General features: G+C 39.6%; 49 protein-coding genes (1 of these 49 cut by a window edge). 24 read left to right on the forward strand and 25 right to left on the reverse strand.

Going from position 1 to position 57,671, the window contains the following annotated elements; all coding sequences use genetic code 11:
• From R9C00_11820 to R9C00_11830, 3 genes are all read left to right on the forward strand, one after another.
• Nucleotides 1-121, forward strand: partial view of a hypothetical protein gene (locus R9C00_11820; protein ID WPO38140.1) — the 3' portion only. Its footprint begins 47 nt before the window's first position; 121 of the gene's 168 nt are visible here — the last part of the coding sequence; its start codon lies beyond the left edge, outside the window; it ends in the stop codon at nt 119-121.
• Nucleotides 122-351: 230 nt separating this feature from the next.
• Nucleotides 352-930: a hypothetical protein gene (locus tag R9C00_11825; protein ID WPO38141.1), complete on the forward strand. Its 579-nt coding sequence runs from the start codon at nt 352-354 to the stop codon at nt 928-930.
• Between the two features lie 101 nt (nt 931-1,031).
• Entirely contained in the window at nt 1,032-1,499 is a 468-nt protein-coding gene (locus tag R9C00_11830; GenBank protein WPO38142.1) for a hypothetical protein, read from the forward strand.
• 57 nt (nt 1,500-1,556) lie between these two features.
• Here the strand turns inward: R9C00_11830 and R9C00_11835 are convergent, their stop codons facing one another.
• The 3 genes from R9C00_11835 to R9C00_11845 are packed head-to-tail and all read right to left on the reverse strand — an operon-like array spanning nt 1,557 to nt 8,937.
• The gene (locus tag R9C00_11835; protein WPO38143.1) at nt 1,557-3,713 is read right to left on the reverse strand and encodes a BamA/TamA family outer membrane protein; all 2,157 of its coding nucleotides are present in this window, start codon (nt 3,711-3,713) and stop codon (nt 1,557-1,559) included.
• Nucleotides 3,713-3,883 (reverse strand): hypothetical protein, encoded by a 171-nt coding sequence (locus R9C00_11840; GenBank protein ID WPO38144.1) that lies wholly within the window; start codon nt 3,881-3,883, stop codon nt 3,713-3,715. Before R9C00_11840 ends, R9C00_11835 begins: the two co-directional genes overlap by 1 nt.
• A 5-nt stretch (nt 3,884-3,888) precedes the next feature.
• Nucleotides 3,889-8,937 carry a translocation/assembly module TamB domain-containing protein gene (locus R9C00_11845; GenBank protein ID WPO38145.1) on the reverse strand — a complete coding sequence of 1,683 codons (5,049 nt, stop codon included), beginning with the start codon at nt 8,935-8,937 and terminating at the stop codon, nt 3,889-3,891.
• Between the two features lie 634 nt (nt 8,938-9,571).
• Here R9C00_11845 and R9C00_11850 point away from each other — a divergent pair.
• The 9 genes from R9C00_11850 to R9C00_11890 all read left to right on the forward strand — a co-directional run bounded on the left by R9C00_11850 (nt 9,572) and on the right by R9C00_11890 (nt 22,686).
• A complete protein-coding gene (locus R9C00_11850; GenBank protein ID WPO38146.1) occupies nt 9,572-10,732 on the forward strand; it encodes a hybrid sensor histidine kinase/response regulator in 1,161 nt (386 codons plus the stop codon).
• A 135-nt stretch (nt 10,733-10,867) separates the two neighbouring features.
• Nucleotides 10,868-11,662 (forward strand): LiaF-related protein, encoded by a 795-nt coding sequence (locus R9C00_11855; protein WPO38147.1) that lies wholly within the window; start codon nt 10,868-10,870, stop codon nt 11,660-11,662.
• A 173-nt stretch (nt 11,663-11,835) separates the two neighbouring features.
• Entirely contained in the window at nt 11,836-13,464 is a 1,629-nt protein-coding gene (gene ade / locus R9C00_11860; GenBank protein ID WPO38148.1) for an adenine deaminase, read from the forward strand.
• A gap of 72 nt (nt 13,465-13,536) precedes the next feature.
• Nucleotides 13,537-14,448 carry a hypothetical protein gene (locus tag R9C00_11865; GenBank protein ID WPO38149.1) on the forward strand — a complete coding sequence of 304 codons (912 nt, stop codon included), beginning with the start codon at nt 13,537-13,539 and terminating at the stop codon, nt 14,446-14,448.
• Nucleotides 14,449-14,966: 518 nt separating this feature from the next.
• On the forward strand, nt 14,967-17,192 hold the full coding sequence (gene katG / locus R9C00_11870; protein ID WPO38150.1) for a catalase/peroxidase HPI: 2,226 nt from the start codon (nt 14,967-14,969) through the stop codon (nt 17,190-17,192).
• 266 nt (nt 17,193-17,458) lie between these two features.
• Nucleotides 17,459-18,985, forward strand: a complete 1,527-nt coding sequence (locus tag R9C00_11875; protein ID WPO38151.1) for a Dabb family protein — start codon at nt 17,459-17,461, stop codon at nt 18,983-18,985.
• A 292-nt stretch (nt 18,986-19,277) separates the two neighbouring features.
• On the forward strand, nt 19,278-19,997 hold the full coding sequence (locus tag R9C00_11880) for a 3-ketoacyl-ACP reductase (protein WPO38152.1): 720 nt from the start codon (nt 19,278-19,280) through the stop codon (nt 19,995-19,997).
• Between the two features lie 471 nt (nt 19,998-20,468).
• Complete coding sequence (locus R9C00_11885; GenBank protein ID WPO38153.1) at nt 20,469-21,425, forward strand: calcium/sodium antiporter; 957 nt, start codon at nt 20,469-20,471, stop codon at nt 21,423-21,425.
• Between the two features lie 256 nt (nt 21,426-21,681).
• Nucleotides 21,682-22,686, forward strand: coding sequence for a DHH family phosphoesterase (locus R9C00_11890; GenBank protein ID WPO38154.1), 1,005 nt, complete (start codon nt 21,682-21,684; stop codon nt 22,684-22,686).
• A gap of 476 nt (nt 22,687-23,162) precedes the next feature.
• On the opposite strand, the gene R9C00_11895 is transcribed toward R9C00_11890, so the two are convergent.
• The 6 genes from R9C00_11895 to R9C00_11920 all read right to left on the reverse strand — a co-directional run bounded on the left by R9C00_11895 (nt 23,163) and on the right by R9C00_11920 (nt 26,913).
• Nucleotides 23,163-23,402 (reverse strand): hypothetical protein, encoded by a 240-nt coding sequence (locus R9C00_11895; protein ID WPO38155.1) that lies wholly within the window; start codon nt 23,400-23,402, stop codon nt 23,163-23,165.
• A gap of 274 nt (nt 23,403-23,676) precedes the next feature.
• Nucleotides 23,677-23,874, reverse strand: coding sequence for a hypothetical protein (locus R9C00_11900; protein WPO38156.1), 198 nt, complete (start codon nt 23,872-23,874; stop codon nt 23,677-23,679).
• Between the two features lie 24 nt (nt 23,875-23,898).
• Nucleotides 23,899-24,126, reverse strand: coding sequence for a hypothetical protein (locus R9C00_11905; GenBank protein ID WPO38157.1), 228 nt, complete (start codon nt 24,124-24,126; stop codon nt 23,899-23,901).
• A gap of 267 nt (nt 24,127-24,393) precedes the next feature.
• A complete protein-coding gene (locus R9C00_11910; protein WPO38158.1) occupies nt 24,394-24,570 on the reverse strand; it encodes a DUF3606 domain-containing protein in 177 nt (58 codons plus the stop codon).
• 86 nt (nt 24,571-24,656) lie between these two features.
• Nucleotides 24,657-25,655 (reverse strand): WYL domain-containing protein, encoded by a 999-nt coding sequence (locus tag R9C00_11915; protein WPO38159.1) that lies wholly within the window; start codon nt 25,653-25,655, stop codon nt 24,657-24,659.
• A gap of 532 nt (nt 25,656-26,187) precedes the next feature.
• The gene (locus R9C00_11920; GenBank protein ID WPO38160.1) at nt 26,188-26,913 is read right to left on the reverse strand and encodes a hypothetical protein; all 726 of its coding nucleotides are present in this window, start codon (nt 26,911-26,913) and stop codon (nt 26,188-26,190) included.
• Nucleotides 26,914-28,326: 1,413 nt separating this feature from the next.
• Here R9C00_11920 and R9C00_11925 point away from each other — a divergent pair.
• The 6 genes from R9C00_11925 (at nt 28,327) to R9C00_11950 (ending at nt 38,041) form a co-directional block, all read left to right on the forward strand.
• Nucleotides 28,327-29,274 carry a hypothetical protein gene (locus tag R9C00_11925; protein ID WPO38161.1) on the forward strand — a complete coding sequence of 316 codons (948 nt, stop codon included), beginning with the start codon at nt 28,327-28,329 and terminating at the stop codon, nt 29,272-29,274.
• Nucleotides 29,275-29,458: 184 nt separating this feature from the next.
• Entirely contained in the window at nt 29,459-30,316 is an 858-nt protein-coding gene (locus tag R9C00_11930; protein ID WPO38162.1) for an alpha/beta hydrolase, read from the forward strand.
• Between the two features lie 404 nt (nt 30,317-30,720).
• Nucleotides 30,721-32,856: a 7TM diverse intracellular signaling domain-containing protein gene (locus tag R9C00_11935; protein WPO38163.1), complete on the forward strand. Its 2,136-nt coding sequence runs from the start codon at nt 30,721-30,723 to the stop codon at nt 32,854-32,856.
• A 99-nt stretch (nt 32,857-32,955) separates the two neighbouring features.
• Nucleotides 32,956-35,265 (forward strand): chondroitinase-B domain-containing protein, encoded by a 2,310-nt coding sequence (locus R9C00_11940; protein WPO38164.1) that lies wholly within the window; start codon nt 32,956-32,958, stop codon nt 35,263-35,265.
• A gap of 293 nt (nt 35,266-35,558) precedes the next feature.
• Nucleotides 35,559-36,752, forward strand: a complete 1,194-nt coding sequence (locus R9C00_11945) for a crosslink repair DNA glycosylase YcaQ family protein (GenBank protein WPO38165.1) — start codon at nt 35,559-35,561, stop codon at nt 36,750-36,752.
• 197 nt (nt 36,753-36,949) lie between these two features.
• Nucleotides 36,950-38,041: a glycoside hydrolase family 18 protein gene (locus tag R9C00_11950; protein WPO38166.1), complete on the forward strand. Its 1,092-nt coding sequence runs from the start codon at nt 36,950-36,952 to the stop codon at nt 38,039-38,041.
• Nucleotides 38,042-38,070: 29 nt separating this feature from the next.
• Here the strand turns inward: R9C00_11950 and R9C00_11955 are convergent, their stop codons facing one another.
• Nucleotides 38,071-39,420: an NAD(P)/FAD-dependent oxidoreductase gene (locus R9C00_11955; protein ID WPO38167.1), complete on the reverse strand. Its 1,350-nt coding sequence runs from the start codon at nt 39,418-39,420 to the stop codon at nt 38,071-38,073.
• Between the two features lie 149 nt (nt 39,421-39,569).
• On the opposite strand from R9C00_11955, the gene R9C00_11960 reads away from it, so the two are divergent.
• The 4 genes from R9C00_11960 to R9C00_11975 all read left to right on the forward strand — a co-directional run bounded on the left by R9C00_11960 (nt 39,570) and on the right by R9C00_11975 (nt 45,404).
• Nucleotides 39,570-39,929 carry a cupin domain-containing protein gene (locus tag R9C00_11960; GenBank protein WPO38168.1) on the forward strand — a complete coding sequence of 120 codons (360 nt, stop codon included), beginning with the start codon at nt 39,570-39,572 and terminating at the stop codon, nt 39,927-39,929.
• A 68-nt stretch (nt 39,930-39,997) separates the two neighbouring features.
• Entirely contained in the window at nt 39,998-40,654 is a 657-nt protein-coding gene (gene msrA / locus R9C00_11965) for a peptide-methionine (S)-S-oxide reductase MsrA (protein ID WPO38169.1), read from the forward strand.
• Nucleotides 40,655-41,083: 429 nt separating this feature from the next.
• Nucleotides 41,084-42,037: an NAD(P)-dependent alcohol dehydrogenase gene (locus R9C00_11970; GenBank protein WPO38170.1), complete on the forward strand. Its 954-nt coding sequence runs from the start codon at nt 41,084-41,086 to the stop codon at nt 42,035-42,037.
• Between the two features lie 184 nt (nt 42,038-42,221).
• On the forward strand, nt 42,222-45,404 hold the full coding sequence (locus tag R9C00_11975) for an AsmA-like C-terminal region-containing protein (protein WPO38171.1): 3,183 nt from the start codon (nt 42,222-42,224) through the stop codon (nt 45,402-45,404).
• An 85-nt stretch (nt 45,405-45,489) separates the two neighbouring features.
• On the opposite strand, the gene R9C00_11980 is transcribed toward R9C00_11975, so the two are convergent.
• Complete coding sequence (locus tag R9C00_11980; GenBank protein WPO38172.1) at nt 45,490-45,855, reverse strand: GNAT family N-acetyltransferase; 366 nt, start codon at nt 45,853-45,855, stop codon at nt 45,490-45,492.
• Entirely contained in the window at nt 45,856-46,302 is a 447-nt protein-coding gene (gene msrB / locus R9C00_11985) for a peptide-methionine (R)-S-oxide reductase MsrB (protein ID WPO38173.1), read from the reverse strand.
• A 138-nt stretch (nt 46,303-46,440) separates the two neighbouring features.
• On the opposite strand from msrB, the gene R9C00_11990 reads away from it, so the two are divergent.
• Nucleotides 46,441-47,136 (forward strand): SDR family oxidoreductase, encoded by a 696-nt coding sequence (locus R9C00_11990; GenBank protein ID WPO38174.1) that lies wholly within the window; start codon nt 46,441-46,443, stop codon nt 47,134-47,136.
• 220 nt (nt 47,137-47,356) lie between these two features.
• On the forward strand, nt 47,357-47,920 hold the full coding sequence (locus tag R9C00_11995; protein WPO38175.1) for a DUF4251 domain-containing protein: 564 nt from the start codon (nt 47,357-47,359) through the stop codon (nt 47,918-47,920).
• Nucleotides 47,921-47,982: 62 nt separating this feature from the next.
• Here R9C00_11995 and R9C00_12000 read toward each other — a convergent pair whose 3' ends face one another.
• The 13 genes from R9C00_12000 to R9C00_12060 form a co-directional block, all read right to left on the reverse strand.
• Nucleotides 47,983-48,684: a glycosyltransferase family 2 protein gene (locus R9C00_12000; GenBank protein ID WPO38176.1), complete on the reverse strand. Its 702-nt coding sequence runs from the start codon at nt 48,682-48,684 to the stop codon at nt 47,983-47,985.
• Nucleotides 48,685-48,887: 203 nt separating this feature from the next.
• A complete protein-coding gene (locus tag R9C00_12005; GenBank protein WPO38177.1) occupies nt 48,888-49,052 on the reverse strand; it encodes a Lacal_2735 family protein in 165 nt (54 codons plus the stop codon).
• 118 nt (nt 49,053-49,170) lie between these two features.
• A complete protein-coding gene (locus R9C00_12010) occupies nt 49,171-49,338 on the reverse strand; it encodes a Lacal_2735 family protein (protein ID WPO38178.1) in 168 nt (55 codons plus the stop codon).
• A 149-nt stretch (nt 49,339-49,487) separates the two neighbouring features.
• The gene (locus tag R9C00_12015) at nt 49,488-50,300 is read right to left on the reverse strand and encodes an ABC transporter permease (GenBank protein WPO38179.1); all 813 of its coding nucleotides are present in this window, start codon (nt 50,298-50,300) and stop codon (nt 49,488-49,490) included.
• 50 nt (nt 50,301-50,350) lie between these two features.
• The gene (locus tag R9C00_12020) at nt 50,351-51,259 is read right to left on the reverse strand and encodes an ABC transporter ATP-binding protein (protein WPO38180.1); all 909 of its coding nucleotides are present in this window, start codon (nt 51,257-51,259) and stop codon (nt 50,351-50,353) included.
• A 4-nt stretch (nt 51,260-51,263) separates the two neighbouring features.
• Nucleotides 51,264-51,815 carry a DUF4252 domain-containing protein gene (locus tag R9C00_12025; GenBank protein WPO38181.1) on the reverse strand — a complete coding sequence of 184 codons (552 nt, stop codon included), beginning with the start codon at nt 51,813-51,815 and terminating at the stop codon, nt 51,264-51,266.
• A 200-nt stretch (nt 51,816-52,015) separates the two neighbouring features.
• Entirely contained in the window at nt 52,016-52,537 is a 522-nt protein-coding gene (locus tag R9C00_12030; GenBank protein ID WPO38182.1) for a DUF4252 domain-containing protein, read from the reverse strand.
• On the reverse strand, nt 52,534-53,052 hold the full coding sequence (locus tag R9C00_12035) for a hypothetical protein (protein ID WPO38183.1): 519 nt from the start codon (nt 53,050-53,052) through the stop codon (nt 52,534-52,536). Before R9C00_12035 ends, R9C00_12030 begins: the two co-directional genes overlap by 4 nt.
• Nucleotides 53,030-53,554 (reverse strand): sigma-70 family RNA polymerase sigma factor, encoded by a 525-nt coding sequence (locus R9C00_12040; protein WPO38771.1) that lies wholly within the window; start codon nt 53,552-53,554, stop codon nt 53,030-53,032. Before R9C00_12040 ends, R9C00_12035 begins: the two co-directional genes overlap by 23 nt.
• A gap of 334 nt (nt 53,555-53,888) precedes the next feature.
• Nucleotides 53,889-54,368, reverse strand: coding sequence for a hypothetical protein (locus R9C00_12045; protein ID WPO38184.1), 480 nt, complete (start codon nt 54,366-54,368; stop codon nt 53,889-53,891).
• A gap of 877 nt (nt 54,369-55,245) precedes the next feature.
• Nucleotides 55,246-55,974 carry a DUF4386 domain-containing protein gene (locus R9C00_12050; GenBank protein WPO38185.1) on the reverse strand — a complete coding sequence of 243 codons (729 nt, stop codon included), beginning with the start codon at nt 55,972-55,974 and terminating at the stop codon, nt 55,246-55,248.
• Between the two features lie 17 nt (nt 55,975-55,991).
• Nucleotides 55,992-56,567, reverse strand: a complete 576-nt coding sequence (locus tag R9C00_12055; protein ID WPO38186.1) for a Crp/Fnr family transcriptional regulator — start codon at nt 56,565-56,567, stop codon at nt 55,992-55,994.
• A 117-nt stretch (nt 56,568-56,684) separates the two neighbouring features.
• Nucleotides 56,685-57,119 (reverse strand): nuclear transport factor 2 family protein, encoded by a 435-nt coding sequence (locus tag R9C00_12060; protein ID WPO38187.1) that lies wholly within the window; start codon nt 57,117-57,119, stop codon nt 56,685-56,687.
• Nucleotides 57,120-57,671: the final 552 nt, after the last annotated feature.

Below are 57,671 nucleotides of genomic sequence, written 5' to 3' on the forward strand. Positions count from 1 at the left end.
AATTAGAGAATTAATGAACAAACAAGACTACGAAGGCCTCGAGTCATTTGAGTCAGACGAGCTAGATGAGCTCCAGTACATCTTCTCCAACCAATTGGAAGACTACGACCTCGACTACTAGTAGCTAAGGCTACATATCAGTAGATCCACCAAGAGGGCAAAGCCGCTTTTTGAAGCTTAAGTTTTGCCATAGGGCTTTGTCGCCTCTACCCAAATTGATGCAAGAATGTATCAGATAGGAATACTCACCCCTTTATAAATCCTAATTACCTCCTTTTTTAACTTATTCCCTATTGCTTTTCTATTTTTGCCTCGGATTTTATATAAAACAAGATCTTTTAGGCAATATCAATGGATGAACTTACCAAAGAAGGATTTTCTCGATTAGAATATCTCATTATTTTCTTTTCAATTTTGTACGGTTATGTAACTATTAGTTTTATCAACCATTTGGCTGAATTGCTGAAAAAGCATACCCAGCTAAAGTTTCATTTCGTTCCTTTAGCTTGGATATTTTTGTTTTTCGGGCTTTTGTTTTCATCTTGGTATTCGAGGTGGGGAATGATAGATATTTCGCTCAAAGGTTTTCACCACTTTATAGTGCTCACCCTCCCCGTTTTGATAATGACTGTGATCAGTTCCCTTCTAAGTCCTCCCATTCCTAAGCAGGGAGAAACAATTGATATGTACGGGTTCTTTGCAAAGAATAGAGTGATGTTTTTTGTGAGTTTTTCTACTTATTCCTCTTTCGAACTTATTTCAGGTTGGATATATGATACTATTCAAGAAATAAGATTTTGTGTATTGTTGTTTTACACAGTTTTGTTTGTATTGGGCTTGTTATCAAAAAACAAAAAATACCAAACACTTATAGCAGCCATTTCGGCAATAGTTTTCATACTTGTTTTTTCAATTTTAGAAAAAATTTGAAATTATGTTATGCTAATATAGAAAGCCGCTCTTGAGTACTAGATTTAATTCTAGACTTCTTACTTTAGTGCTTTATTATTAACCCTAATTTTTTTTGAAAGATGAAAAAACTGATCCTGACACTAGTAATGGTTATCCCTTCTCTATTTGCGTATTCCCAAACAGATGAAGACTATTTGGCTTTGATGCAGCAGACGCTCAAAACAGAGAAAAAAATGATTATTTCTGAGATAATGGAGTTGAGCGATGCTGAAGGTGAAGCATTTTGGCCTATTTATAATGAATATGCTGAAAAACTTCAAGTGCTTAACACGCAAGGAATGGGAGTTGTTAAAGATTTTGCCAAGCACTTCAATAATATGACTGAAGAAGTGGCTAATGATTTGATAAAAAGACAACTTGCGAATGTGACCTCAGTGGATAAACTTAAAAAAAACTATGTAAAGAAAATGATGAAAGTTCTTTCACCACAGAAAGTTATTCGCTGGTACCAAGCTGAAAACAAAATTGACTTGTTGGTTGATTACGAATTAAGCTCAGAAATTCCTTTGTTGGAAGTGAATGACTGATTTTAGGACGGGACAGAAGAAGAAAAAAAGGCGCGGCATCTGTTGCACCTTTTGGGCTTAGAATGGATAGCCTATAGCTATATTTAGAATCAAGTTGTCCTTTCGCCAATCTTTGTCCAAAGGGTTTATTTCCTTGATCTCCCAACGATCATATTCAGCTCTGGCAGGGTTTCGCAGAGGAAAGGCGAGGTCGAATCTTAGCACAAATAACGAAGCATCTAACCTTAGCCCAAAGCCTGTGCCCAAAGCTATTTCCTTATAAAAGTCGGAGGTGAAATTTGCTCCATTCCGTTCGTCAGCGGCATTGTATAGCCAAATGTTTCCAGCATCTACAAACACAGCTCCTTTTATCATGCTATATATGTCAAAGCGGTATTCCACATTTGCTTCTAGTTTGATATCACCTGTTAGGTCAATTTTGTAGAGCAATGAATCGGGAACTACATAGCTGCCTGGGCCGAGGCTTCTGGCTCTAAATGCACGAATGCTATTGTTACCACCTGCATAATATTGCTTTACATAAGGGATGGTTGAAGAATTGCCTATAGGTGCTGCAACACCGGCAAATAGCCTAGTAACTAGCTTGTTCCGTTCGTTGATGCTGAAATAATACCTTGGATCTACGCTGAGTTTTACAAACTGCGAATAAGGTGTTCCAAATATGGAGAACGGGTTGTTGGGAGATGGTTCTGTATCACTTATAGCGGACTGAACCATGTACAGCAAGTTGCCCGATAAATCTATCCTTCCCTCAAAAAAGAAAGACGTCCCTGAATTTTTCTCTAGCTGGTTTGTGTAGTTGTACACGTAATTTGACCCAATAATAAACTGTTCCTCGTAGGTTCTTTTGAGCAATGGGTTTTCCTCCAACAATTCTCTAAACTTATCGGTGGTTTCTCCAAGCACAACCGAACTTATGGAGAGTGGGTTAAATTCATGCGTTGTTGTAATCGTTTCCCTCCATCTGTAGCCAAATGAAGTTGTGAAGGAAGTCATGCTAAAAAGGTTGGTTCTTATTAAGCGTTCCAAACTGGCTTTTATCTGGGTATTTGGTACATAGTTTTTGGAAAGACTAGTGATTTTGAAAGGAGTTATAAACCGTGGAATAGTAAGGGAAGCCGTGAAGTTTAAGCCTATCGAATTTACATTGTCTTCCACGTTTCCACCATATTGAGTTTCGAAAGATGAGCCGAAACCGAGGTTCAGCATTTCCCCACCACCCATCAGGTTCCGGCTTCGGTAATTGAGCTGGAGACCGGGACCTGCAAAACTATTCGACTTTGCCACTAGTCCTAGCTCTGCCGAAAGCGATTTGCTTTTTTGTGGGACTAGCATGATATAGGTGTCCATGTTATTGGAAGAGTCGGGCTGTGCAAACCGGACATTTACAAAGCTAAAAGTCTGTAGTCCATTGAGCCTGTCGATAGTTCGGGTGTGTTCACTTCTTTTGTAAATACTTCCTTTTTCTAAAAAAACATTATCCAATATGATCTCGGGGCGGAACATATCACTTTTGCGAATGTATTTATACGAGCCAAGTTGAAGGGTATCAATACTATAACTAGCTTCTATTGTATCTTCATTTATCTCATTCAACTGGTATTCGGGGTTCACATATGTATCGCCTAAAGTGTATATTTCTTTGGCTTGCTCGGGTACATCCTTTTTTAAGCTAAGGTAAACGTTAGCCAAATGGTTGTTGCCAACTGTAGTGTCCACTTTATAATGCATAAAATCCGCATTAAAATAATAGTACCCTTTGTCTTTGATCAGCTTTTCAATACGTATGAGCTCTTCGGAAAGGGCGTCCATATTGAATTGTTGCCCTTTCAAAAGGGTGGTACCTTGCTGTGTAAGGCTTATTTCTTCAGTGATACTTGTGGAGTCGGAAGGGTAGTGGATTTCATTGAAGAAATAAGGTCTTTTTAGCTCTACTGTATAAACTACCTTCCCAGTTTTTTCCTTCTCAACTATTTCAAAACTGGCTTTATTTAATAGATAGCCATTGTTGTATAGCTTTCTTTCTAAGTTGAGCTTGACTCTTCCCGGTGTTATATTTTCCAGTAGCACAGGTTTACTGCCTATTTTTTCTTTCAAAAAGTTGACAAAGGAGTTTTTCTTTTTTGGTTCGGGTAAAATGTTATAAAGCCAGGCTAGAGGGCGAGATCCTAATATCTTGAGATTGGGGGTGGGAGTAAGTTCCTCCCTTAGCATTACCTCAAACTTTTTTTTTTATCTTCAAAACCGATTGTTTTTACCTGAAGCTCGGCACCAGTATAAAGCTTTTGCCCCTCTTCTAGTTGCTTCAGCGTGGAGCAGCCCGTGAGGCTAAAAAGCGCTTGGAAAAGTCCGATACTTAAGATTAGTCGAATGAAGTTTTTCAAGTTAATTATTTTGTTTTAGGTTCTTTTTCTTTCTTCTCTTTTTTGAAGATGTCTTTCCAGAAGTCAAAACTTTTGGTGAAAATAAAGGAAATTCCCGTAGCCACGTATTCCCCTTCTATAATATCCTCATTTTCATTTTTCTTGTATGCCCGGAGCTTGTACCTACCGTCTTCGGCAAGGTCATATTTCATATCAATATTACCTGCAAAATGGTTAGCGCTTCCACTAGTGGAGGCGTTAGATGTGCCTTCTAACACGAAGTTGCTGCCAACTTCTACTTCCAAGCGATTGTTAAAAAAAGCTTTTGACAAGTTCATCTCCAAATCTGTACGAGTTTCTTTTTTGCCTCCTACCGAGTTTTCATAACTCTGCATCTCAAAATTGAGGTTGACACCTTTTATATATTTGTCTGAAAGTTGGTTGAGTTGGCTTGAAAGCAGGCGGCTCACACTGTTTTTGGCATTTACACTTACCATTTCTGAGCCTACATTTGCCCCAGGGCTTTCTGACATAAACGAGTTCATGATAAGTAGGGCGAATACTTGCTTGTTGAGTGCGCTTTCATCATTTCTCAAATTTTGGAGACTGGAATATACCGTTCCGCTCATGGCTTCTTGGTACTCGGAAGGCAGCACGATATCGAAACTGAGTTCGGGGTCTAGTAATTCACCATTGAAGCGCAAATAGACTTTGAAAGGCAAAATCCGGTTGTACTTTTTAGATTCTTCGGGCGAGATATACATCATGCTGGACACCAATCCCAAGGGGTAAGCCTTTGTATTATACACAGCGTTTATATCCGCTTTAGCTTTCAAAACATCACCAGACCACGACATTTTACTCCCTTTTTCAATTACAAAATCTCGGTTCACCAACTTGTAAAAGGTCATGCTGTATTGTCCTTCTTCTATTTCGTAAATACCTGAAAGGGTGGAGTTTCCCGTTGGTTCCAAAGAGTAGACCAGTTCCCCTCCGCCTTTTAGGTCAAGGTGGTCGCCCGCTATTGGATCAATAATTACTGAGACAAAGGTATTTCTGTCAATCGAGATGTTTGCGGTAAGATCAATACCAAAAAAATCTACCTTATCTGTTTTTGCAGAGTCAGTAAATATAAGTCTTGCAGTTGAGTCAGCACTCATATCTACAAACTCGATCATTTCTTGGTTAACCGCAAAGCTCTCCTCATCTTCTTGGTAAGTGTAATAGAGCTCCGTTCCTTTTTGGAGTTGCAAAACGGTGTTCACGGCAAGGCTATGAAGTGGGCCGCGAAGGAGCGTTTTGTTTCCTATAAAAAGTTTCCCGTGGAAATTGTCCTGCGTAGTTTCCTCATTGGTGTTCATTACCATGAATTTGCTAGATTCTATGTCAAGCTTAGTCTGATAAAAGCCATCGTTATCTACATACAAATCTCCTTTTAGCTTGAGAGGCTCTTTGTTTGAATCTAGAATTGTAAAGTTGTTGAACGATATTTTTTTGTTCGAAAAATCAATATGACTACTAGGGATTTGGAAGCTACTATTAAACCTCTCAAGTGTTAACTTGTTCTCTTTAAAATTAATATTTCCAGCAAAAAGAGGGTTTTCGGCATTTCCTGAAAGTTGTAGGCCTCCTTCCACCCAGCCGTCCATATTTGTTACCCGGTCGAGTAAAAATGGCTCGATAGTTTTCAAGCTCAACCGATTCACTTTTGCTGTAAAATTAAGCGTTTCACCGTCGGTTTCTTCCAAAAGGTAACTGCCCTTTAGTGAAACATCGTTTTGGTGATGCCCAAATAATTCGGCATCCAGCTCTAGTTTTTCGGTTGAAACCTGGGCGTTGGCAATCAGGTTCGCTACTTCGTTCCCTCTAAAACCAAGGTCATTTATAGCTAACTTTATTTTCTGGGTTTCTGCTTTCTCGTCTAGTTCAAAGCTAGCATCTACTATCCCCGAGAATAAAGGCTTGTCCTTTTCGAACAGGACGGAAAAATCACGTAAGTCTAGTTCTTTTAGTTGGGCTTGAAGCCAGCCTGCTTTTCCAAGCGAATCATTGTCGGTTAGTCCAAAGGAGCTGATACCATTACCTATTTTGAAATTATGAGTATAGTAAATAGAATCAGCTATAAGTAAATAGTTATCAGGGGCAACTCGCCAAGTTGAGCCATTTATTACCACCTCTTTTTCTTGTAAGTGAAATTTTAAATTGTTTGAGGGCTCAGTTGTGACAAAACCACTTAGTTTAAAACTAGGGTCTTCTTCTTGGTCGTCTATCGTAAGGTTTACAAATAAACTATCATTGGCAAGTACGCCAAAAAATGCAGGGTTGTTCAGTTCGATTACCTCTGAGGTAGCCCTCTTTAGACCTGTATGAAATTGGAGCTTTTTTGCATCTGAAACAATATCCAAAGAGATGGTATCAAGGGAAATGTCAGAATACACCAATTTGGGTATGAAAAGGCTAGCCTCGATTTTATTCTTTTTGTTATCAAATTTTCCCTTAAAAATAGAAGGTTCTATTTCATCTATTTCGCTAACAAAAAAGTTGCTGAGTAGGGTAGGGTCTTCCAATACGAATTCGTATTCAAAGCGGGTGTCTTGTAAGGTGCTGTCAAGCTCGGTTGAATCGCCAAAATAGTACTTGAGTTGGTTGATAGCGCTTCTGGCAATATTCCCTATATTAATATTCCCATTGAGGTTTGCATGGGCAAAATCAGCATAAAATTGGATATCGGTGGTATCTATCTGCTGGGTGGCATACATCACCATACTATCTATGAAATAGCGGTGTTGCCTATTGGCAAATTCTAGGTTTTCTGCCTTAAATACTCCACCTATATTGTACAACTCGCTTCCTTGTAAGTCAGCCGAAAAATCTCCGGTGAACTTTAAGGGGGATTGAAAAAGCTTCAAAGCTAGGAAATCGACATACTTGAGGTCAAAATCGAAATCATAAATACCGTTAAGCGTATCACGTCTGTCTACTTCTCCATCAAACACGAAGTCTAAGTTGGGATCGTGCAGCTCTATTTTCCCCAGAAAGCGGTAAGGCTCAAAGCTTCCCTCAAGTTTCAGGTCTTTATAAAGGTAGTTTTTGTAAGTAGCTTCTTGTACCAATAAATCCCCATAGGCATTGAATACATCAAGTGTATCTTCCCACAAATCGAGCGATCCTTTCATGGAAACTAAACCCAAGTCTTCGTTTTGAGCTAAATACCCTGCGTCTAAATCTACAATAGCAAAATCACCTTCATGCCATCTTTTTCCTGTATTGAGGCTGTCAAATACCCGTAGGTTTCCCTTTATCAGTCCCACGTCAGATATCAGCTCGAAATCTGTGAGGAAATCATTTATTTCACCTGTAAAGCCACCGTGTAGGTTGAACCTGTTTGGGATGGGCTGCCCTTCGGGAAGCAGGGAATCGGGAATGACTTGAAGTAGGTCGGAGATGGTCGTTTTAAGCCCGCCAATGGCAATGTCAAATGTTGTTTTCTCTATAGTCGGCAAGCCCTTAACGCTTCCCTTCATAGAAAGGAGGGTGCTGTCAAAGGCGGAAATGTGGAGGGTGTCGAAGGTAAAGCCAGATAGGAAACCATTTGCTTTTATGTCTACGCTAATTTTACCCAAATCACTCAACTCCATAGGAAGTTTGGGTAGGAAATGCTGGAAGTACGAGATGTCTTTTGCCCCAAGGTAGTTCTCATCCAAATCGAATAAGAAATGTAGTTTTTCGGGCGAAGAGGCTATTTCATCAAGCGAAGGATAGCTAAGTTGTATTTGCCTGCCAAACTTACTATTGGGTGTGATGAGTTCAAAGTCGTTGATGTAAATAGCGGTATCTACCATTTGAACATCGCCCTTGAATGTAGAAAGTCTTAAACCTGATTTCTCTTTCCCGCTCAGGTTAAGAACTTTTCCATACATGTTGCTTGCACTGTAGTAAATGTCTTCTGCTTCTAAAGCAATTTCCCTGATGGACATGTGGGAAAGATCAAATCCACTAGGCAAAGTAGGGTGGTTTTGATCTTTCATACCGAAGGAAATGTCTTCCGTGCTGGTAGTATTGATGGCAACGGTCCAGCCTGCGGAGGTATCAGGCTCTTCTTGTTTTTCGTTTGGTAAATCTGTTGCAATGCTGGTTTGCGTGGTAGCTTTTTTACCAAATACAACCTCTGAACCTGTTCGGGTCAAGTTTACTTCATTCAGCTCTATTTGTTGTTTAGCCATGTTGAAAGTACCTTCGTCCACCTCCATTTCTCCTACGGAAGAAAGTACATCGAGGGCGAGTTCTTTCAAGTGAACTTTATAGGCTATATCTTTCATAGAAAGGTTCTCGGCTTCTACTATTAGTTCAAATGTACTGGCAGAGGTATCGGCTTCTATTTCTGCAAGTTCAGCAGAAAGGCTATCCGTGGGCATGAGCGTGAAAAACCCTTGGGTGTTCGCTAAGCTAAATGCATCAATCTTGATGTACATCGGACTGAAATCAAACTTGGGGATGGATAGGTCAAGCTGCCCAACATCGATGCCTGTTTCAAAAGCAGCGACTTCATCGAGGTAATGATACCTGATGTTTTTAAGACTTATCTGGCTGGCTTGTAGGTGCCAAGGCTCGGGAGGAGAGCTGTTTTCTGTTTCTACAGGTTTTGCTTCTCCACTAGCAAAAGCATCTAGAATGAAGTTGAAATTGAAAAGGCTGTCAACCTTGTTCCGGTTCATCTTTATCGTAGCATCGTAAAGCCACAAATGCTCTATCTGAATGGAGTTGTTGAGTAGCGATCGGGCATCAACTTTTGTTTCTAAAAGTGAAACTTGCAATAAGGTATCACCAGCAGTATCTTCAATATAAAGCCCTTCAAGTTCCAAGGTAAGAGGTATGTATACATAAATATGCTCCAATTCTACTTTCGTCCCCAATTTGTCTTCCAGCACTTCTATGGCATGCCCCACTACCCACTTTTGTACGCTTGGAAGTTGAAGGGACAAGCTGATCAAAACCAATAAAACGCCTATGCTGCCAGTTGCCCAGAGCAAGGATTTTAGTATAGTTTTGAAAGTTTTATAGAAGCGTGCTTGCATAATTTTTTTTATACATTCAACATGAGTAGCAGATTCTTGGTGTTTAGCTGGTTTTCTAAAGTTTGGTTGGGTTTACTTTAAGTAAAGTTTGTGAACCAACCTACAAATGTCATAATGGAAACACTGTTCTGCATAAATATGTTTTTTTGTCAGGAAAGTCTGGGGTTTTGTTTGGTAATATATCTTGGTTTGGACTTATCGCTAATGTTTTTTCTTTTTTTAGTATAATTTTCTTCTCCTATTGAACTATAAATCACTTGTATTTTCGTTAGGTATTTATAACTTCGAAAATGCTTGGCTTTAACCATTGTAAAGTTGAGCTTTTTATACTATTTCTTCCGGCTATTGAACAAAAATAATTGGGACTAACAAATTTAGTATTCTAATACAGGACTGGTCTCTGTTAAATTAACTAACATTGTATTGAAAACCAGTGGTTTTCAGACTGATTTTGTTCCTATATAAAGGAATAAGTTACCCTAGTAAGGTTAGCGGTTTAAGCTTATTGAACAAAGTATTGTTTGATTGTATTAAAAACAGCTAAACTAGGAAGGTCTATTTTATTCAAATGATATAAATGTACTTTTTTTAGATTATCCTCTTGTAAATCACTAAATTTTTATAACTTTTCCATATGAATTTGCCCCAAGAGCCAAGGATATTATATGTTGATGATGAAATTGAAAACCTAGACGGTTTCAGTATCACATTTCTGCCTTATTATGAGGTGCTTACTTCTACCTCTGCAAAAGACGGTCTAAAGCTATTGACTGATGCCCTAAAGGATGATGAGCCTATTTCAGTGGTGATTTCAGATCAACGTATGCCTGAGATGGATGGCATTGACTTTTTTAAAGAAGTAAGTGATATAGCTCCTGATGCTATCAAAATTTTGCTTACAGGCTACAGCGACTTTGAGGTAATAACCCAGGCGATTAATGCGGTTAGCGTTTACAAATACATTACAAAACCTTGGGATAAAGATGAGCTGAAAGAGACGATAGACAAGGCAATAGAGCTCTACAGGCTAAGGCGAGAAAACAACGAATTGCTTACCGAGCTGAAAGGTGTTAATAATGAACTTGGTAAGTCAAATAACCAGTTGAAAAGTGCATTGAAAGAACTAGAATTTTTTATATATAATACTTCTCACAATTTCAGGCAACCATTGCTGTCTATCAAAGGGCTTATCACCCTTTCCGAAATGGAAAATGATCCCTCAGTTTTGCAAGAACACTACAAGATGATAGGCCAGATCATAGATGAGTATGATTTCTTTTTGCAGAATGTGCCTGAACTGTTGAAAAAAACCTCGGTAGAGCTGGAAAGTAAAGAAATTGATTTTTCGGGTATGATAAAAGCAAACTTGGGTAACCATACCTACCTTCAGTTTTATAAAGAGACGAAAGTAGAAGTAGAGGTGTTGAACAGCGATGTTCCTTTTTATTCTGATGAAAAACGCCTGAAGGTTCTGATCAATAACCTGATATCAAATGCAATCAAATTTCAGCATCCGGGCAGGGCAGAAAAAAAGGTGAACGTGAGGATAGTGAAAGAAAAGGATAGCGTAGATATCAAAATAGAGGATAATGGTATAGGTATTATGCCCTCGCAACAGCAGATGATCTTTAATATGTTTTTTAGGGGATCGGAGGCGCATCGAGGATCGGGCTTGGGGCTCTACCTCGTGAAACAAATAGCGGAAGTGATGCAAGGGACAATAGAGGTAAGCTCAGAAAAAGATAACTTTACTTGTTTTCATCTTACCATACCTAATTTGCAACCCTCTTCCTGACCGCTTATCAAATTTCCTTAACTGCGGATCAAACAAAGCGTTAATTTCAATAACTATTTAGATCGGGAATTTCCCAACTAGTGAGTACAAGGACAGTTGCCTAGTACGGGATTTTTGTACCTAACGCTTAACAAGATGTTTGAAAAAGGAACTGCGCATGTTTGGAAAAAAGGAGATTTCCTTGGAAATTGCATAAGAAATATGGCACATCAGAATAATACGAACGCATCCATTATGAATGACCTGCAAAATCAGGGTGAAAGTCAAAAGCCGGGAAAAGGGAGTTTTGGGTTACCAAGGCTAAGGGAAAAAGTGATAAATGCTTTGAGTGAGGCTTTTGTGGCAAATAACCTCGATGAACATGATTATGAAACCAGACTGCAAGCAGCGCATAATGCCAAAAGCATTGATGACCTTTCTTTGGTAGTACATGATTTTCCTAATCGCGATCAGCTCATAGAAAGGAGGGCGCAGCGCCAACAAGCAGTACCTCCTCCAAGGAGACATTTTCAACATGCCCGTCCTGCTCATTCATACAACGCTTACGAAACCAAAGATTTACGCTTTTCCCTGATAGGAGATTGTAAGATTTCCTTGAGAGAGCTACGCTTCAATGATATCCAGCTTTATAACCTAATAGGCGATACGGTAATTGACCTTACAGAAGTAGAAGACGGTCACGAAACGATAGAGGCAGAGGTTTACAATGCCATTGGTGATACGAAAATATATGTGCCAGCTGGCACGAACGTGATCAATAGTTGCATCACGGTAATTGGCGAATACAAAGAGCGCCATAAAGGAGATTCAGTTTGGAGTTGGCTTAATGGCAAGAACAAAAGCCAACTGCCTCCGCCCGAACCTCGGGACATCACCGTGGTGCTGAGAGGCTTCAAATTGATAGGAGATATTAAAGTGGTCTATTATTGAACCATTTTTTGCGCATTGCTATTTCAAGATTGTTTTGCGCCCATAAAGTATAGGTTTTGCCCTCTTTCCCTTGGGAAAAAGAGGGCATTTCTTTTTTAGGAAGAGTATGCTTCTTAATTTAGGCTTCTTTTAAAAGAAACTGAAACCAACGAAACAATATCCTCTTCAGACCTATGAAAACTAACACTGTATCTGGTCAGTTTGTTGACCTCAATTCCCGTGAGATTTACCCTGCCGAAGTACATATAGCCGAAGGAAAAATTAAATCCGTTACCAAAGTGGAATCTGCTGCCGAGCAGTTCATCATTCCAGGTTTTGTTGATGCACATGTACATATTGAAAGCTCTATGCTTACGCCGAGCGAATTTGCCCGCCTTGCGGTAGTCCATGGCACGGTCGCTACGGTTTCCGATCCGCACGAGATAGCGAATGTGCTAGGGCTAAAAGGAGTGGAGTTTATGATAGAAAACGGCTCTAAAGTTCCTTTAAAGTTCAACTTTGGTGCGCCTAGCTGTGTGCCTGCTACCATTTTTGAAACCGCTGGCGCGGAAATAGATGCAGAAGGAGTGAGGGAGCTACTTGAAAAAGACGAAGTGAAATATTTGGCTGAAATGATGAACTGGCCAGGTGTGCTTCATCAAGACCCTATGGTGATGGAGAAAATTAAAATAGCTCATGACCTAGGAAAACCAGTTGACGGACATGCGCCAGGGCTCAAAGGCGAGCAGGCAAAGCAATATGCCTCGGTCGGGATTTCTACAGATCACGAATGCTTTACCAAGGAGGAAGCTTTGGATAAGCTGGCTGCGGGCATGAAAATATTGATTCGAGAAGGGAGCGCTGCCAAAAACTTTGAAGCACTCATCGACCTGATGGGCGAGCATGCAGATAAATTGATGTTTTGTTCCGATGATAAACATCCCGATGAATTGGCGGAAGGGCATATCAATCAGTTGTGTGCGCGGGCAGTAGCCAAAGGATTCGACGTGTTCGACGTGTTGATTGCTGCTTGCGAAAACCCGGTGAAGCATTACAAACTTGATGTGGGTTTGCTTAAAGAAGGGGATGCTGCTGATTTTGTGTTAGTAGAAGACTTAAAAAATTTCCACGTAATAAACACCTATATAAATGGGGAATTGGTAGCAGAAAATGGCTATGCAAATTTTGGTTCGGTAGAGGCAAAAGAAATTAATCAATTCGATGCAGTACCAACCGAGCCTGCTGATTTTGTCATTAATAAGACATCGGAAGAACTACGTGTGATAGAAGTGCTGGACGGGGAGTTGATAACAAAAAAGATAATAGCGGAGGGAAAAGAAGTTGAAGGCAAGTTGGTAGCCGATACGGAGTCAGATTTGTTGAAAATAGCAGTGTTGAACAGGTATTCCCCTTCTAAGCCAGCAGTAGCTTTTATCAAGAATTTTGGATTGAAGACAGGAGCAATTGCTTCTAGCGTAGCACACGACTCGCACAATATCATAGCCGTTGGCACATCTGATGAAGCCCTTTCCGAGGTGATTAACCTGCTCATAGAGCAAAAGGGGGGCGTTGCAGCTTGGACGGACACTGTTTATAAACTACTTCCTTTGCCCATAGCAGGCTTGCTCACCAATGCTGATGGGCTAGAAGTGGCAGAAGCTTATGCCTCTATCGACCTAATGGCAAAAGAAATGGGCAGTAAGCTTCGTGCACCGTTTATGTCCCTTTCCTTCATGGCTCTTTTGGTTATTCCTGCAATAAAATTGAGTGATAAAGGGCTTTTTGATGCAGAAAAATTTGAATTTATCGATGTAAATGTATAATTATGTTGGTGATGGGCGAAAATGTAAAATATTTTTAGCCTAGAATTGAAGACCTTGCCGATTACGTAACGAATGAGCTATATAAGTATTCCTGAAGCGGGTATCAACCACGCTAATTTTGAAAGGCTGGCAAAGAACGAGTGCATCGACATGATGTTCAACTTTGCCTATTACCTTGACGAGGATGCCGCAGCTCTTCTAGACAAGCTTCTGAACCTTTGGATCAACAAAACAAACTGGAAAGAAGTAGGAGGAAAGCCTGTTTTCATTACCGAGATCCAAGAGAATATCCTTCATTTAGCCATTACCAATATCCATTCTCCGCAAAAGGCCATCCGCATGCTAGTGTTCGAGCTTCAGCGTGTTCCCTTGGGGCTAGAGTCGGTATATTTTTGTGGAAGGAAAGTGAGTAGAGAGGGAAAGATGGAAGAGGTGCTCCAAGAACCGCTCACTGCCAACCAAGTAGTTTACACCGATGAGCAAGCTTGGTGGGATGCTTCTTTCGACTGGGAAAAAGCACCTCCCATTAGCGAGCAAGTGGAGCGAATCATTGCCACCACTGCCGATGGGCAATCCAAATTGATGGAGAAGCGTGGGATGCGCTTGTACCTAGACGATTGCCGCATAGTATATGGAACAGCAAGAGCAGAGGTTTTCTCTAGGAACAACTATTGTGCTTCTATAGCTACTTACCTTACCCAATTATTCGGGAAATATTTCCACGGCTTTCCCCCAAAGCTCCTCAATAAATATGGAGACTCAGACCATGTCGATTTGCTTATTCACCAAGGGAGGCAAGGATATCGCTTTAGACTAGAACCAGCTTTGCTTACCGTGAACTATCCTAAGTCTTTCCGTTTCAGAGAATACGAACTGATGCTGTTGCTCCGCGAAGCTATTCAGACGCTGCACCTAGTACCCGTAATCCATTGGACTAGAGACGAATATTACGAAATAAACCTTTGGGAATCGTGGGTGTATTAGACTGATCTAATACCTTGTTGAAAACACCTCTCCATTTATACCTAAATGTTGTTTCAAATTATCTATAGCGTGAAGAAATAACTTTAAACTACTTCCTTAGAAAGATCGCCAGTCGACAAACAATTGTATCTCTAACTTTGTTAAAAGTTTATTAATTTAATAGCGCGAAGCGGACGCTCGCACCAGTATTTAATTAAGAAAATAAAAATTCAAAAGGGTATTTTTTCTAACTTCTAGCCTCCAGCTTCTAACTTCTTTTATACCACCAAAGTGCTAGGTCATTACAATCATCAGTAAACTAGATTTTCTGATGTTTCAAGTGAAACCACAAAGGGTTTTTCTCAACGAGTATCCGTCCTCTATACCCTTTCTAAACTAACTCAAGCTCTTTACTTGGGAATACTCCTTGCTAGTTATCTTTGTATAAGACTTCCTTATGTGTATATAAAAATCATAAAACATAGTTATTGTATCTTTATTGAATTAATCAATTTTTAAACCTTAACCTATTCTCGTCAATGGAAAACAAAACAGATAATGGTACGACAGCATTTAATACCAATGACAGCACAGCAAAGTGTCCTTTCCACGGTGGTAGTATCCAGCAAAGTGCCGGTGGTGGTACAAGAAACCAAGATTGGTGGCCCAACCAATTGAACTTGGGCATCCTCCGTCAGCATTCCTCTCTGTCCGACCCTATGGGCGAAGGTTTTGATTATGCAGAAGAGTTTAAGAAGCTAGATTTAGGTGCATTAAAGAAAGATTTATTTGACCTGATGACCGATTCGCAAGATTGGTGGCCTGCCGATTATGGACACTATGGCCCTTTCTTTATACGAATGGCTTGGCACAGTGCAGGGACTTACCGAATTCAAGATGGCCGCGGAGGAGGAGGTTCTGGCACGCAGCGTTTTGCTCCGCTAAATAGCTGGCCTGACAATGCAAATCTCGACAAAGCCCGTTTGTTGCTCTGGCCTATCAAGCAAAAATATGGGAAGAAAATATCTTGGGCAGATTTGATGATCCTAGCCGGAAACTGTGCGCTCGAATCTATGGGTTTTAAAACCTTTGGCTTCGGTGGTGGCCGTGCCGATGTATGGGAGCCTGAAGAAGATATTTATTGGGGTTCGGAAGGAGAGTGGTTAGGAGATAAGGAAAGGTACAGCGGAGATAGAGAATTAGAGAACCCGTTAGGGGCTTCTCATATGGGGTTGATCTATGTAAACCCTGAAGGACCAGGAGGGAAACCCGATCCGATAGGGGCAGCTCATGATATCCGTGAGACTTTTGGGCGAATGGCCATGAACGATGAAGAAACTGTTGCGCTAATAGCCGGAGGGCATACTTTTGGTAAAACACACGGCGCTGCCGACCCAGTTAAATATGTAGAGGCAGAGCCTGCCGGCGCAAGTATTGAAGAGCAAAGCCTTGGCTGGAAAAACAACTATGGTACAGGGGCAGGGGCAGATACTATTACCTCTGGCTTGGAAGGTGCTTGGACTACCACGCCTACCCAATGGAACAACAATTTCTTTGAGAACCTCTTTGGCTATGATTGGGAATTGACCAAAAGCCCAGCAGGCGCACACCAGTGGCAGCCGAAGGGTGGGGCAGGTGCAGGATTAGTGCCCGATGCGCACGATCCTTCTAAAAAGCATGCTCCTTTTATGCTCACCACAGATTTGGCATTGAAAGAAGACCCTGTTTACGAGAAAATATCGAGGCGTTTCTATGAAAATCCCGATGAGTTTGCCGATGCTTTCGCAAAAGCATGGTTCAAACTGACCCACAGAGATATGGGACCGCTTGCTCTCTACCTAGGGCCAGAAGTGCCTAAAGAAGAGTTGAGCTGGCAAGACCCTATCCCTACCGTTAAGCATGAATTGATCAACGATCAGGATATTGCTGCACTAAAAGCAAAAGTACTTGCTTCAGGTTTGTCAATTTCCGAATTGGTTTCTACCGCTTGGGCTTCGGCTTCTACCTTCCGTGGTTCTGATAAGCGTGGCGGGGCAAATGGTGCTCGTATTCGCTTCGCTCCGCAAAAAGACTGGGAAGTGAACAACCCAAGCCAATTGGCAAAAGTGCTGAAGACATTGGAAGGCATCAAAAGTGACTTTGGGAAAGAAGTTTCTATGGCTGACCTAATTGTATTGGCAGGATGTGCTGGTATAGAGAAAGCAGCAAAAGATGCAGGTGTTAATATTACCGTGCCGTTTACGCCGGGTAGGGCAGATGCACTGGACGAACAAACCGATGTAGAATCATTTGGTGCGCTAGAGCCGGCTGCCGATGGCTTCCGCAATTACTTTGCGCCTAAGCACCGAGCTTCGGCAGAGGAAATGTTGTTGGATAAATCGCAGCTGATGACGCTTACCGCTCCCGAAATGACGGTGTTGCTCGGAGGCTTACGTGTGATCAACATCAACTTTGATCAATCTTCACACGGGGTGTTCACCAAGCAGCCTGGCAAGCTTACCAACGATTTCTTCATGAACTTGCTCGATATGGGAACAACTTGGAGGGCGACTTCCGACGCACAGGATGTGTTTGAGGGGAGAGACCGCAAGACGGGCGCAGTAAAATGGACAGGAACGAGAGTTGACCTCATTTTCGGTTCTAACTCAGAGCTTCGTGCCATAGCCGAAGTCTATGCCTGCTCCGACTCACAAGACAAGTTTATCGCAGACTTTGTAGCCGTTTGGGACAAAGTAATGAACCTAGATCGCTTCGATCTGAAATAATAATTGATTGCTTTAAGATGGAAAGGCAGCCTGTAATGGGCTGCCTTTTTTTGATATGCATGAATAGGCTATATCACAGTTTGAAACAAAAGGGACTTCCAAAGGTCTTCCTTACAAAATTACACTTCCCTATCTACCTAAATTTTCAAAGAGTTACTTCGAGTTGAACTAGTTCAACTTTTTTGTCGGAAGGGTTTATGATTTTTGTAGTATTAAATTACTAAAACTCAACTGTAGTTTTAAGCAAACTTGAAAAAGTTAAAATCATGAACAATATAAAGACAGGGTTCCTTCTTGTAATAGTACTTCTATCCCAGATATGTTTGGCACAAACCTCCATCGATTTGATGCTCTACAGAAAAGACTTCAAAAGCATATCTGGAAACAACACCGTATCTGTCACAAGCTATGTAAAAGACGGCACTCACTTCGTATATGCAGGTGGCGTGGGCAATGTAGATGTGTATAGCCTAAACGAAGAAGGCATACTTACGCCCATTAGCAACCATGAGCTGCATATGCAAAAAGGTCCTGCGAGGGGAATGGTCGCTGACAACATCAACGGCACCGACTTTCTGTTTGTCGCCAACAAACACGGTAACGTAATCGAAACTTTCAAAATTTTAAGCAACGGATCTTTAGAGCGTGTTCATTTGGTGGAGGATACAGATGAAACTCATTTGGGAACAGCCATCACCTTGCAAGTGATCCATATGGAAAAAGCATCTTACCTGTTCATTGGCGGCCTAGAAGAAACACCGGGGCTAAGTAGTTTCAAAATACACGACGATGGAAAGCTAGCCCATATCCAATCGATGAAGGATAATGAAAAGATTCATACGGACGGTATCATTGGCATGTACACACATGTGATTGATGGCAAGACCTTTTTATACACTGGCGGATTTCAGGACAACGGCGTAAGCAGCTTTAGGGTCTATGAAAGCGGTAAGTTCAAAAACATCAACAACATCAGTGACAATACTACAGACAGGTATTTGACTGGAGCTTACCCCGTAACTGGCGTTACGTTGGGTGATAATAAGTATGTAATTGTTGGCCATAGGCATCATAAATATTACAAAAGAAGTGGCTTTATCAAAAACACAAATTTCACCTATCATGGTGATGGTGTAAGTGTATTTAAGATAAATAATAAAGGAGCATTGGTGCCGCACTTCGTGTTGAAAGATGATGAAACCACAAAGCTACAAGGGCAAACACGCATTGAAGTTGTATCAACTAACAACAATGGAGCTGTATTGGCAGTAGGCACAAGAGATGACGAAAGTATTCAATTGCTAAAGCTTAACGAAGAAGGTATTCTTAGCCCCATCAATTATCTGGAGACAGGCTTTTCCATTTATTATGGCTTAAGATCCCATAAAATAGGTGATGATAACTTCCTTATTGCAGGTTCGTTTAGGTTCGATTTGAAAAAGATAGCCACCTACAAGGTTTCACCCAACATAGATAGAAGCGGAAAAGTGCTGAGGCACATCGTAAACCTGAAATACAAAAAAGAGGCTACCCAAGAACAAATTGATGAGGCAGTTAAAATATTTTTAGACCTTAAGAAGGAAATTTCCGAAATTGCGGACATTGAATGGGGAATAAATGACAGTACCGAAGGAGCCAGCAAAGGTTTCACCCATACATTCACCCTGACTTTCAATGATGCGCATGGTAGGGAAATCTATCTATTCCATAAAGCGCATTTGGATTTGGTAGAGAAAGTAGGACCAATTATTGGCGATGTTTTAGTAATGGATTATTGGACGGCAGACGATTGAGTGAGTTGAAAAACTACATACCTTTATCCAGATACTAGCTAGCAACAGCTATTTGAATTTAGCTGAAAGTTGCTGGTTACTAGGTGAATTGATATGACAACTTGGGATGGTTTCAAACGGACGCTTGAAGTCACGATTCAGGCACGACAATTCCATTGTGGGCGGGGCTTTTAAGCCCCGTTTGGAAGTAGAAATGACGTTGGCTTCAAGCCTAAACTAAATTTCAAGCCAATAAGTCTGTACAAATCAAACCACGATAAACTCTAATTAACTTTCTATAAAAACATAAACAATGAGCAGTTTAAAAAATAAAAAAGCGATTATAACAGGCGGCAGCAGAGGGCTTGGAAAAGCAACCGCCTTGGCATTTGCCAAAGAAGGAATTGACGTTGCCATTACGGGCAGAAACGAGAAGGCGTTGAAAGAAACCGTTGCCGAATTAGAAGCATTTGGGGTTCAGGCAATCTATTCCGTATTCGATGTGGGCAATTACGACGAAGTAAAAAGCAGCATCAAGCAAATGGTAGATAGCTTAGGCACAGTTGATATCTTGGTCAATAATGCGGGGATTGCCGCTATTGGCTCTTTTAACGATATGGAAGTTAGCCAATGGGCTGAGATCATCCAGACCAATGTGATGGGGATGTACTATGTAACTAAGGAAGTATTACCCTACCTCATAGCCAAGAACGAAGGTGATATTTTTAATGTCTCTTCTACAGCAGGGTTAAATGGAAACCCAAACGTATCTGCCTACTCTGCTTCTAAATTTGCAGTAATAGGCATGTCCGAGTCCTTAATGAAAGAGGTGCGCAAAAATAATATCAGGGTGATTACCTTGACCCCAAGCACCATAGAATCTGATATGACCATTGGATTGGGTATTGCAAATGAAGGGTCTCAAGAAAACGTTTTACAGCCAGAGGACTTCGCAGAACTAATTCTTGCAGGCTTAAAGCTGCCAAGAAGGGCAATGCTCAAAAGTGCAGCTTTGTGGTCTACCAACCCATAAGTTCGATTTGAAAAGCTGATAGCACAATTAACGCCGTTACTAGGCTAGTAGAATACTTGCTCGGTAGCAACACTTTTCTGTCCAAGAAAGAGTAACGGCGTTAATACAAGAAGAGCCAGTTCGTCGGGGTCGTTTCAGACCACCCCAGACATTTATTGACTGACATTCTACCCAACATCCCGATCATTTCAAATGATCGGGACGTTCTGCATTATGATCAATCCTGCTAGCTGGATAAGTAAAAAGCAATGTTCTCTGTAGGGTTTTCTTCTCTACCAAGTTATCAAAACTCTCAATCTCCCGATTGACTCTTGCCCACAGAGTTTCTATGAATCAGGAGATCTGAGAGGATGCTGTGCTAACTCTCCGAAGAAACTGCAATGTTGTGATACATTTGCCAAGACGAAAAAGCATGGCAAAATTAAACATGCGGTATCCTAATTGGATTATATTTGAATAAAAAATAATCGTATGATAATTCCTGTCTTATTGGTTGTTGCAGGATTTGTTTCCTTGATTTTTGGGGCAAATTGGCTTGTTGATGGAGCTTCGGCATTAGCAAAAAAATATGGAGTGCCTGACTTAGTTATTGGATTGACTATTGTTGCGTTTGGGACTTCAGCTCCTGAGTTAGTTGTAAATAGTATTGCTTCTGTAAAAGGCTACTCTGATATTGTACTTGGAAATATTATTGGTAGTAACAATTTTAATTTATTTATTATTCTTGGTTTATCAGGATTGATTTTACCGATTAAAGTTCAAACGTCAACCGCATGGCGGGAAATACCAATTTCAGTTTTTATTTCTGTGTTATTGTTGTTCTTGCTTAATGATTTTATATTCTCAGGACATACTTATTCTAGTCGTATTGACGGATTGATTATGTTGATCTTGTTTGGCTTTTTCTTGTATTATGTTTTCAAACAAATGAAAAGCGACCCACAAACTGCTACAGCCTTAGATATTCAAAAACCTGCAGCAAAAATTTGGGGATTAATAATAGTTGGGTTAATAAGCTTGGTATTGGGCGGTCAACTTGTAGTTGTTAATGGTGTTGGTATTGCAAACGTATTAGGAGTTAGTGAGAAAATAATCGGATTGACCATCATTGCCGCTGGGACTTCCCTACCTGAATTAGTTACTTCAATTGTGGCAGCAACGAAAAAGAACAGTGATATTGCGATTGGGAATGTTATTGGGTCAAATATTTTTAATATCCTATTGATATTGTCAATTAGTAGCATTATCAGCCCAATTGAGTATAATCCTAAATTTAACCTTGACTTGTATATTCTAATTGGAGGGACTATTTTTCTGCTTACTTCAATGCTGACTGGACAAAAGAAGAAATTGGACAGGTGGGAAGCAGGAGTTTTATTCGGGTTTTATATTGTCTATACAATATACTTAGTAATGAAAGAAATATAAAAACATTCCATAACAAAACCCTATGGCAGAAGGGAGTTCCCAAAACGGTTCACACCCACCTTGAAAGGCAGTAAACATCTTGCCCACGGAGTTTCTGCAAATCAGGAGATTTGCATCAAAAAAACACATCTAAGAGGACGCTGCGCTAACTCTCAGAAGAACCTGCGCAAGAATGTCGAAAAAGGGAAACGATAAAAACACCGGTTTTTAGTTTATACTTGCACCCCAATAGAAAACCAAGCGATTTAAAACAATAATGAACGACTACAAACAAATTGAAGCGGAGATACTTGCCGCTTCCCATATTGTCATTACCTCCCACAAATCTGCCGATGGGGATTCGATAGGCTCTTCACTGGGGCTCTTGTATTTTATAGAAAAGCTTGGTAAAAAAGCAGTGATTTGCCATCCAGATGCAGCCCCTAGCTTTTTATACTGGTTGGACACCTCTCCTATTTTGCTCATGAGCGAGGAGCCCGAAAAAGTAACCGCAGCTTTTGAACAAACTGACTTGATCTTTTGCCTAGATTACAACACAACCGACCGTGTAGGCCCTGACATGCAAGCCTTATTGGAGTCGGCTACTTGCAAAAAGATCATGATAGACCACCATCTGCATCCGCAAGAATTCCCTACGATCACCGTTTCCGATACCTCCGCTTCGTCTACCTCACAGCTGATAGTAGAACTGATAGAACAATCGGGACAAGGAAAGTTGCTCGATGAAAAAATAGGTACTCCACTCTACCTCGGCATCTTGACCGATACGGGAAGCTTTCGGTTTTCTTCCGTACAACCCCGCACACACGAAATACTGGCAAAACTATTAGCCGCAGGCGTGCAGCATCATTTGGTACATGAAAAGCTAAACGATACCAACACCGCAAGTCGGTTACGACTGCAAGGCTATGCGATGAGCGAAAAAATGGAAATCATGGAAGACTACCAAGTAGCCATCATTTCTCTTTCCAAAGAGGAGCTCGCCAAATACGATTACCAAAAAGGAGATACTGACAACCTAGCAAACAATTGCCTCTCTATAAGGGGAATGAAAGCTGCCATTGTATTTTCAGAACGCGATGGGATCATGAAAATATCGTTCCGGTCCAAGGGGCAAGAAAACCCTGTCAATGTACTTGCCTCAGAGCATTTCAACGGGGGTGGGCATGCCAATGCCGCAGGCGGAATGAGCGAATCATCGGTAACAGAAACATTGGACAAGATCAAAAGCTTAATCCCTGAGTATTTTTCTGCTAACTAACTAGCATGGCTCTGTATAATTTAGCCAGCACTGGAGCATTTTAAAGGGCCTATCCATATAAAATCAGCTATTCGGCATGGAACTTTATATGACTGAAAACAATCAGTTTCTTAAGTCCCGAAGGGACGGTATATTTATAGAAAGGGCAAAAAAATAAACTAGCCCTGAAGGGGCGACATACTTATTTCGCCCCTTCAGGGCTGTACCCTAAGCTATATTATGTAGCTATAAACATGTCGCCTCTTCGAGGCTTGGACTGAGCAAAATAAGGCTCGGCAAATGTAACCTTACAGACGATCTACTCTTTTAAAGGACTTTCCATTATACGTTTTCATTTGTCCACTTACTCAAAGGGCAGCAAGGACATACCCCACATAGTTTCGCAAATTAGGAGATTTGCTTCAAAAAACACTTCTGAGAGGATGCTGCGCTAACGCTCAGAAGAACTTGTTTGCACAATTAACGCCGTTACCTGGCTAGTAGCATACCTGCTGGAGGGCAAGCCCTTCTGCCTCAGAAAGAGTAACGGCGTTACTATTTGAAGAGCCGTATCGTCGGGGGCGTTTCAGACCGCCCCCGACACTTGCTCGCTGAATAAGTAAAAAGCAATGTTCTCCGTAGAGTTTTTTCTCTACGGAGTTATCAAAAACAGTCAATCTTCCGATTGACGCCTTAAAGGGCAGCAAGGCTACACCTTGCCAACGGGGTTTCTGCAAATCAGGAGATTTGCTTCAAAAACACTTCAAAGAGGACGCTGTGCTAACTCTCAGAAGAACTTGTCTCAGAACATTTCAACGGGGGTGGGCATGCCAATGCCTCTGGCGGAATGAGCGAATTATCGGTAACAGAAACGTTGGACAAGATTAAAAACCTGATCCCTAGCTACTTTTCTGCTAACTGGCATGGCTCTGTATAATTTAGCCAGCACTGGAGCATTTTAAAGGGCAGCAAGGGCATACCTAGCCCATGTAGTTCGCAAAACAGGAGCATTTACCTAAATGCTTTCTTAATTTCATCTGTAACTTGCTTTGCAAGCATTGACTCCATTTTTGTTATTAATTTTGTTTCAAATTTTTTGCAACAACATGACAATTCAATTGAATCTCTTTTAACTGTTGCTGTAGGTTTTTCAAAATGCACAACACAACGCTCTCTTTCAAGAGTTCTAGCAATTTTCTTTAAGTCCATAATATTGATTTTTAGCCAAAAACTTCAAGGTTTGTATGAAACTGTAACAATGTTATCACTTTCAATTGACTCATGTATATCACTATAATGGTGATCATACTCTAAAATGTCAACTGATGAATATTTTATACTAAATTCATCAAGATAATTTCTTGACAATTCCAATATTTCTTCCTTATTCATTCCAGACCTCTTTACTTTTAATACTTTTTTATCTTGGTAAGAGACAAGAACATTACTTAAATCACTCATAGTTAAACAAATTTAAATTACTGAAATAGATCGTAATATTTCCACTACGACCTACGAGAATCACTTACAGCCATTCTTAGCACATGTGATTTTTTCATTTGAGTTTACCCAATGAGTAGTGTTCTCTGTTGTATCAAAACCACAACCTGTCTTCCCACCTTTTTGTCCTTTATGGACTTCTTGTGTTGGTAAATGTTTAACAGCCATAATAATAAATTTTAGGTTACACTTGAATTTGTTAAAGTATTATCCTTTTGAAGAAATATGCTATTTCCCAAGATATTCCTTTACTTTAGCTACTGAATAGCCAACTTGATTAACTGCACTTATAAGTTGGATTTGTGATACACCAAACTTCTTTGACCAATAATTCAGTTCCCATTTTTGATTAATATTGATTTTAGTTGGATCTTCTGGAAATTTTCTGTTTAAATTATCACTCATTGTTTTTGTGTTTAATGAAACCATTAATTTTCTTTTCACAAAATACAGCGAGATGGCGAAAAGGAATTTCGCCATCAAAAAAATTATTAATAAATTTTACTTAAAGCATCAATATGTACTTTAATTTCCTCTTGAAGTTTATTAGGAGATACCACTTTCACAGCTTTCCCATAACTTAAAATCTTTGAATAAAACTCATAGGATGGCTTTACTTGAATTGAGATTCTAAGCTCCTCGTTATTATCAACTAATACCTTTTGTGTGGAATGAAGTGGTAATGATTTAATATAGAATCCTTGATGTGCATCAAAAGATAAAATCACTTCAGTTACAGGCTCATCAAAAACAGAAATGCCAAATGAATATTTAAAATATTCATCAAAATCAATTTTATCAGGTGAAAAATACTCACTAGTTATGTATAAAGATTTGATGCGATCATCTATAGCAAAAGTAGTTAATTGCTTCTTACCTTTTAACTTGCCAATTATATACCACCTATTGCTATCTTCCTTTAATAGATATGGATATAATATCCTCTTTTTGATATTATTATCTCCGTATTTTTGATATTCAAATTCTATAATTTTTTGTTCTTCAAGCGCAGTAACAATATTAGGTATAAATTCTGTACCCAAACACATTGGAATATTTTGCGTTTGAATATATTGTCGTTGCTCTACATTTTTTAAGCTCTTTCTTATTTGAACAGCTTGCAATACTTTTTCAATTGCAGTTGAAAAGTCTTTAAAAATAGGATAGTTTTTGTATAAATTGAGTTTTCCCGCAAAAATTTGCAATGTATTTATTTCTTCTTCTTTAAGACCAAAGCCAGTAATGGAATATTTTGAATCAGCGTAAAAGTATGCTTTCTTACTTTTATCATATTCTATAGGTGCATAGTATCCTAAAAAGGAATCAGTTTGCATATCTTGAATATCTTTTTGAATACTTCTGACTGTTATACCCATCTCACATTCTTTCAGGCAGATATCAACCAAATCAGCAGTTTTTACATAATCTTTACGAGATAATTCTCTATCAATAATTTTATAGCGGGCAAAAGCATATTTATTTTGTGCCATTTTATTTATAATCTAAATAACATCCATCTATTAGTGTTAAAATAATAAAAACAGCTTACAAACACAAATAAAAAACCATGCGATAACACACCGTTAGGATGCATTAACAGACGATTGTGACGGCGTTACTGGAATTATGCAGTCGCTTTCGGCATCAATCAGCGCAGCTTTGTTGCACAGTAGGAAGGAGTCCTGCTAAATAGCGGGAGACAGAATTGGGAGAGCTTAGTGGTTTTATAAATAAATAGAAAAACAACAACCCGTGTCGTTCCAGGCCTGAGGCGGACGGCTAGTCACGGAATCTCCTACCAATGCACCAGCAAGCATTGCGGAGCTTAGCTTTTCCAAGGTGCAACAAGGCACTGCGGAACTTTCCCCTCTGCATCAATATGACCTTGTTGCACAGTAGGCTGGAGATTCCGGCTTTCGCAGGAATGACTCGTTTTTTTGTATCACCCTAGGCATAGAATGGGGAAGAGTGATGTGGAGTAAAAAAGTAACGACGTCACTTAAAGTGACGTCGTTACTGGAATTATGTAGTCGCCTTAGCCGACTTCGCAGTGCTACTGGCTGGTGCAGGCTTTGGCTCTGGCGTAAGTTCATAGATCACTTTGAACTCTTTGAACCATGCATAGAACTCATCTTTTAAAGCCTCCCTTGCTTCGGTGGCGCGAGTGGCGTGTGTCAGCTTTAGGTTCGCCAATTGGTTGTTTTCCACTACCTCATCGGCTAGGTTGAGCAACTGCTGCATCAATTCGTCATTAATGCTTAGTTTTTTAAACGCATCGTTGATCTCCTTGTCTTCTAGGGCAAAGCCGTAAAACTTGGTGATATAATCTATTTTCTCACTCAGTGGATTGGGCCTGTCCCCTTTCAGTTGCAGCTTGTCGTAAATGCCGGGCTGTTCTTTTTGATTAAACACTTTTCTCGCCATTTTTACATGTCTCATATATTCCTTCTCAAGGTTTTTTAATCCTTGTTTGAAGATGGCAAATTGCTGCTTCTTATCGGCATACTTTTCAGTGCACACCTTTTCCGCTTTCATTACCTCACCTCCCAAGGCAATCATTTTTTCAATGCTTGCCTTCGTATAGCTTATGCTCTTAGCCCTTTCTAACGAGAGGGGGTCTTTTACCACATTGGTAATAAACCGAATGTCTTCTGCCAATAGCTTTTTCCATGTGTTATTGGCTTTTCTTTTTTTTGCTACTTCTTCCGAAATTTCTTTCTGTTCTATTGGCTGTGTTTGTTCCGACATAATTATTTACTTTTAGTTAGACCATTGGATTTCAAACACTTATAAAACACGCCATTTGCTTTATTCTTGCCTTCTCCAAAAACCTATTTCTTACATATGTAAGAAAACCGTGTAGATTGCGTTATACGCCCTCCTATGTAAGAAATAACCATCTTGCGAAGATTTGACAATGTACATCCGAAAAAAAACAGGTGCGAGTAGTACAGGATTACACCAAAACAGTACATCAAAAAAATCTCTGGATAACCTATACAAGCAATTATGCCCATTTCATGAAAAACAGTGCAAAAAACAAGCGGCTTTCCTTCCGTTTTCTGCGTATTGCCTTATAAACCTTGCGGTTCACGCTTCATTTTGAGCGGAACATGTAATAATCGTTGCGATTTATTACACGATCAGTGCGGTTTGCATCCTGTTTTATGCCCATATGTAAGCATTTGCCGCCTTTTGGTCGTAAAAATCAGCGGATAACGCTCTAAATTTTGCGGTTTACGCAGTAACCGTTGCGGTTAACGCTCTATCCGTTCAGCCCACCCTTGCTTTTGCCAAAGATTATTCTCCAAGTGAGGCGGACAGGATAAGTAAGGAATGTGGGATATCGTTGGTTTTTGAGGATTTTGTAGCTAGATATTACCATCACATATTTATTGTTGTGTTGTAAGGGTTGTATGGATACTGCATGTAAAAAAAGAATCCTAGTTTGTTAAGCTTTAGTATGATGGAAAGAGTCCATAAAATAGCTAATCTGACCGTAATCAACTATGTTTGGACTTGAAGTTATTCACTGTAAAACCTTTTGGATGCTAATAGCATTTATCACGGTTTAGTTTATACAGGCTTTCTTGGCTTAAAATTTAGTTTAGGCTAAAGCCAATGTCGTTTATACTTCCAAACGGGGCTTAAAAGCCCCGTCTAGTGATTCTTTTTATCAATGGTAATGGGCTTATTTAGATTGACTAAATAACCGTCATTTTTGTAAAGATATTCAGAGAAAAAACCCTGTAGGGGTTTCATAATTGTAGTAATTAGCATAAACATTCTATCAACCCTGTGAGGGGTTGCAGAAACCTGCATTTTACACAAATTCTGCAACACCTACGGCGTTGTTTTCATCTGCTTGGCCAAATCTACAATATTGGAACCTCTACGAGGTTCTTTTACATCTAATAAAATCTCCAAATGGGACAGTTTGCAATGTTGCAGATGGATTACAGGCTACTATCAGACATAATAAATTATGTCGCTTAAAAAGTCAATTTTAATCAGCCCGTTGAACAACATCAAATTTGTTCGGCTTTAGCCTAACATTTTTGGTAAGCATTGCTTTTAAAAGTTTCTCACTGAAACAAATCCTTTCGGTGCTAATAAATAATTTTGTTGTAATCGAAAAACCTCAACTACTAAACACTACAAATGCCCAATCGCAACTACATTTATTCCTTCAAATACGATGTTCATCATACCGAATTATGCAAGTTGGAATCGAGGCAACTGTTTGATGAAGAAGTAAAGAGCAAATTGCTGTTCTCAAGTACCAAAGTTGATCCTTCTATCAGCCCTTTCATCAAAAAAAGGCTTGAGATTATGCTATCTGCCAAAGATTACCCTGAACTGGTTGATAGTGTCAAGAACGAGAATATCCACATGGAGGGGTTTAAGGCTGAGTATTTGGTGTTGGACGGCGATGCTACAGCGTATAGAGAAAGGCTTCGGAAGTTAAAAGACATAGGCTACAGCATAGAGGGCGAGCCCGATTATTATGCTCCTACCATCACGTATTCCATCTGCCATTATGAGAACGTTTGGTACTTTGGAGTGCTTACCAAAAACAATATAGACTGGCATAAGCACAAGAAAAAGCCTTGTTCGTTTAGCAACTCAATTAGCATGAACATCGCCAAGGCACTGGTAAGCATAGCCTCGAAAGGGAACAAAACTAGCCAGCTTTTAGATGCTTGCTGTGGCGTGGGTACTGTCATGTTAGAAGCATGCTTCTCTGGGTTTAGCATAGAAGGATGCGACATCAACAGCAAAGCCTGTGAAGATACAAGGGAAAACCTGGCGTACTATAGCTATACCGCCAATGTAAACAACTTAGATATCAAAGATCTTGACAAAGAGTACGATGTGGCTATCATTGATCTCCCTTACAATTTGTTTGCTTATTCAAATGATACGATTACCTCAAACATCATAGCATCAACAGCGAAGTTATCCCCTCGGGTTGTTATTGTTTCTATTTCGGATATCGAACCCATTATCAAAAAATCGGGGCTTAAGGTTGCCGACTTCTGCGCTGTTGAAAAAAGAGGGAATGCTAAATTTACCCGGAACATATGGGTGTGCGAAAAGGCAGAGTAGCACGAATTAAAATAAGAGAAACAACTTAATAGCTGGAGCCCATAAAGGAGATAAACCAATCATCCATTATTTAATTGCTAAATTACCCAACCTCTCCTTATATTTAGAAGCTACATTTCAAAACAGCTTCTTAGCATAATGTATTCTTTTCAAATATTTTTGAACCAAAATAACTAAGGTAAATATGAAACTCACTTTTTTGACCACTTTGTTGGCACTTCTCACCTTTACAAACTTTGCACAAACTACCGACACTCTTTACCTCTGGGCTGGGGAAGTGCCTGGAGAGAAAGACGAAAAGCACGCCGCGGTTCAGACGGACAATACGGCAAAAAATGTCACTCGATTGACGGATGTTACCAATCCTATTTTGATCGCTTATGAACCAGAAAAGCAAAATGACTCGGGCGCTGCCATTATTATCTCCCCAGGTGGTGGATACCATATCTTAGCCATCGACCTTGAAGGGTATGAGATAGCCAAGTGGTTCAATGACCTTGGCTATACGGCTTTTGTGTTGCAGTATCGGGTGCCCCAAAAGCGAGAGGGGGCATTGAACGATATCCAACGAGCCATTAGGTTGGTGCGAGGGAATACAGATAAATACAATCTCAATCCTGAGAAGATTGGCGTGTTGGGTTTTTCAGCTGGAGGAAGTTTGAGCGCTAGAGCATCTACCAATTTCATGAAAAACACCTATCCAAAAATAGATGAAATGGATTCTCTCTCTTGCCGCCCTGATTTCTCTATGCTCATTTATCCTGCTTACCTAGATGACGGGGAAAACCGCAGCCTTAGCCCTGAGTTGACTATTACAGAAAAGACTCCTCCGTTCTTTCTGTTTGGCACTGCGGATGATAAGTATGGCAATAGCAACCTTGTGATGGCAACAGCCTTACGAGACAACAACATCCCTGTAGAATTACATTTCCTCCCCAAAGGTGGTCATGGGTACGGAATGCGGCAAGGGAATATTGCCGCAGAAACGTGGCCTGCCTTAGCCGAGAAATGGCTGGATGAATTGCTTAAAAATATGGAATAGGTGCTTTTGATACCAAGCCCTATAAAGCTTTGGTTTTTAAAAATAAGCTAAAAAAGATTTAGTACATTACAAAAATGAAATATCCCTCGGTCTGTGGTTCACAGATCGAAAAGAATGACTCCAGACTGGATGATTCACAATGTTGCCTGTGGACCACAGGCAACGGATGTTTTTTGTCGTGTATTAAGAAAAAAAGCTATAATTATCAATCAACACAATACTATCTAGTCAATAATTCTTTGGATAAGTTGAGATCGTAAACTATATTTCAGTATACGTTAAAAAGCAACTTACTTTATGAAGTAGAAATACTAATGTGGGCAGGCCAGCTCTATGAACATATCTGCCTAGTATCTTGATATTGCTTCTATATTTGTTGTCATTTATCATCTTACCAAGACTGGATGTATTACCTATTAATAATAGCTTGTTTGTCTCAATTTGTAATGGTGGGTGTTGTATCCGAAGCCAAACAAATAGTCAATGTAGATGATATACAAGTAGCCTTGGAGGTTGGGAAGTTTGTCGAGGTTTATACCGATACTAGCAGAAAGCTATCAATACAAGAAATAATCAGCCATCCAGCTGGGGACTTTTTCACACCCCATTCTAAAAAAATCATCAATAGAACTGCATCACTATCTGACCTATGGTTGAGGCTTACTTATAGCAACAACACTTCCGACGATATGTGGCTAGAGGTAGGCGACCCTTTTTCTGTTTGGGAACTCGCCTGTTATATAATGCCTCCAGGTGAAAAAACTTTGCAACCCCAGTATGCCATGGGAGCTTTGTTGCCCTCTGATAATAAGTTGTTCCCTTCAAATTATTATTGTATCCCCCTCCCAAAAACACAGGGCAACCTTCCAACAACAGTTTATATTAAAATTTCTGGTGATTTTCCAATGACCTTGCGCCCTCAATTGATCAGGGAAAGCTTTTTACACATAAAGAGCCACGAAGAATTAGCTATTTTTTATCTTTTTTTAGGAATTGTTTTAGCTATGCTCTCGTACAATTTTTTTCTGTTCATTTCGACGAGAGATAAAACATATTTAGCTTATGTTTTTTATGTGTTCTGTACATTGATAATCGTATGTTTCACACAAGGCCACAATATATTTTACTTTCCTTTTTTTTATAAAAAATTAATAGTCTTTACTGCTCCGCAATACTTGGCGATGACCTTGTTTTTAAATTGTTATTTTGACCTGAGGAAAAATGCAAAACCATTATTCAATTTTATTTGGACATTATCACTAGTATTCATTATAATCCTACCTCTCATTAACCTACTTGACTTAATGAATTATGCGAAGCTGCTAAATCTATTCCAGTTAATTTCACCATTTTACTATCTGGTCAACATCTCTATAGGTATCTATTTTCTGTTAAAAAAATATTTTGGGGCTATTTATTATGTTGTAGGCTGGTCAATTTTATTTCTGTCAATGGCTCTTCATTTCCTGTTGATTAATGGCCTTTTGGAATATACTTTTTTCACAAGCAATATCGCCTACATGGGGTTTAGTATAGAGGTTTTAATCTTTGGCTTTGCTTTGGGTAGTAAAATAAGCAAGCTAAAAGATGAAAACCTCAAAGTCCAACAAGTGAATAATTCAATCCTTAGCGAGCAAAATATAAAACTAGACAAAATGGTTCGGCAAAAAACCAAAGAGTTGGACGATGCTTTATACGAGTCAAAAGAATTGAATGAAGAATTACAAGTGATGAATGAAGAATTACAAACCTCAAATGAAGAATTGTTTGCTAAGAATACGCTGATTTTTAATAAACAATCTAAACTAGAACAGGTGATAAAAAACCTTAAAGAGACTCAAACAAAATTAATCCAATCTGAAAAAATGGCTTCCTTAGGTATTTTGACTGCGGGAGTAGCACATGAAATAAATAACCCATTGAACTTTATAAAGGGGGCGTATATAGGTCTCAAAACTTATTTTGAAAACCATTTCACTCATGAACCAAACAACAAAATAGATAAGTTGCTAAATTATTTGAATATAGGGATAGAACGTACTGTTACTATCGTGCAAAGCTTAAACGAGTTTAGTAGTAGCAATGAAAAAAGAGAGGAAAATATCGATATCGAACATATACTCAATAATTGCCTTACGATTTTAGGGTACAGAGCAAAGGGGGAAATACGCATTGAAAAGCACTTTAATCACAATCCAAAGACCCAAATTAATGGGAATAAAGGAGAGCTTCACCAGGTCTTTGTAAATATCATTACCAACTCCATACAAGCAATTGATAAACAAGGAGTAATCCGCATATCTACCTATGATTCAGATAGCTTTATTGTGATTGAAATAAGTGATACTGGATGTGGGATTAGTAAAGAAAATCTTCTTAAAGTAACCGACCCTTTTTATACTACCAAAGCCCCGGGTGTGGGAACTGGTTTAGGCATGTCCATCTCCTATAATATCATTAAGGAACACGGGGGCAACTTAACGTTCTCCTCGGAACTTGGCAAAGGAACTACAGTAAAAGTAACATTGCCTTTTGACTAAAGCACCTCAAGGTATGTCAAAAAATTACTGTTTCCAGTAGTTTGGGCAATTAACATTTGTAGGTTAAATTACAGTTTGATCATAAAGAATCACACAACGATGAACAACCGACTAGTTTTTCTATTATTCATTATTTCACTTTTATCTTGTGCCGAATCTTCCATTAAACCCACAATTCAGGTTAGCAATTCTGAAGAATTGACCAAAGCAATACTTAATGCCAAGCCCGGTGATGAAATTATAATGGCAAATGGGGATTGGGATGATATTAGTATCCGGTTCAGTGGAAAAGGAACTAAACAAAAGCCTATTACCTTAAGGGCTGAAACGTTAGGAGGGGTGATTGTCCAGGGCAAATCTGATCTCAAATTGAGTGGAGAATACCTTGTTGTAGATGGGTTGGTTTTTACTAATGGGTATTCTACTTCACGAGCTACTATTGAGTTTGCCATAAAAGATTCGGTAGCGAATTACTGCCAGGTAACTAATTGCGTAATAAAGGATTTCAACAAGCCTCAGCGAAATATGACAGACCTTTGGGTGCTGTTCAAAGGAAGGCATAATCAATTGAGCCACTGCTATATTGCTGGAAAATCTAATCGTGGACCAACTGTCCGTGTGGACTTGGCGGGAAATGAAAGTATAAATAACCATCATAAAATAATCTACAACCATTTTGGTCCAAGACCACCTAAGGGAGGTCCTAGTGCTGAGACAATCCAACTGGGGAACAGCTTCACCTCTATGGCGCCCAGCTATACTTTGGTAGCCCATAACCTTTTTGATAGGTGTAATGGTGAGGTTGAAGTGATCTCTAGCAAAACCAATTTCAACGAATTCAGGAATAATGTGTTCTACAAAAGCGAAGGGTCGCTGGTTACCAGACATGGGAATTACTGTATTGTTGATGGCAACTATTTTATAGGCGATGATAAGTCCGAACATATGGGAGGTGTCAGGTTAATTGGCACTGGCCATTGGGTGACAAACAATTATTTTTATAACCTTAAGGGAAAAATATTCAGGAGCCCTTTGGCAGTAATGAACGGGATACCAAAATCGCCACTTAACCGCTACCTTCAGGTAACCGATGTGGTAATTGCGCATAATTCATGGGTCAACTGTGTTTCTCCGCTACAGTTTGGAGTTGGATCCAATATAGACGAAAAAGAAGTTTTACCAGCTTCTGAAATTAGGTCTGCCAGACCAATCCGTACTGTTTTTGCCAACAACTTAATCTATAACAATACAGGTGATAGCCTACCAATAGTTGCTCATGACCAGCTAGATGGAATTGACTTCAAGAGTAATATTATCAATAATCAGGGAGTGGGATTTGACCCTATCGACGGACTAATGCCTAAACCCTTTGAACTTACCAAGTTGGAAGAGAATGTGTGGGTTCCCGAAGCTTTACCTAAAATTGAGTTATATGTTGGGTTTGAGTTTGACCAAATCTCAAAAGATCTGTTCGGTACTTCGAGAACTGCTCATAATACTGTTGGTGCTATAAATGGGAGACCGAGTGCCAAACCTGAAATAATGCAATCAGACAAATATGGCCCGGATTGGTACATTCCAACTCCTCCCTCTGGTGAGCCGCAAACACACTCTGTCACAACTCCTCAGGAACTGACCGAAGCGGTTTCCGCAGCAAAAGATGGTGATATTATCGAGTTAGAAGGAGGCACCTTCGAGGTTGGCAACTCTTTAAAGATTGATAAAACCTTAACTATTCAGTCGAAAGATTTAAATAACAAGTCTACTATTTTGTATGTGGGAGAAGTACAAACGCCTGCTTTTGAGATGAACCCTAAAGGCCAACTGATTCTCAAGGGGATAGGCTTGAAGGGGGAAAAGACACAATATGCATTTGCTAGTCTGAAAAGCAACATGTCTAGCCTGTACAATCTTTCTGTAATTGATTGTGAAGTAAGCAATTTCGACTTCTTGCTTAAGGCTTACAAATACTCTTTTGCCGAGCATTTGACGTTTAAAGGTTCGGTCTTTAAAAACAGCAATAATGGTCTTGAGTTGTCTGAAGAAACCGATGACAAAGGAGAGTACAATGCTGAAAATATCGTAATTGAAAATTGTCATTTTGAAAGAATTGACAAAAATGTAGTCGATTACTACAGAGGAGGTTATGATGAGTCTACTATAGGTGGTAACTTATCCATCACTAATAGTACATTTTCAAATTGTGGTAGTAAAGAAGAAAATGGAATATTGCTCAATACCTATGGGATAATAAATGTAGATATTTCTGGAAATAAGTTCCTAGACAACAAAGTAAAACTTGTTGCCCAACTGTGGGGGGCAAAAAACAACTCCCATTCTAACAACGAAATTATTAATTCTGGAAAGATATTGGTTGAGCATAATTTAAAGCTTAATTTGCTTTACTAAGAAGCTGTTTGGAAATATATCTTCAAAATCCTTATATGCTTCTTTTGGCGCATAATTTCGTTAAAACCTTCGCACGTAGCGCTGCTATGCTTGTCGGTTTCACCTCATTCTACATCCAAAATAAGCGATAACAATTTTTGAATTTAATTCCCAAACAGCTTCTAAATCAAGAGGAATTATCGAAAAAAAGATCCCGATAGAGTAGGCAGCTTGAAACTCACTGGATCTTTTTTAGATAAAACAGTCTTACAGCGAAATTTTTTTTAAGAAAAAGGAGTCCTTAGAAATTCATTATGCCAGCAACCGAATCACTTTCTATACAGCAAGCAAGAAAACTGGTGTTGCTTTCGCAAAGGCTACCGCCTGTTAAACAGAAAGGCAGCGCTAAAGAAGCAACCCTTGAAGCTATAGAGCACCTTGGCTACATCCAAATAGATACTATTTCGGTTATTCAGCGAGCGCATCACCATACTTTATGGAGTAGAAATCCACGCTACAAGTCCTCGCAGCTCGAAGCTCTTTTGGCTGAGAAACACGTGTTCGAATACTGGTCGCATGCAGCGGCTTATTTGCCCATGAAGGATTACCGCTATAGCCTTCCTCGCAAAAATGCTCTTGCCAGCGGAAAGCAAAGTCATTGGTTCAAGAGGGATGAAGGCATGATGAAAAAGGTGCTTGATCGGATTAAAGAAGAAGGTCCTTTGATGGCCAAAGACTTTGAGCACAAGGGGAAAAAAATAAAAGAATGGGGTTCGAAACCTGCTAAGCAAGCATTGGAAACACTGTTCATGGAGGGCAAACTCATGATCCCTTATAGAGTAAATTTCCACAAGGTATATGAATTGACCGAACGCGTTTTGCCCACAGGCTTGGATACTTCCGAGCCAACACCCAAAGAACATACCCGCTTTCTGATCACTCGTTTTTTACAAGCCAACGGTATGGGGCAGGCAAGTGAAATAGCCTATCTGCTGAAAAATACGAAACCGCTTGTAAGCGAAACCTTGCAAGAGATGCATGAGAACGGCGAACTGGTGGAGGTAAATGCAGAGAGTAGCAACTACTTTGCCCTGCCTGCTACCCTAGAGCTGCTGAACAAACCCCTGAGCCGAACCAAACTCAACATCCTTTCCCCTTTCGACAACCTTCTTATCCAGCGCAAGCGCATGGCAGCATTCTTTGACTTTGATTATCAAATAGAATGCTACATGCCTGAACCTAAACGCAAATTCGGCTATTTTTCATTACCAATTTTGTGGGATGGAAAGCTCGTTGCCCGAATGGACTGCAAGGCTGATAGAAAAACCTCCATCTTTCACATCAACCATCTTGCACTAGAACCCTCCCTCCGAAAAAAGGAACAATTTGCAGTGGCTTTCTCGAAAGAACTACCCTCTTTTGTGGAATTCAATGGGTGCAATAACCTTCTTTTGCACAAGACAAGCCCAGCAAGTTTTAAAAGCGAATTGGATTACAGAATATTTTGAAACCAATTGGAGAATATTTTATGATATTTGTGTGGTAACTTATTTCATAACCTAACTAAACAAAAATCAAAGTGGACTGGAAAAACTCAACTACATTCAAACTCTTACTTCTAATCTTCGCACTAAGTTGCTCACCACAATCAAAGATACAAAATGAAGAAGTTTTAAAAACTGAATCCACATCCGGGCCAGTAATTATGGCCTATTATGTGCCAGAGCATAATTTCGAACCCAAAAAAATACCTGTCGAAAAGCTTACTCATATCATCTATTCTTTCACCCATGTGATCGACGGAGAAATGAAATTCGGGAAGCCAGAAGTAGCGGGTCCAAAGCTGGAGGCTCTTGTCAATCAAAAAGAACGCAATCCAAACCTGAAAGTAATGATCGCTTGCGGTGGCTGGGGAGCAGATGGATTTTCGGATATGGCTCTTACTGAAGAGAACCGTGCAAAGTTTATAAAAAGCGCTTCAGAGTTTATAAAAAAGTATCAGCTAGATGGAGTGGATATTGACTGGGAATATCCGGGAATATCAGGAGCAGGTACCAAGGCACGAGAAGAAGATACTGGAAATTTTACTGCCTTGATGAAAGGCTTACGTGAGATGCTGGACACCTTTGATGCACCAAAAGTCCTGACCTTCGCATCAGCCGGCTGGAAGCACTACTACGACCACATCGAAGTAAACGAGGTAATGAAATATGCTGACTACATCAATGTAATGACCTATGACCAAGTATCTGGCGTATCTGATTATACGGGTCATCATGCGCCTTTAGGGGATGTGAGCAGTGAAAATATGCTAGGCACGCCGTTCCACGATCACCTAGATAGCTTGTATCAAACTGGTGACAACCCTGATCCTCATCCACGTTCTGCACAGAAAATTGTAGATTTCCTGATCAATAAAGGGGTCAATGCCAAACAGATAGTAATTGGGGGAGCCTTCTACGGTAGGGTTTGGGAAGGCGTGCCACCAGAAAACAACGGACTGTACCAGCTTAGCGGAGGTATACACATTGGGTGGATGGCCTATCATCAAATTAGAGATACGTATGAACAAGATAGTAGTTTTCAGCGCTTTTGGGACGATAATGCCCAAGCACCTTTTATGTATAATTCTACAGACAGTTTAATGCTCTCTTATGATGATACAGTATCAGTAGCACAAAAAACCAAATATGCCATGGCAAAAGGATTGGGTGGCATTATGTTTTGGGAATTAGGCAATGATACGAAAGAGGAAGGAAGCTTGCTTGACGCAATTTATAAAGCTGCACAAGATTAATATTAACCGTACGGTTTAAGAAACAAGCCTTACTCAAATCCAATTTTACCAGCCAGCGATGCATTTGCAGGAACGAAGCTAGCGTCAAGCCCCATAGCTTGACAGGCTTCGGCTGCTACACGCACCGAGTTGTTGGCACTGCGCTCATCGGGGTAGATATGCGCCATATTTGCCAAGTACAAGCCTTCAATTTCAGTCTTGTTGCTTGGTACTTTTCCTGAGAAATTCAAGTCGCAAACAGTAGCGGCAGTCTTTGTTTTAAACACATGGAGCTGCTTTATCTCACTTTCTTTAAAATCAGGATAAATCTTGCTCAGCGGCGCAACCATTATTTTGCCTATCTCTTCTACGCTCATCTGGGCAAGATCTTCTTCCATATCGAAGTAACGTGAAAGGTAAACCAAATGCTTGCCCTCGTAATTTTCAGGACTTATAAAGTTGGTATGCTCGATGATCCCGCCAAAAGGGAAGCCCTCGTCCGAGACATTGAGCCAGTAAATAGGGCTGAGCGATCTATCCAGCTCGAGGATGGTACAAACCGCCCCAAAGTATTTTATTTCTTCTAGCTGCGCCTTTAGTTTTGATGCAGCCCCTAGCAATGGACTTAGGTAAATCGTGGGAATGGTCATTACAAATTCACCGCCCTCTATTTTACCTTTAGGAGTTTCTATTCCTTTTAATTTCTTGCCTTCTATTAACAATTCTGTAACGGGTGCTTCGCCCACCAGTTCCACTCCCATTTCCACCAACTTCTCTAGCAAAGCATCGAGCAAGGTTTTCAAACTGCCTTTTAGGTAGCCTAACTTCTCATCTCCCTTCTTGCGGGAGTTCATGCGCTGGCGCAAACGGCCGATCATCCATGCCAAAGGTACTTTTTCTGCATGAGGTCCAAATTTGATGTCGAGCAAAGGTTTCCACAGCGAATTAGTTGTCCCCTTTCCTGCCCATTTGTATAGCCAATCCATTGAAGATACTCCTTCGAACTTTTCCCATTGGGCAACCTTACCTAAGTACAAGCTGGTAAGCCCAAAGCGAATTTTATCAATGAAGCTAATGGGGGAAAACTTTAGAAGATCGAAAGGAGAATTGAAATCGAAGATTTTCCCATTGCGGAAAACGCCCATAGTAGTTTCATGAAACTCCAACTGATCAGATATACCTAATTCCTTGATAAGCCAGTTCAGCTCCGCATCGTGGGTAAAAAAGTGGTGGTAATAATATTCCAGGTGGTTGCCCCCAATGTAAAAAGTATTGAGCAAGCCTCCAAAGTTTTTACTGGCTTCCACTACCCGCACCGATTTCCCATTTTTAGCAGCTATGTAGGCAATAGCCAAGCCTGTGATGCCTCCACCAACTACCGTTATATCTTTCTTTTCCAATTTGATTTGCTGTGTTTATTCCAACTGCAAAACTATGTTTTTATACTTAAACAAAAAGGACTTGGGGACAAGAGCTCAAATCACTTAGATGCTCTTTGATAAATTACAATTGAAAGCTATCTTGCTCCCAAACAAGCGACTTAAGCAATATGAACGTAAAAGATGAATTTTCGAAAGTAGAGAAATACTTTTCCCCTCGCATAGTAGAGGAAGTCAATGATCAGTACGTCAAAATTGCGAAGATCAAAGGAGAGGACATCCCTTGGCACAACCACGAAAATGAAGATGAGCTATTCTACATTGTAGAAGGGGCACTTTTGATGGAAATAGAAAACAAACCTGACACGGTGATGGAAAAAGGGGATTTGATTGTAGTTCCTAAAGGGGTAAACCACCGAGTTTCTTCCGATGAGGAATGCTTCGTCATGCTTATCGAGTCCAAAACCACGGAACATACGGGGAAAGTCACCTCCACTATTACTAAGTCGATTGATGAACAGAAGTATTGAAAAGTAGGATAGGTTGAAACAATCTTCGCTATGCCCTGTTTGATAGATGTTCAAAATCTTTATGTACTATGAAAACCATTGCTTTTATTCTTCCCTTCATTTTTGCTATCACTACCAGCTGTAGTAGCCAGAGTTCCAAAGTGGCTAATCAAAAGACCTTGGATAACCTGCCCACAGATCCAAAACTTGAAAAAGCCTACTTTGCCTCGGGCTGTTTTTGGTGTGTAGAAGCCGTTTATGAAAGCGTAAAAGGAGTTGAAGAATCTATCTCTGGCTATGCTGGCGGGCAGACAAAGAACCCTTCGTATGAAGATTCCAATACGGGGGAGACGGGTCATGCCGAAGCGGTAGCCATCTATTACGATCCTGAGATCGTAAGTTTTAGTACGCTGGTAGATGTGTATTTTGGTTCTCAAAACATCACCCAAAAAAATGGACAAGGGCCTGACATAGGCTCCCAATACCGTTCAATTATTTTTTACCAGAATGAGGAAGAAAAACAAATTATTGAAAAAAAGGTAGCCGAGCTCAACAAGCAACTAGCACCTGAAAAAGTAGCTGCAGAAGTGAAGAAGTTTGAGAAATTTTGGGTGGGTGAAGATTACCACCAAAACTACGAACGGCTACACCCAAATCAGGGGTATATCCAAGCCGTATCAATCCCTCGCTTAAAGCGATTCCAAGAGAAATTCCCTGAATTGATCAAGAAAGAAGCGCATCATTAGGAAAAGGTTAGGAATTTATATGAATTAACAATCGAACTTGGGGTCAAAAATGGTTTCTCAAAAAAAAAGAAAGCTGACACGAGCGTCCGCTTGAATTGTTACTATAGTTCATCCAACCTTCTAGCTTCTAACCGCTTACATTACCTTTAGCCCTCTCCATCAAAAAGACATGCGAAAAAAGCTTTCAGCCTTTGGTCTGTATAGCGGCACACGTTATTTTGGATCTTTATGAACCTACTTGATAATAGTAATAGAAAAGCTTAAGGAGATTAGAGGATAGAAAAAAAATAAAACTTCAAAAGCCTATTTTTCTCTAACCTCTCTTAAACTAGATTTTCTAAGGTGTCAAGTAAGATCATAAAATCTGTTTTTACACTAAAAGCTTTTCGGTAACACCTATTTCTTTTCCTATCCATCTAAACAACTAGAATGAAAGCATTTACAAAACACACATATGGAGGGCCTGAAGTCCTTCATTTGGAAGAAGTAGATAAGCCTACTGTAAAAGATGACCACATTTTAGTTAGAGTAGAAGCTAACTCCGCCAATCCTGCGGACTGGCATACCCTCAGGGGTAAGCCCATGTTGGCACGGCTTGCTTTCGGCTTGCTCAAGCCCAAAGACCCAATTTTGGGAGCTGACTTTGCTGGAATAGTAGAAGAAACAGGCAACAAGGTAACAAGCTTTACCGTGGGAGATCGGGTGTTTGGTGAATACCTAAAAGGGGGGGCTTTTGCCCAATATGTATCTGCCCCAGCAGCAGTCAGTGCGAAGATGCCCAAAAACGCAAGCTTTGCCGAAATGGCAAGTGTACCCATTGCCGGAACAACTGCATTACAAGGGCTTATCACGCATGGAAAGCTCAAAGAAAGGGAATCAGTTCTCATCAATGGTTCTTCGGGAGGTGTCGGTCATTTTGCCGTGCAGATAGCCAAAGCCTATGGTGCTCAGGTTACTGCCGTATGCTCTAGCAAAAACAGGGAGTTTGTAAAAAGCTTAGGAGCTGACCATGTACTAGCCTATGACGAAGAAGATATTCACCAGCATGCTGGGAAATATAATCTTATATTGGACAACCACGGAAACCTCACGCTGGCTGATTATAAACGAATGGGTGACCGAGGGGTTACCGTTGGTTTCACCACTATGGGACACATGTTTTCTCTGCTTTCAAAGGCTGCCCTCAGTAAATTTGACCTTGCCCAATTTACAGCTGCCGCCAATACCAAAGACCTTGATACATTAGCTTCATTGATTCAGCAGAAGAAGGTTCAGGTGCATATAGAAAAGACCTATCCCCATAGCAGTATTCCCGAAGCCATAGGCTATATAGAAGCCATGCGTACCAAAGGCAAAGTAGCCATGGTGTGGGAGAATAATTAGGGAGTATAATCAGTGATGAACCCTGTAATAGTATAGATCTCTATTTCTTAAACTCAAAGAATATTGCTTAAAAGAGCTGTTTTAGTTGAATATAAAGCTTACCGTTCCAGCCATTTTACGAACGGTGTATTTTCCTCATAGAAAATGACTAAATTCGATCCTTGGAATCAATAGGTAACCTAATTTGAAAGAAGACTTCAGTTTAAAGCGGATTTTGCTGTATGTTTTTTTGGTTTCCACGGTAATGGGAGTAGCACTTTTCTCTTTTGCCTACAAATACAAAAACCAGATAGCAGGAAAAATCATTGAAGAGTTTGGGGAAAATACGGGCTTGGCTATCAAGCTTGGGAGGTCTTCTATATCCGTTTTCAAAACGTATCCTAACGTTACGCTGGAGCTAAGCAATATTTTGGTAAAAAGCCGCACCCATGGCGATACGCTTGCCAATCTTGATAAAATCATCCTTTCTTTCGATTACGAAGACATAAAAGCGGGCAACTATGATGTGAAATATGTATTGGTTGATGGAGGGTATGCGCGCCTGCTAAGGAGAGATGATGGCACGGCCAACTATAGGGTAAATGTGAGAAAAAACTTAAAAGATACGACCAGCCTCAACCTCAACCTACAAGAGATTTCGATCAAGAATACGGCTGTTGTTTATACCAACAAATTGAACAATACGAATTATGAGGGCTTGGCTAGGGATATTCGAATGAAGCTTGGCTACAACAAAGAAATAATGAGCCTTGATATTGATGGAAATGTGTTTTTGCACGAGGCTACGTTGGACAGCAATACGTTTTTGAGGGATAAATCGGTTACGCTCAATGGAAAGCTCACCTACGATATTTTATTGAACGAGTTGGCAATCAACCCTTCGCAAGTGAAGTTGGAAGGGACGAGCATGGAAATGGAGGGCTTTTTGGATTTTGCCAATGATAAAAACCTTGACCTAGATATCAGGAGCGAGGAAACCGTGTTCAAAAACTTGCTTGCTCTTGCACCTTCTGATAATAGCAGCCAATTGGGTAATTATAGTGCAAAAGGGATGGTATTTGTGAATGCTAAGCTAAAAGGCAAAATTTCCAAAGGGAAAAATCCTAATGTGACTATTGATTTTGGCTGCGTAAATACCACCATCCGCAGGATAGACAAAAATGTGTCTATGGACTCGTTGAACCTGATCGGCCATTATAGCAATGGCTCGGAGCAGAGTTTGGCTACTTCAGAATTGACCATAACAGGGATGAATTTCAGGATGGGCAATCAGTTGGTCGATGGTTTTTTTAAAATGAAAAATTTTGATGAGCCTTCTTTTGAAACCAAGCTTAAAGGTGAGGTGGATGTGGAACGCCTGCTTTCGTTTGCCGCCCCAGCCAAGATACACAGGGCAAGCGGTTCGGTTGTATTAGATGTAGACATCAGGGGGGAAATTCGAGATATAGCCAAAGCTAAAGATCAAAAAAATGGATTTTATGCCAAAGGGTTTATACGCTTCAAAGGTGTTGATTTGGGTCTAAAATCATATAAACCAGTATTGGAAAACCTGAGGGGCACAACTTATTTCAAAAATGATTGGGTCAATTTTTCCTCGCTTAAAGCTAAAGTAGGCGAGAGTGAGTTGGTTTTTTCTGGAAAATTAAAACAAAAAAACAGAGGTGGTTTGTTTAGTGGGAATTCCACTTTTGAAGGTCGTTTGGTATCCAAAGAGTTACATGTTTCTGAGCTAATGGGCACGGATGGCGAAATGGCGAAAAAAGCACTTTGGGATGTTGATTGTGATTTTAAGTGGGATATTTTCCCAACTAACCCGATGGTTCTTCATTTGGTTGATTCTGGAGCTATTCACCTTAAGCAACTTGCTTTTAGAACTGCTAAGGCAAAGCCTAAAATGCAAGGAACAGGGGTAGGTATAGAGATAGGAAATGGAGATATGAACATGCCATCTATCGTGCTGAGTGGCGGGGAAAGCAGCCTGAACGGAGCTGTTTCCATAAAGCGATTTGCAAGCTGGTGGAAAAGGAGTTCTCAGCGGTGTAGGGTCGATTTTAATATCACTACGAATAGCCTCCAAGTAAATGACTTTACCAAGGTTGAAAACAGGGTTAAGATCGATAACCTCCGAATGAGAGGCTATATTTTTGCCCGCTTGCAGGATCTTCGCTCACTTGAAACGATCCCTTATACTAAGCTCCAAATCCAGAACTGTGAGTTTGATTTGAGGCAATGGGAGCAAAAACTAGAATCGGTGAGGGCTGATTTTCGTGTATCAGGTAGAGGAGTTGTTTTTAGGGAGGTTTCTGGTGTATTTGGACAGCAGCGTTTTTTCATAAAAGGAGGAATGGAAAATTATGAAGCGCTCTTGAAGAATACCAAAGAGCCGGCGCAAGTGACTGTTTTTTATAAAAGCCCAAAACTGAATGTAACGAAGCTTATCAATAATATCAGTGATAGTAAATTGTCCAAATTATCTCCTTCTCTGAAGAACAAATTGGATATTCGCCACTTGAATGTGCAGGTGGCTGAGTTGGCCTATGAACAGATAGAACTAAATGATTTTTTTGCAAAAGGAAGTTTTCAATCTCTTCAAAATCTTGTGATAGATTCATCTTATGCAAAGGCTGGAGATGGTTATATGCAACTCAAGGGGAATTATTCCTTGGCTGATAGCATACTCAATACGGAGATGGAAGCCAAAGGGGTGGAGGTAAGCAAGTTTTTTCAAGTATTCAAAAAGATGGGAAAAGGATTGGTGTTAGAAAAGAATGTCAAGGGAAAAGGTGACTTTTCCATCATAGCAAAGGCAAAGGTTGCTGAACCTTCTTCCATCGATTTTCAACAAACTTCGGCAAATGTAAAAGCGGTTGTGGTAAATGGGGAAATCAATCAGTATTTGCCACTGAGAGTACTGGGAGATTACTTTGAAAACTCAAAGATCAAAACGTTGCGTTTCGATTCACTTTACAATGAGATTGAAGTGAAAAGTGATTCATTGATCATGCGCTCTTTGCAACTAAAAACTGCTAACGGGGATGTGTTTGTATCCGGAAATCAAGTGAGCAAAAGAGAGTTGGATTATAAGGTGACGATTGATGCTCGTATTTTAGATAAAATACCTTATGAATTGGCATCGGAACTGCCTCAGGAATACCGAAGCCTATTGGTGAGACGATCTAAAAACGACCCTTTCAACTATTTCAAGAAAGATTCAAGAGCCATGTTGTCTATACGATTGCTAGGTACGCCTCAGCTATACGAAGTGTCTTTTATGCCAGATTTTAACCTACCCGAAAGTGAGATATCCCTCACAAAAGGACAAATTGTGCAAGGCGATTCCCTAAAACGAGTTTCCATGAATCGCTAGGCTAACTTTTTTGACATCAGCTCCCTTCCTTTGCTTTTGAAACCTTTCTGGATATACAGGTTCGCTGCGTGCCTGTTGTGTTGCTCTACTTCCAAGTGGATAGTATTATGCCAACTGCTTTTGCTTGTAACTCAACGTATTCCAATGTTGCTTTTCCCAGCCCTTTTCCCCTGGCAGGTTCTTTTATAAAAAATTCATCGATCATCGCATCTCTTCCGGCATATTCAAAACTGAAGCCAAAGGCAAGCACGATATAACCCACAAGCTCCTCTCCTTGGAAGGTAAGCCACAGCCGGCCTAAAGCAGGTGTGGCTATGAGCTCTTCTATGAGTCGGCTTGCCTTGTCTGGATCAAAAGGGTAGGAGTCTATGGCATAAAATTCCTCCATCATTTCCAGCAACTCAGGAATGTTGTTTTTTTTAGCTAGGGCAAAAGTAGTTTTTCTGCTCATTTACTTTTCCGACTTTTTGAGGGAAACAGCATTGATACAATATCGGAGCCCGCTTGGCGCTGGTCCATCGGGAAATATGTGTCCTAAATGGGCATCGCAGGTATTACAAATAGCTTCTACCCGCTTCATTCCGTAGGAATTATCTATGTGGTAAGCCACAGCATTTTCTTCGAGAGGCTGCGTGAACGAGGGCCAGCCCGAGCCGCTTTCAAACTTCTCTGAGGCATCGAAGAGCAAGGTGCCGCAGCAAGTGCATTTGTAAATTCCCGGATCGAACTTGCTACACATTTCCGAGCTAAAAGCCCGTTCAGTTCCTTTTAATCTTGTTACTTCAAATTCTTCTGGGCTAAGCTCCTTTTGCCATTCCTCTTCAGTTTTTTCTACTCTGCGTGTTGGCGTAGGATTGCCTTTTTGGGCAAAGCGGATTATATCATTCCAGTTTAGCATACTTCTATTATTTACATTAGTTTTAGCTCGACTTGTACTCGTCAGTACAGGTCTTATATAAGTTGAAAAACAAAAACGGCGCACTCTTGTTCGAGTAATGTTGATTTGGACAAAAATGAGAATAAAACAATAGTTGAAATGGTAGTAATTACAGGAGGAACAAAAGGGATAGGGCTAGCACTCATCCATAAATTTGCCGCAAAAGGACATGATATAGCTACATGTGCTAGAAATAAGGAAGATCTAGAAAACTTAAAAAAAGAGCTGGTAAAGCAGTATGGTATAGAAGTATTCATTCAATCAACAGATGTTTCGGTGAGGGAAGACCTTGCTACTTTTGTCGATTTTGTAAAGCGGATAGAAAAACCTATCGATGTGTTGATCAATAATGCAGGGATGTTTATTCCTGGAGCTATCCACGATGAAGCAGAAGGCTCTTTGGAGAAAATGATCGAGACGAATTTGTATAGCGCCTACCACGTTACCCGGGGGCTGATTGGGGAAATGATCACCAAAAAAGCTGGACATATTATCAATATTTGCTCTATCGCAAGCTTTGAGGCTTATCCAAATGGTGGTTCATATGCCATTTCCAAACATGCAATGTGGGGTTTTTCCAAATCGCTGAGAGAAGAGATGAAACCTCATGGGGTGAGGGTGACAAGTGTGTTGCCAGGGGCTACATATACTGCAAGTTGGGAAGGGGTTGATTTACCTCCCGAAAGGTTTATCAAGCCTGAAGATGTCGCCGAAATAGTTTATACTTCCCATAAAGTGTCAGCCCAAACGGTAACGGAGGATATCATCATTCGCCCACAGCTGGGAGATATATAATTCCAATTTGTGTTGGAATACTTGAAAACGTCCTCTTGAGCTGCTCAAGAGGACGTTTTTTGCTTCTGTTAAAACAGAAATGTGGTTTATATGGGAATATTCCTGTTCAAAGGAAAAAATCCCCATTGGCTTGTTTTCGCACCATTTCCCTCTCTAATGGCTCTTATTATTGTAATGTAAATCAAAACAATCAGGCATAACCATTCAAAACTATAAAACCATGAAAAAGCTGATTTTAAGTTTATTAGTGTTGTTCCAATTAAGTGCAGTTGCCGTTTTTGCACAAGAAAACAAAGAAGAAAAAAAGCTGACTAAAAAAGAGAAGAAGGAACTGAAGATGAGGGAGCGTTTAGAGCAGAAAGAAGTGCTTTTAGCTATTATAAATGAGGGGCGTTTTGTGATTGAGACACACACGGTATATGATCGATATGGCCAGAGTTATAATATGAACCCTAATATCAACTTTGTAGCCATTGATAAAGACAAGTCGACTATCCAACTTGCATTTAACCACTTGGTAGGTTGGAATGGAGTAGGGGGGATCACCCTCGATGGCACAGTTACCAAATTAGAAATTAATGAAGGCAAAAATAATAAAGCTATTCAGGTACAGATGAGAGTAAGCAATCGAGGTACAGGTTGGGCAGATATCAATATTTCCGTAAGTAATGACGGATATGCCAGGGCATATATAAGAGGCGATTTCGGTGAGAGAATCACTTTCTCAGGGCAGTTGGTTTCCCTGGAAGAATCTTCAGTTTATAAAGGTATGCCTTTGTTCTAGGGTATGTGATTAATATAAAGCAGTTGAAGGTTGCCAAATTGGCGACCTTTTTTGTTAAGTTATTACAAATATCGGAAGATGGTAAAAAGTATTTTGTAACCGGCCATAATAGTACCTTTTACCGTGCCTGAAACTTTTGAAACACCAATTCTTTTTCTATAATTTACAGCTACTTCCCTGCAAACTAGTTTCTTTTTGGCTGCCTTTACCTGCATTTCTACTGTCCAGCCATAGGTTTTGTCTTTCATTCCTATTTCCAATAATTTATCGAAGCGGATAGCTCTGAAGGGACCAAGGTCGGTAAAAGTTACTCCATAAAACAGTTTTAATAAAGAAGTGGCTAGCCAATTCCCAAATATCTGCTGGGGAGTCATCGAACCACTTTCTCTTTGTCCAAGTGGCCGTGAGCCTATCACCATTTCAGCTCCATCATGTTTTATTGGGTCTACCAAAAGCGGGAGTTGTTCGGGATAATCGGAGTGGTCGCCATCCATAAATACGATGATGGACGAAGCATCGGCTGGTAGTTTTTCTTTGGCATAAGCAATTCCTTTGAGGCAGGCATTCCCATAACCGGGGGTAGGTTCGTCCAAAACCGTAGCTCCAGCTTCCTTAGCAACTTTGGCGGTAGAGTCGGTAGAGGCATTATTGACCACTATTATTTCTTCCACTAGTTCTTTTGGGATTTCATTGAGTACATGGGCTATCGATTGTTCCTCGTTGTATGCAGGTATAATGACAAAAATTCTACTCGTATCGGTCATGTATAGTTTTAAAGTTGCTGGTTCAGAACAAAGGTAAGCCTATTTCAGAAGAGGAAGTTCCACAATAGGAAAGAGAACGGTGATTTTATTAGGAAAGAACGCAAAAGCCTACCCGCCTATCAATCATGGCAAGTGGGCTTTTGATATAAAGAGAGCTATTAGTGTTTAATCTAGGGATGTCTTATTTTCTCCAAATGTTTGCTCTAAGAGCTTTTTTCCATTTCTGCATATACTGCTTCTGCCTCGGCTCTTTTCAGGTCGCTCGCTTTTCTGTCGGTGTGCGAAAGTTTATAGCTTTCGTCTAGTAGCTTGTTATATTTTTGTTGTAATTTTTCTTTTTTCGATTTCTTTTTAAATAATCCTAACATAGTGGTTCTTGTTTTTGTGAGACACTATACTAGTAAGTAAATGTTCATGAAATTTGTTCATAAAAAAGCCCCAACATTACATGAATGTTGGGGCTTTTTGAAATTGCCTTTTGGCTATTTAGTCTTCACAAGCTTCTAGCTCGTGGAGAATGGCTTTCGCTTCTAATGATTTCAAAACACTTGCGTTTTGATTAGTGGCGGCTAACTTCTCTGCTTCTTCAAGTAATTTTTGATACTTTTTTTGAAGCTTTTCTTTCCTCGATTGTTTTTTGAATAGAGCCAGCATATTTTCTTCGTTTAGGGTTAAAAGTTTTTAGTAGGATTGATTAACTGATGTTTTTATTAAGTAACACTTCAAATAATAATCCAAAAATGTTAATTAAATCATACACACAACACAAAACCCTGGTTTTTATTGCTGTTTTTTTAAAATATTTACCCCACATCCTTTTTCTTTAAAAAGAAGTATGAGGCGGAAATAAAGAACAAAAGGAAGGCCAAAACCACAAATACATCTATAAACGACACGTAATCTTGTATTTCCCTAAATATGTATCGTGGGAATGGGACTCGGATAAGGTTGTTGATAGCTCTGATAGGAAAAAACTCATAAAAGCTATAATCTGGAAATTTGAAGTTGAGGTAAATAGTGAGGAAAGGTTCTACAAAAAGGGAATAAATTCCTAACAATATAATAGCGAAGCCCGCTTTGCGCAATAATAAACCCACAAGCAGTGCAAAACTAAAAAAAGTGAGTAGGTCTAAAAAATAAGCTAGAAGGAATTCGGTATGTTCTAACATTAAATCTATACCTTGTACATGAGAATATATCAATCCGGTAGTAGATCCAATAACAAGTAACAAGATTGTGTTGAGAAAGGCAAATATTCCAATCAACAAAAGCTTTGACAAAATAAAGTCTTGTTTACTCATCCCGTCAATAATATTTTGCCTAAGAGTTTTGTAGCTGTACTCGTTGGTGATGGAAATTATAATAATAAAAGCAGGAATGATTTTGAGAAAGGTGGCAATGTAGGTAATGTTTTGCCAAACATCTGGAAAGTCGTAGAGTGGCAAAATAGTCGGGTCTATTCCTCTAATTTCAGCGCCTTGGTTGGCAAGGTATTGTAAAAATAGCATGCCGCCTGAGCAAACGGCGGTGAGTACCACTGCATAGAGGATGGTTAATATCCAAAATACTTTATAGTTCTTGAGCTTTAGCCATTCTATTTCAATCAGTCTCTTCATAAGTTGGGCTTTCTGTTTTTTTTGTTATTATTAAAAAATAAGGAAGTTGATTAATTGACAGAATCGGAATTTGCGCCTAGGATTTCCAAGAATTGCTTTTCTAAACTTTTGGTTTGTTGTGCCAAGTGCGTGAGTACAATGCCTTTTTCTATCAAATATTTGTGGAGACTTTCTATATCGCTTTCTTGCTCTAGAGTTACCAAAAGAGATTCTTCGTTTTCCTCAAGCTTATCGAACTTTTGCGAAGAGAGCAAGGTGCTTTTTAATAATGCTTGGTCAGCGGCTTTTACAGCAACCTTAGGGATGTCTTTCAGGGCTTCTGCTACGCTTCCGTTATACATTTTTTTGCCCGATTTGAGCACGGCAAAGTGAGTGCAGACCCGTTGGACTTCATCGAGTAAGTGACTAGCCAGTATGATGGTTTTTCCTTGTTTTCCAATATCCCGGATCAATGTCCGTATTTCGGCAATGCCTTGGGGATCAAGCCCGTTGGTGGGTTCGTCTAAAATTAAAACTTCGGGGTCGGAGAGGAGGGCAGAGCCAATGGACAAGCGCTGCTTCATTCCCAAAGAATAAGTTTTGAAAGGATCATTTTTCCTACTGGAAAGCCCAACTGTTTCCAAAACTTTATCTATGTTTTCCACCTTTGCCCCTTTAATCTTAGCAACCACTTTGAGATTGTCGTAAGCGGAGAGGTAATGGTAAAAAGAAGGGCTTTCTAATATCGCCCCAATCCGTTTTCGGGAATGCTTTGAAGGAGGTTGCCCAAACCAACGTACTTCGCCCTCTTTTTTTGCCACCACATCGAGCGCTATGCCTAAAGTGGTGCTTTTCCCACTTCCATTGGGACCTAAAATTCCAAAAATCTGTCCTTTTTCTATTTCTAGCGAGAGGTTATCTACGGCTCTTACCTTGCCGTAATGCTTGTGTAAACCTTTGATAGTTAGTATGTTTTCCAAATGATCAGTCGTTAGTTTGTGCTTGTTTCCTTTTTCTAGCCAGCCTAAAGTCCGTCCCTTCTATCAATCCCGTTATTTTATCTATTTCAAAGCCGCTGGTAGCTAGCTTGCGGATAGCGGTGAGGTTGATCTTGCCTATTACTTCCAATATACCAAGTTCTTGGTCTCGGGTAAAAAGGGCAATTGTGCTTATGTTCTTGCCATTGTTTTCCAGTACATAAACGAAATATCTCCCGTCTTTTTCTCGCATCTCCATAAGCTTCTCATACCCATTTTTCGCTATTTTTTGCTCCAATTTTATACAGGCAACCACAGGTTCTTTTACAATTGCCGTATCAAACAGCATCCACCGCGCTTTTTTCACATCTCTCACCATGTCATCGAAATTAGGGTCCCTGTCGAGGTTGAGCATGCGGAGTGTGCTAGGATAAAAAAAGAAGCTAGAGCTGGGCTCGTTGGCTTCTTTGAACTCAGTAATAACATGGCTCTGCCCCATCAAATAATGAGTAGTGCAAAGCAATAGAATAAGTATTTTGAAGGGTTTTGCCAGAGCCATGTTTCAGTAGAATCGAATTAGTTGTAATAGTAAGTTCCAGTGCACTGTGAACTTTTTGATTTTTGCAGATGGTTTCAGGTTACGAGTTTTACTTTTATACATGCAAAAACCAGTAACAAGAAACTGGCAACGAGTAACTTTCAGCTAGGTGAGTTAGCCGGTAAATGCTAAAGTTACTTCTCTATTTGCCCCAAAACAAGCTAGTTTTTATTCATATTCCCGAGCTTCTCCATGCCTTTTATCTTCATCACACGGGAAAGCTTAGAAATCTCTTTGAGGTCGATCTCACCGAACAGGCTCAAGATAAAGAAGTTTTTCTCTCCACCAACTAGCATCAAAAGCTCTGAAATTACCCCATCCTTTTCGTTGATCATAAAAAGCATATCTTCACCGCCATCCCTTACCGACATTAGTTCTTCAAAATTGCCTTTCTTTACTTTTGCAGAAGCTTCTTTGTAGAGAGCTTTGCCGTTGGGAATGCTATCGGCGGCAAGTACTTTCAAACCTTTTATTTTGCTAATGGCCTCTAAAAGAGCCTTATCGTCTTCGTCTTCAGGTTCAAGCTCAGTAAAGAGGCTGAACATTTTGCTGGTGACCGATACTTTGGTAAAGTTCTCGTCGTCCTCGTATTTGGAGAACATGGTTGAGATTGCATCACTTTGAGAGTATGCTTTTACTCCCCAAAAACATAACATTATAAGTAAAATAGCTGATTTTTTCATTGTTCTTTTATTTTAGATTGAGCGTCGTTTAATTTTTCGATTTTTGAAATTTGGCTACTGCCTTTTTCCAACCTTGCCGAAAGCATCAGCAAGGTTTTTTTTGTATGTTCAAATGCTTCTTGCGGATTGTCGAACGTATCTTCGGCATAGGCATTTGTCATACTCATTTTTGGTTGCCCTTCTAGGTCAAAACCTTGGTGTTGGAAATACAGGGCAGCGCCTATTGTAAAAAGAATGGCTACGGATGCCGCAACAGAGTATCTTTTCCACACTGGAATGACCTTGACCGTACTTTTATCCTCAGAAAGCTTGTTTATCAGCTTTTCATCAAAGCCCTTTCCCAGCGTGTTTCCCTTTTTTTCCGAATTGAAAAAGCGGAACATTTCTGCTGTTTCCTTGTATTTGGGCGGCAAATTTGGTTTGCTAAGCAAAGCTCGGAGCTTTTTTTCCTCCGCAGGGCTTGTTTCCGCATTCCAATATTTTTCGAGTAATTTATTGATTTCGTTGTAGTCCATAAGCGTTCAGGTTAAGCATTTTCTTTTTTAAAGATTGCCTCGCTCGAAACAGATTGACTTTGACATAATTTACCTCTACACCGAGCGCCTCGGCTATTTCTGGGTTGGTAAATCCTTCAATGTCTCTCAGTTGCAAAATTTGCCGCTGAGTGGCTGGTAACTCTTCCAAAAGTTCTTTAAATCGTGAATATTGGTCGTTTACCTCAGTTAGTGTTTCGGGAGAAGCCCCTGTGTATGATGACTCTGAAAGAGCATCTATTGTGGTTTTATATTTTGTGCTAGCAGCATTTAGCCTGTTGAGCGAGAAGTTCCGGGTAATGCGCATACACCAAGCCTCCACGCTGTTCAAGCCTGATAGTTCAGCTCGGTTGTCCCAAGCCTTGATCAAGACATCTTGCACCACATCCCTCGCATCGTCCTCGTTGCCAAGTAAGTAGAGGGAGAATCGGTAGAGTTTGTCTTTTACCGGTAAAACATTTTTTTTAAAATCTTCCAGTACCATATTCAAAAGGAAGACAAAGCTGGGGAAGAAAAGTTACAGGGGGTGGGAAATATTTTTACAAGTCTATTATGCGGCATATTAATGCCATTGCTTTGAAAGTTTAGTTGGATCTAAGAAGAGGACTCTTTAGAATACCATAAGGCTACGTTTTATGGGGCTGGGTAACGGTGTTAATCTTAAGGTACAATGATGCACCCAGTTTTTATTTATATCCACGATGTTTTGACGCTAAACAACACCAACTAGTACGTAAAAAAAACACCAAGAGCTTCCCAAAAGCTCCTGGTGGTAGTAGGTTAAGCTGAACCATGGCTTATGGCTCACATCCGTTCGATTATTTATTTTCAGTCAGCTGTTTTTTTATCAAATTGTTCCATTTTTCAATGGATTGTAATTCTCCGTTTAATTGGAAGCTTAAATCAATACTATAAAATTCCAAAACAATTACAGACATGTTTTTATCTTTTGGTATAAGCTCCAAGTCAAGTCGCTCTACTACTTTGCCGTTTGCTGTTTTTCTACTGATGTTGGAAATATTACAAGATTTAATTGTTGAAAGGTCAATGAATTGTTGTTTTACTTCCTTTTTTGTATTCAATTGAAAAAACAGGAAATTCTTGCTTACGTCAGTTCCGATAACATAATTACCACAAATTTCATGTTGGGTAATTTCGTGGTTATGCTGTTTTGCCAATTCTTTTATTGACTCAAGCAATTGTTTTTCTTTCTTTTTTATATTCCTACTAATTAAAGCAAAAGGCATTGCACATACGGCAATACATATCATCCCAACTATGGCTGTTCCTAAATCCATTTTATTATTTTTTTTTCAATTTTGACATAATAATGATGTTGCGATGTGATGATTCACAACGCATAAAACTAATTTTAGAGACTGCTTTTGCAGTTTCTCTTATCAAGATTGATTACCAAAAGTTATGGAAAGGAAAGATAAGGTCAGATTTTCTATGCCTGACCAATATGGTTTTAAGATAGGTTTTGTATTGTTTGAAAAATGCGTAAAAACGCAAGTTCGTTGAAGACATTATAGCCCAAAAGCCTTCAAGGTTTTGGTTGAAAGTAGGACTTGGATATTCCGTTATTCCCGAAACTGTAGTTTCGGTTGGAGGTGTATGAATGCAAAAAGTATTTGAAAGCGAAGAAAACTGCTTTTCGAGTTTGCTTCCCGTTTCAATCAGTTTATTGGGAAAGTCTGTTTTTTCTACAGAATACCCAATGCCAAAACAATAAATTGTGATGAGAAAGAAAGCGCCCAATATGTTGTTTTGCCTTTTCAATGCTACGTTTTTTACCTCCTGAAAGGATACAAATCCGTTTCCCTTCTCTTATTTTTACCAAAACAATGCTCAATAACAAAAGTAGCGAGCCAATCAAAAGATGCGATGGTAATGTTCATCAGTTTAAAGTGCTTGCATTACCAAATAGGCGGTACGAAATACCAATACTTTTTTTGAGTTGCAATTTTAATAAATTGATTGGATTTTAATTTAAAAATCGGATTGTATATTCGGGTAGTGAGTCTGCATTTTAGATAAACGTCGACTTATGCTCTGTCTTTTCTGGATTGTTTATCATTTTAACTGGATGTACTTTCTGTTTATCAAAAAGTCCATTAGTATATGAGATGGGGTCGCCAAGCTCGTACGCAGGATGGTGTGACCGAGCTTGCATTAACTGGTGGCCAGTCGTGTATTCGTTTTTATAACCAGCCCTTTTTTCAATAGCCACATTGCTAATATTATTTCTTGTACCACGAGCGGAATTGACATTATCCCATATTCTGTTGAAATTACTTCAATTAATTGAAATACGATTAAGAAGCTAGCCAGCATTATCACTATATTCCCTAACAAACCCCATAACGATAACCACCTAGGGACTAGATTCTCTCTGTACAGGACTAAGTATAACAAGAAGTTTCCTAATCCTGTCGGCAATATTACACCTAGATGGTTAATCAAATCACGGGATAATCTTAACAAGTTTCCTGCTGATTCATAAATAGCTATATACGAAGGGTTTGATTTTGAATACTCTTGGCTTAAGAGTACGAATACAGGTAGTAATATTATTCCGATTATTTGAAATGTAGCTGCCATAAACCGAAATCCTATAAACCCAATCGAAAGAGTGTTGCTATACTGCTTGAGTATTGGATGAAGTAAAAGCGAGAAGCCAACGTAAATAGGAACTAAAAGAAACTGAAATATTGCACCAGTTAAAACTTGATCTTTATTTGGGTAAATTTCGTCAAGAAATTTATTGCTTTCAACAGAAGGTACAATACTTAAGATGCCGATAATTATTCCCAGAATGATTAAAGCTCCTGCAATTCTTGATATATGTTTATTCCTATACTCCATGATTCCAAAAGTAGGAACCTGTATATTCAAATGCATTGACTTTGGTTAAGTAATCATTTTTTGCCCATTGTTCTTTTTCTAATACGACTTAATGATTCTGGCTTAATACCCAAATAACTGGCTATTTGATGTTGGTGAACTCGTTGTATCAAGTTAGGTCTTGTTTTTAATAAGTTTAAGTATCGTTCTTCAGGAGTCGATGTTTTAAATTGAGTAAATAATTCCTGTTGCTTAATTATTATTGTCTCAGCAATTATTCTTGATAAGGATTCTAGCTGAGGGTACTTTTGAAATGTTTCTTTTTCCAATATAGGATTCCCTACACTTGCAATTGTATCTTCTAAGCATTCTATATAGTAATCTGAGGGTATTGGTGTCCCATAACTTGCGGGTATAACAGATTGTTCTTCTGTATAAAATTCTATTGTTTTTTCTTCGCCATTTTTTAAAAAGTAGCTCCTAACGCATCCTTTTAAAAGGAAATAACAATTGTTAGAAATGCTTCCCTCCTTAAGCAGGGTACTCCCTTTTTTGAACGTTTTGATAGATATACTTTCAGAAATAGCGGTCTTTATTTCTTTGGTAATTACTGTGTATTTTGAAAGGTGTTTTAAAATTTTATTTTCCACAATTTGATTCTTTTATTCTAATTGTTTTTAGAGTAGTGTACAATTTTTATGTATTTTGTAGAATATGTTTTTTGTTGTTTTGGATGATGTTTTATTGATTGGTTAAATGAGTCTGTTTTATATAAATGGCTCAAAGCAATCATAATTCCTTTGTTTGAATATTTTTCCATCTTTAAACTCAAAAAATTGAGCAAAATAAGCTTTCATTTGATCACCAGCGTTCAGTTTCCCAATAGGTATTGCGAGTTTACCATACCATATACACTCTAAAACAACAGTGTTATTGACTGATAATAAGTTTTTAACTTCATAACTTTCACTAGTTAAGATTTTTGAGCCTTTTTCTGAAGCATCTTTTAAGTCATTGAGTCCACGTTTAGTTAGTGTTTTTGTTAAAGTATTCGGGTATTCTATTTGCTCTGTTTCTGGATGATAAAATTTATCTAATTCATTTGATGATTTTCTGGCTTCCAGCATTTTTAGGAACTCAATAACTGTTTTTTCATTTGTAGTGCCTTTTAAATAGTTAAAGAAACGTTTTTCGTCTTTCAACAAACAGTATTCTATTGTATGTTATATTCCTTGTTTTTGTGTTGGCTACTGCATTTAGTTTAGTGAGGTTCAATAAGAGGACAGACGCTCTGTGAGCGTTTGCAGCGAAACAGGTAAAATTTAAACATGCTCTTATGTCTAATAGTGAGTTCATAAGCTTATTCCACCTGCCCGTCACTTAACTTTGAACGAGTTTAAAAACTTTTCAAACAACCTCTATCAGTCATTATGTATGACACATTGTATTGCCTTGAATAGTGAATATAGTTCATGAAGTTGAGTGTTGCAAAAAGTGAGGACTGTTATACGAAGATCTTCAGTGGAGCAGTTGCAAGAGTGGCTCTACAACTAAAGAATATTAATTTCTTTGTTATTGCTCTGCGGAGTTTGTGATTCCGAAACTCTATCTGGCCAAGTGGAAAGAAGTCGGACTACAAGTCTGTGGTCAATAGCTCAAATTTGTCCAAGGTTTTATAGTTTAATTTTTTTATGCTGTACATTTCAAAGCGTGGTAAACTCTATAGAATCAGACCATTTTTTTTAGTGAAAAAT

The organism is Flammeovirgaceae bacterium SG7u.111 (assembly GCA_034044135.1).
GTDB lineage: Bacteria > Bacteroidota > Bacteroidia > Cytophagales > Flammeovirgaceae.

What these genes read in the sequence shown, in the direction of transcription:
- R9C00_11825 (WPO38141.1), top strand. Translation starts at nt 352, where the DNA reads ATGGATGAACTTACCAAAGAAGGATTTTCTCGATTAGAATATCTCATT.
- R9C00_11830 (WPO38142.1), top strand. Translation starts at nt 1,032, where the DNA reads ATGAAAAAACTGATCCTGACACTAGTAATGGTTATCCCTTCTCTATTT.
- R9C00_11835 (WPO38143.1), bottom strand. Translation starts at nt 3,713, where the DNA reads ATGCTAAGGGAGGAACTTACTCCCACCCCCAATCTCAAGATATTAGGA.
- R9C00_11845 (WPO38145.1), bottom strand. Translation starts at nt 8,937, where the DNA reads ATGCAAGCACGCTTCTATAAAACTTTCAAAACTATACTAAAATCCTTG.
- R9C00_11850 (WPO38146.1), top strand. Translation starts at nt 9,572, where the DNA reads ATGAATTTGCCCCAAGAGCCAAGGATATTATATGTTGATGATGAAATT.
- R9C00_11855 (WPO38147.1), top strand. Translation starts at nt 10,868, where the DNA reads ATGTTTGAAAAAGGAACTGCGCATGTTTGGAAAAAAGGAGATTTCCTT.
- ade (WPO38148.1), top strand. Translation starts at nt 11,836, where the DNA reads ATGAAAACTAACACTGTATCTGGTCAGTTTGTTGACCTCAATTCCCGT.
- R9C00_11865 (WPO38149.1), top strand. Translation starts at nt 13,537, where the DNA reads ATGAGCTATATAAGTATTCCTGAAGCGGGTATCAACCACGCTAATTTT.
- katG (WPO38150.1), top strand. Translation starts at nt 14,967, where the DNA reads ATGGAAAACAAAACAGATAATGGTACGACAGCATTTAATACCAATGAC.
- R9C00_11875 (WPO38151.1), top strand. Translation starts at nt 17,459, where the DNA reads ATGAACAATATAAAGACAGGGTTCCTTCTTGTAATAGTACTTCTATCC.
- R9C00_11880 (WPO38152.1), top strand. Translation starts at nt 19,278, where the DNA reads ATGAGCAGTTTAAAAAATAAAAAAGCGATTATAACAGGCGGCAGCAGA.
- R9C00_11885 (WPO38153.1), top strand. Translation starts at nt 20,469, where the DNA reads ATGATAATTCCTGTCTTATTGGTTGTTGCAGGATTTGTTTCCTTGATT.
- R9C00_11890 (WPO38154.1), top strand. Translation starts at nt 21,682, where the DNA reads ATGAACGACTACAAACAAATTGAAGCGGAGATACTTGCCGCTTCCCAT.
- R9C00_11900 (WPO38156.1), bottom strand. Translation starts at nt 23,874, where the DNA reads ATGGACTTAAAGAAAATTGCTAGAACTCTTGAAAGAGAGCGTTGTGTT.
- R9C00_11905 (WPO38157.1), bottom strand. Translation starts at nt 24,126, where the DNA reads ATGAGTGATTTAAGTAATGTTCTTGTCTCTTACCAAGATAAAAAAGTA.
- R9C00_11910 (WPO38158.1), bottom strand. Translation starts at nt 24,570, where the DNA reads ATGAGTGATAATTTAAACAGAAAATTTCCAGAAGATCCAACTAAAATC.
- R9C00_11915 (WPO38159.1), bottom strand. Translation starts at nt 25,655, where the DNA reads ATGGCACAAAATAAATATGCTTTTGCCCGCTATAAAATTATTGATAGA.
- R9C00_11920 (WPO38160.1), bottom strand. Translation starts at nt 26,913, where the DNA reads ATGTCGGAACAAACACAGCCAATAGAACAGAAAGAAATTTCGGAAGAA.
- R9C00_11925 (WPO38161.1), top strand. Translation starts at nt 28,327, where the DNA reads ATGCCCAATCGCAACTACATTTATTCCTTCAAATACGATGTTCATCAT.
- R9C00_11930 (WPO38162.1), top strand. Translation starts at nt 29,459, where the DNA reads ATGAAACTCACTTTTTTGACCACTTTGTTGGCACTTCTCACCTTTACA.
- R9C00_11935 (WPO38163.1), top strand. Translation starts at nt 30,721, where the DNA reads ATGTATTACCTATTAATAATAGCTTGTTTGTCTCAATTTGTAATGGTG.
- R9C00_11940 (WPO38164.1), top strand. Translation starts at nt 32,956, where the DNA reads ATGAACAACCGACTAGTTTTTCTATTATTCATTATTTCACTTTTATCT.
- R9C00_11945 (WPO38165.1), top strand. Translation starts at nt 35,559, where the DNA reads ATGCCAGCAACCGAATCACTTTCTATACAGCAAGCAAGAAAACTGGTG.
- R9C00_11950 (WPO38166.1), top strand. Translation starts at nt 36,950, where the DNA reads ATGGCCTATTATGTGCCAGAGCATAATTTCGAACCCAAAAAAATACCT.
- R9C00_11960 (WPO38168.1), top strand. Translation starts at nt 39,570, where the DNA reads ATGAACGTAAAAGATGAATTTTCGAAAGTAGAGAAATACTTTTCCCCT.
- msrA (WPO38169.1), top strand. Translation starts at nt 39,998, where the DNA reads ATGAAAACCATTGCTTTTATTCTTCCCTTCATTTTTGCTATCACTACC.
- R9C00_11970 (WPO38170.1), top strand. Translation starts at nt 41,084, where the DNA reads ATGAAAGCATTTACAAAACACACATATGGAGGGCCTGAAGTCCTTCAT.
- R9C00_11980 (WPO38172.1), bottom strand. Translation starts at nt 45,855, where the DNA reads ATGAGCAGAAAAACTACTTTTGCCCTAGCTAAAAAAAACAACATTCCT.
- msrB (WPO38173.1), bottom strand. Translation starts at nt 46,302, where the DNA reads ATGCTAAACTGGAATGATATAATCCGCTTTGCCCAAAAAGGCAATCCT.
- R9C00_11990 (WPO38174.1), top strand. Translation starts at nt 46,441, where the DNA reads ATGGTAGTAATTACAGGAGGAACAAAAGGGATAGGGCTAGCACTCATC.
- R9C00_11995 (WPO38175.1), top strand. Translation starts at nt 47,357, where the DNA reads ATGAAAAAGCTGATTTTAAGTTTATTAGTGTTGTTCCAATTAAGTGCA.
- R9C00_12000 (WPO38176.1), bottom strand. Translation starts at nt 48,684, where the DNA reads ATGACCGATACGAGTAGAATTTTTGTCATTATACCTGCATACAACGAG.
- R9C00_12005 (WPO38177.1), bottom strand. Translation starts at nt 49,052, where the DNA reads ATGTTAGGATTATTTAAAAAGAAATCGAAAAAAGAAAAATTACAACAA.
- R9C00_12010 (WPO38178.1), bottom strand. Translation starts at nt 49,338, where the DNA reads ATGCTGGCTCTATTCAAAAAACAATCGAGGAAAGAAAAGCTTCAAAAA.
- R9C00_12015 (WPO38179.1), bottom strand. Translation starts at nt 50,300, where the DNA reads ATGAAGAGACTGATTGAAATAGAATGGCTAAAGCTCAAGAACTATAAA.
- R9C00_12025 (WPO38181.1), bottom strand. Translation starts at nt 51,815, where the DNA reads ATGGCTCTGGCAAAACCCTTCAAAATACTTATTCTATTGCTTTGCACT.
- R9C00_12030 (WPO38182.1), bottom strand. Translation starts at nt 52,537, where the DNA reads ATGAAAAAATCAGCTATTTTACTTATAATGTTATGTTTTTGGGGAGTA.
- R9C00_12035 (WPO38183.1), bottom strand. Translation starts at nt 53,052, where the DNA reads ATGGACTACAACGAAATCAATAAATTACTCGAAAAATATTGGAATGCG.
- R9C00_12040 (WPO38771.1), bottom strand. Translation starts at nt 53,554, where the DNA reads ATGGTACTGGAAGATTTTAAAAAAAATGTTTTACCGGTAAAAGACAAA.
- R9C00_12045 (WPO38184.1), bottom strand. Translation starts at nt 54,368, where the DNA reads ATGGATTTAGGAACAGCCATAGTTGGGATGATATGTATTGCCGTATGT.
- R9C00_12050 (WPO38185.1), bottom strand. Translation starts at nt 55,974, where the DNA reads ATGCATTTGAATATACAGGTTCCTACTTTTGGAATCATGGAGTATAGG.